This is a genomic window from Streptomyces fuscichromogenes, assembly GCF_014645815.1.
Classification (GTDB): domain Bacteria; phylum Actinomycetota; class Actinomycetes; order Streptomycetales; family Streptomycetaceae; genus Streptomyces; species Streptomyces fuscichromogenes.
In genome coordinates this window covers 1-57,671 of record NZ_BMML01000040.1, presented here as the reverse complement: position 1 = coordinate 57,671, position 57,671 = coordinate 1, and the positions used below count along the sequence as shown (strand labels likewise).

General features: G+C 66.4%; 42 protein-coding genes and 6 pseudogenes. 25 read left to right on the top strand and 23 right to left on the bottom strand.

Features of this window, described 5'->3' with window-relative positions; translation table 11 throughout:
- Positions 1-464: 464 nt before the first annotated feature.
- The 5 genes from IEZ11_RS46435 to IEZ11_RS46415 all read left to right on the top strand — a co-directional run bounded on the left by IEZ11_RS46435 (position 465) and on the right by IEZ11_RS46415 (position 7,655).
- Entirely contained in the window at positions 465-2,321 is a 1,857-nt protein-coding gene (locus IEZ11_RS46435) for a non-ribosomal peptide synthetase (RefSeq protein WP_189269137.1), read from the top strand.
- A gap of 94 nt (positions 2,322-2,415) precedes the next feature.
- Entirely contained in the window at positions 2,416-2,649 is a 234-nt protein-coding gene (locus IEZ11_RS46430) for an MbtH family protein (protein WP_189269136.1), read from the top strand.
- Positions 2,646-3,476: a thioesterase II family protein gene (locus IEZ11_RS46425; protein WP_189269135.1), complete on the top strand. Its 831-nt coding sequence runs from the start codon at positions 2,646-2,648 to the stop codon at positions 3,474-3,476. Before IEZ11_RS46430 ends, IEZ11_RS46425 begins: the two co-directional genes overlap by 4 nt.
- 129 nt (positions 3,477-3,605) lie before the next feature.
- Positions 3,606-5,159, top strand: coding sequence for an AMP-binding protein (locus IEZ11_RS46420; RefSeq protein ID WP_229713786.1), 1,554 nt, complete (start codon positions 3,606-3,608; stop codon positions 5,157-5,159).
- A gap of 39 nt (positions 5,160-5,198) precedes the next feature.
- Positions 5,199-7,655, top strand: coding sequence for a non-ribosomal peptide synthetase (locus tag IEZ11_RS46415; RefSeq protein WP_189269133.1), 2,457 nt, complete (start codon positions 5,199-5,201; stop codon positions 7,653-7,655).
- Here IEZ11_RS46415 and IEZ11_RS46410 read toward each other — a convergent pair.
- Complete coding sequence (locus tag IEZ11_RS46410) at positions 7,652-8,779, bottom strand: IS630 family transposase (protein ID WP_189269132.1); 1,128 nt, start codon at positions 8,777-8,779, stop codon at positions 7,652-7,654. The two genes, IEZ11_RS46415 and IEZ11_RS46410, sit on opposite strands and share 4 nt — an antisense overlap.
- A gap of 129 nt (positions 8,780-8,908) precedes the next feature.
- On the opposite strand from IEZ11_RS46410, the gene IEZ11_RS46405 reads away from it, so the two are divergent.
- From IEZ11_RS46405 to IEZ11_RS46395, 3 genes are all read left to right on the top strand, one after another.
- A complete protein-coding gene (locus IEZ11_RS46405; RefSeq protein ID WP_189269131.1) occupies positions 8,909-9,658 on the top strand; it encodes a class I SAM-dependent methyltransferase in 750 nt (249 codons plus the stop codon).
- An 80-nt stretch (positions 9,659-9,738) separates the two neighbouring features.
- Positions 9,739-11,322: an amino acid adenylation domain-containing protein gene (locus IEZ11_RS46400; RefSeq protein ID WP_189269130.1), complete on the top strand. Its 1,584-nt coding sequence runs from the start codon at positions 9,739-9,741 to the stop codon at positions 11,320-11,322.
- A 924-nt stretch (positions 11,323-12,246) separates the two neighbouring features.
- A complete protein-coding gene (locus IEZ11_RS46395) occupies positions 12,247-13,023 on the top strand; it encodes a hypothetical protein (protein WP_189269129.1) in 777 nt (258 codons plus the stop codon).
- A gap of 108 nt (positions 13,024-13,131) precedes the next feature.
- On the opposite strand, the gene IEZ11_RS46390 is transcribed toward IEZ11_RS46395, so the two are convergent.
- The 7 genes from IEZ11_RS46390 to IEZ11_RS46360 all read right to left on the bottom strand — a co-directional run bounded on the left by IEZ11_RS46390 (position 13,132) and on the right by IEZ11_RS46360 (position 20,891).
- Positions 13,132-13,419, bottom strand: coding sequence for a hypothetical protein (locus tag IEZ11_RS46390; RefSeq protein ID WP_189269128.1), 288 nt, complete (start codon positions 13,417-13,419; stop codon positions 13,132-13,134).
- 97 nt (positions 13,420-13,516) lie between these two features.
- Positions 13,517-14,848, bottom strand: a complete 1,332-nt coding sequence (locus IEZ11_RS46385) for an FAD-binding oxidoreductase (protein ID WP_189269127.1) — start codon at positions 14,846-14,848, stop codon at positions 13,517-13,519.
- Between the two features lie 142 nt (positions 14,849-14,990).
- Positions 14,991-16,217, bottom strand: a complete 1,227-nt coding sequence (locus IEZ11_RS46380) for a condensation domain-containing protein (RefSeq protein ID WP_189269126.1) — start codon at positions 16,215-16,217, stop codon at positions 14,991-14,993.
- Positions 16,218-16,258: 41 nt separating this feature from the next.
- Positions 16,259-16,516, bottom strand: coding sequence for a phosphopantetheine-binding protein (locus tag IEZ11_RS46375; RefSeq protein ID WP_189269125.1), 258 nt, complete (start codon positions 16,514-16,516; stop codon positions 16,259-16,261).
- Positions 16,517-16,707: 191 nt separating this feature from the next.
- Positions 16,708-18,381 (bottom strand): carbamoyltransferase N-terminal domain-containing protein, encoded by a 1,674-nt coding sequence (locus IEZ11_RS46370; RefSeq protein ID WP_189269124.1) that lies wholly within the window; start codon positions 18,379-18,381, stop codon positions 16,708-16,710.
- A gap of 26 nt (positions 18,382-18,407) precedes the next feature.
- Positions 18,408-19,463, bottom strand: a complete 1,056-nt coding sequence (locus IEZ11_RS46365; protein ID WP_189269123.1) for a hypothetical protein — start codon at positions 19,461-19,463, stop codon at positions 18,408-18,410.
- Between the two features lie 132 nt (positions 19,464-19,595).
- Positions 19,596-20,891 carry an MFS transporter gene (locus IEZ11_RS46360; RefSeq protein WP_229713784.1) on the bottom strand — a complete coding sequence of 432 codons (1,296 nt, stop codon included), beginning with the start codon at positions 20,889-20,891 and terminating at the stop codon, positions 19,596-19,598.
- A gap of 251 nt (positions 20,892-21,142) precedes the next feature.
- Here IEZ11_RS46360 and IEZ11_RS46355 point away from each other — a divergent pair, with 251 nt between their 5' ends.
- The 10 genes and pseudogenes from IEZ11_RS46355 to IEZ11_RS46310 all read left to right on the top strand — a co-directional run bounded on the left by IEZ11_RS46355 (position 21,143) and on the right by IEZ11_RS46310 (position 30,908).
- Positions 21,143-22,318 carry a condensation domain-containing protein gene (locus IEZ11_RS46355; RefSeq protein ID WP_229713783.1) on the top strand — a complete coding sequence of 392 codons (1,176 nt, stop codon included), beginning with the start codon at positions 21,143-21,145 and terminating at the stop codon, positions 22,316-22,318.
- A 103-nt stretch (positions 22,319-22,421) separates the two neighbouring features.
- A complete protein-coding gene (locus IEZ11_RS46350) occupies positions 22,422-23,633 on the top strand; it encodes an aminotransferase family protein (RefSeq protein ID WP_229713782.1) in 1,212 nt (403 codons plus the stop codon).
- 69 nt (positions 23,634-23,702) lie between these two features.
- Complete coding sequence (locus tag IEZ11_RS46345; RefSeq protein WP_189269121.1) at positions 23,703-24,638, top strand: TauD/TfdA family dioxygenase; 936 nt, start codon at positions 23,703-23,705, stop codon at positions 24,636-24,638.
- Positions 24,639-24,754: 116 nt separating this feature from the next.
- Positions 24,755-25,489: a hypothetical protein gene (locus IEZ11_RS46340; protein ID WP_189269120.1), complete on the top strand. Its 735-nt coding sequence runs from the start codon at positions 24,755-24,757 to the stop codon at positions 25,487-25,489.
- A gap of 114 nt (positions 25,490-25,603) precedes the next feature.
- Positions 25,604-26,893, top strand: coding sequence for a pyridoxamine 5'-phosphate oxidase family protein (locus IEZ11_RS46335; protein ID WP_229713781.1), 1,290 nt, complete (start codon positions 25,604-25,606; stop codon positions 26,891-26,893).
- A 99-nt stretch (positions 26,894-26,992) separates the two neighbouring features.
- The gene (locus tag IEZ11_RS46330; RefSeq protein WP_189269118.1) at positions 26,993-27,364 is read left to right on the top strand and encodes a hypothetical protein; all 372 of its coding nucleotides are present in this window, start codon (positions 26,993-26,995) and stop codon (positions 27,362-27,364) included.
- A 51-nt stretch (positions 27,365-27,415) separates the two neighbouring features.
- A pseudogene (locus IEZ11_RS46325) lies at positions 27,416-28,221 on the top strand (IS5 family transposase).
- 93 nt (positions 28,222-28,314) lie between these two features.
- Entirely contained in the window at positions 28,315-28,710 is a 396-nt protein-coding gene (locus tag IEZ11_RS46320) for a hypothetical protein (RefSeq protein WP_189269117.1), read from the top strand.
- A 93-nt stretch (positions 28,711-28,803) separates the two neighbouring features.
- Positions 28,804-30,492, top strand: coding sequence for a condensation domain-containing protein (locus tag IEZ11_RS46315; RefSeq protein ID WP_189269116.1), 1,689 nt, complete (start codon positions 28,804-28,806; stop codon positions 30,490-30,492).
- A 41-nt stretch (positions 30,493-30,533) separates the two neighbouring features.
- Entirely contained in the window at positions 30,534-30,908 is a 375-nt protein-coding gene (locus tag IEZ11_RS46310; protein ID WP_229713780.1) for a cupin domain-containing protein, read from the top strand.
- Positions 30,909-31,021: 113 nt separating this feature from the next.
- Here the strand turns inward: IEZ11_RS46310 and IEZ11_RS46305 are convergent, their stop codons facing one another.
- From IEZ11_RS46305 to IEZ11_RS46285, 5 genes are read right to left on the bottom strand one after another with little or no spacing between them, the layout of a single operon-like run.
- On the bottom strand, positions 31,022-32,056 hold the full coding sequence (locus IEZ11_RS46305; RefSeq protein ID WP_268239969.1) for a GntG family PLP-dependent aldolase: 1,035 nt from the start codon (positions 32,054-32,056) through the stop codon (positions 31,022-31,024).
- A gap of 25 nt (positions 32,057-32,081) precedes the next feature.
- The gene (locus IEZ11_RS46300; RefSeq protein WP_189269114.1) at positions 32,082-34,355 is read right to left on the bottom strand and encodes a pyridoxal-phosphate dependent enzyme; all 2,274 of its coding nucleotides are present in this window, start codon (positions 34,353-34,355) and stop codon (positions 32,082-32,084) included.
- A complete protein-coding gene (locus IEZ11_RS46295; RefSeq protein WP_189269113.1) occupies positions 34,342-35,298 on the bottom strand; it encodes a GHMP family kinase ATP-binding protein in 957 nt (318 codons plus the stop codon). The genes IEZ11_RS46300 and IEZ11_RS46295 overlap by 14 nt, the downstream gene beginning before the upstream one ends.
- Positions 35,295-36,791: an argininosuccinate lyase gene (locus tag IEZ11_RS46290; protein ID WP_189269112.1), complete on the bottom strand. Its 1,497-nt coding sequence runs from the start codon at positions 36,789-36,791 to the stop codon at positions 35,295-35,297. Before IEZ11_RS46290 ends, IEZ11_RS46295 begins: the two co-directional genes overlap by 4 nt.
- Positions 36,788-39,334 carry an amino acid adenylation domain-containing protein gene (locus tag IEZ11_RS46285; protein ID WP_189269111.1) on the bottom strand — a complete coding sequence of 849 codons (2,547 nt, stop codon included), beginning with the start codon at positions 39,332-39,334 and terminating at the stop codon, positions 36,788-36,790. Before IEZ11_RS46285 ends, IEZ11_RS46290 begins: the two co-directional genes overlap by 4 nt.
- Before the next feature lie 774 nt (positions 39,335-40,108).
- On the opposite strand from IEZ11_RS46285, the gene IEZ11_RS46280 reads away from it, so the two are divergent.
- Positions 40,109-40,729, top strand: coding sequence for a cytochrome P450 family protein (locus IEZ11_RS46280; protein ID WP_189269110.1), 621 nt, complete (start codon positions 40,109-40,111; stop codon positions 40,727-40,729).
- A 66-nt stretch (positions 40,730-40,795) separates the two neighbouring features.
- A complete protein-coding gene (locus IEZ11_RS46275; protein WP_189269109.1) occupies positions 40,796-41,047 on the top strand; it encodes a hypothetical protein in 252 nt (83 codons plus the stop codon).
- 24 nt (positions 41,048-41,071) lie between these two features.
- On the opposite strand, the pseudogene IEZ11_RS46270 reads toward IEZ11_RS46275, so the two are convergent.
- Positions 41,072-41,293: pseudogene (locus tag IEZ11_RS46270) on the bottom strand (integrase core domain-containing protein); the annotation flags it as partial.
- Positions 41,294-41,340: 47 nt separating this feature from the next.
- On the opposite strand from IEZ11_RS46270, the gene IEZ11_RS46265 reads away from it, so the two are divergent.
- Positions 41,341-41,607 carry a DUF5372 family protein gene (locus IEZ11_RS46265; protein WP_189269107.1) on the top strand — a complete coding sequence of 89 codons (267 nt, stop codon included), beginning with the start codon at positions 41,341-41,343 and terminating at the stop codon, positions 41,605-41,607.
- A 174-nt stretch (positions 41,608-41,781) separates the two neighbouring features.
- Positions 41,782-42,261 carry a helix-turn-helix domain-containing protein gene (locus tag IEZ11_RS46260; RefSeq protein ID WP_189269106.1) on the top strand — a complete coding sequence of 160 codons (480 nt, stop codon included), beginning with the start codon at positions 41,782-41,784 and terminating at the stop codon, positions 42,259-42,261.
- A 240-nt stretch (positions 42,262-42,501) separates the two neighbouring features.
- Here the strand turns inward: IEZ11_RS46260 and IEZ11_RS46255 are convergent.
- The 6 genes and pseudogenes from IEZ11_RS46255 to IEZ11_RS46235 form a co-directional block, all read right to left on the bottom strand.
- Positions 42,502-42,942, bottom strand: a pseudogene (locus IEZ11_RS46255) (ATP-binding protein); the annotation flags it as partial.
- A gap of 609 nt (positions 42,943-43,551) precedes the next feature.
- Positions 43,552-43,983 (bottom strand): DUF6262 family protein, encoded by a 432-nt coding sequence (locus tag IEZ11_RS52675; protein ID WP_373295069.1) that lies wholly within the window; start codon positions 43,981-43,983, stop codon positions 43,552-43,554.
- Positions 43,984-44,471: 488 nt separating this feature from the next.
- Positions 44,472-44,657: pseudogene (locus tag IEZ11_RS52670) on the bottom strand (tyrosine-type recombinase/integrase); the annotation flags it as partial.
- A gap of 1,468 nt (positions 44,658-46,125) precedes the next feature.
- Entirely contained in the window at positions 46,126-47,313 is a 1,188-nt protein-coding gene (locus IEZ11_RS46245) for a tyrosine-type recombinase/integrase (RefSeq protein WP_189269105.1), read from the bottom strand.
- Between the two features lie 119 nt (positions 47,314-47,432).
- Positions 47,433-47,762: pseudogene (locus tag IEZ11_RS46240) on the bottom strand (ATP-binding protein); the annotation flags it as partial.
- Complete coding sequence (locus IEZ11_RS46235; RefSeq protein WP_373295068.1) at positions 47,759-48,730, bottom strand: Mu transposase domain-containing protein; 972 nt, start codon at positions 48,728-48,730, stop codon at positions 47,759-47,761. The gene IEZ11_RS46235 and the pseudogene IEZ11_RS46240, both read right to left, overlap by 4 nt.
- A gap of 145 nt (positions 48,731-48,875) precedes the next feature.
- On the opposite strand from IEZ11_RS46235, the gene IEZ11_RS46230 reads away from it, so the two are divergent.
- Entirely contained in the window at positions 48,876-49,388 is a 513-nt protein-coding gene (locus tag IEZ11_RS46230; protein ID WP_189269104.1) for a GNAT family N-acetyltransferase, read from the top strand.
- 8 nt (positions 49,389-49,396) lie between these two features.
- On the opposite strand, the gene IEZ11_RS46225 is transcribed toward IEZ11_RS46230, so the two are convergent.
- The 3 genes from IEZ11_RS46225 to IEZ11_RS46210 all read right to left on the bottom strand — a co-directional run bounded on the left by IEZ11_RS46225 (position 49,397) and on the right by IEZ11_RS46210 (position 54,813).
- Positions 49,397-51,226 (bottom strand): tyrosine-type recombinase/integrase, encoded by a 1,830-nt coding sequence (locus IEZ11_RS46225; protein ID WP_189269103.1) that lies wholly within the window; start codon positions 51,224-51,226, stop codon positions 49,397-49,399.
- Entirely contained in the window at positions 51,226-52,248 is a 1,023-nt protein-coding gene (locus IEZ11_RS46220) for a tyrosine-type recombinase/integrase (protein ID WP_189269102.1), read from the bottom strand. The genes IEZ11_RS46225 and IEZ11_RS46220 overlap by 1 nt, the downstream gene beginning before the upstream one ends.
- A 1,146-nt stretch (positions 52,249-53,394) precedes the next feature.
- The gene (locus tag IEZ11_RS46210; RefSeq protein WP_189269101.1) at positions 53,395-54,813 is read right to left on the bottom strand and encodes an esterase/lipase family protein; all 1,419 of its coding nucleotides are present in this window, start codon (positions 54,811-54,813) and stop codon (positions 53,395-53,397) included.
- Between the two features lie 134 nt (positions 54,814-54,947).
- Between IEZ11_RS46210 and IEZ11_RS46205 the strand changes: the two genes are divergently transcribed.
- Both IEZ11_RS46205 and IEZ11_RS46200 read left to right on the top strand, forming a co-directional pair.
- A complete protein-coding gene (locus tag IEZ11_RS46205) occupies positions 54,948-57,044 on the top strand; it encodes an ATP-binding protein (RefSeq protein ID WP_189269100.1) in 2,097 nt (698 codons plus the stop codon).
- A pseudogene (locus IEZ11_RS46200) lies at positions 57,041-57,671 on the top strand (hypothetical protein); the annotation flags it as partial. The gene IEZ11_RS46205 and the pseudogene IEZ11_RS46200, both read left to right, overlap by 4 nt.

Sequence of the window (57,671 nt, the reverse complement as noted above, 5' to 3'; positions counted from 1 at the left end):
GATCGGTAATCTGATATTTCAGATTGCCTATCACTCAGCCTGACCTGCACGGACAGGGTTTTCGGCGCGGAGAATGGATCAGAACAAGAGATTTCTGAAGTGATGCAAATCCGCAGTCGCAGACCAACGGGCCCACCTGGTCCACCAGGAGGTCGAGCTGGGGATCCTCGCCGTACTCTGGCTGAACTCCCGTTGCGAGGCTGCGCCGACCTGACCGTGCCGATATTGCCCTCGTCGGCTGCTGCCGCCGCCCAAACGCGGCGTCCCGTCGCAGACAGCGCACTTGAAACGGGTCGGCAGCGTCGGCATGAAACTCCTGCACAACCGCATCCTCGGCGCGGTCGCCACAGCTCCCGCCCGCTCCCGCCCGTTCCCGCACGTCGGTCAGCGGCTGCGCGCCGGAACGGCCGCACCTCGCAACGCCCGCGCAGGACCGAAACGCCAGCAGATGGGAAGGCATCGTCATGACGCAGGACTCGGCTGAGAGCATCTCGCAGGCGGAGGACACGCACGTCGTCGACCGACTGGTTCGCGAGCGAGTCCGCCGTGCCCCGGAGGCGGCGGCCCTTGTGCACCGCGACGCCCGGATCAGCTACGCCGAACTGGACACCCGCGTCGACCGTCTTGCCCGGTACCTGCGTGATCTCGGCGTGGGACCGGAAGTTCCAGTCGGCGTGTGCCTGGAGCGGGGCACAGACCTGCCCGTGGCGCTGCTCGCCGTGCTCAGGGCCGGCGGCACCTACGTTCCGCTGGACCCGACCTACCCCGAGGAGCGACTCGCTCACATGCTCCGCGATGCCCGGCCGCCCGTCGTCCTGACGCAGCGGAACCTGCACGAACGGTTGCCGCGCGAGGGCCGCCACACCGTGCTCCTGGACGCGGACGCGCCGACGATCGACCGCTTCAGCTGCGAACCTCTCGACGACGTGCGTATCCACCCGGACAACCTCGCCTACATCATCTACACCTCCGGATCGACCGGACGCCCCAAGGGGGCCATGCTCACCCGCCGCGGGCTGGCCCAACTGGTCCGCGCCCAGTTGGAGACCTACGCGCTGACCCCGGAGGACCGGGTGCTGCAGTGGGCCTCGGCCAGCTTCGACGCCTCCGTCTCCGAGATGGTGATGGCGTTCGGCGCCGGAGCCGAACTGCATCTCGCGGCACGCGACGAGGTGGTGCCCGGTCCCGGCCTGGTCCAGCTGCTCCGCGATTCCCGCATCACCGCCCTGACGATCACGCCGTCCGCACTGTCCGCGCTGCCCGACGGCGAACTCCCCGACCTGGCCCTGCTGGTGGCCGCCGGCGAAGCGCTGCCCCGCTCGCTGGCGGACCGTTGGTCGGCCGGTCGTCGCATGGTCAATGCCTACGGCCCGACCGAGACGACGGTCTGGGCCACGGTCCAGCCGGTCGCGGCCGGAGACGGTGGTGTCCCGCCGATCGGCACACCGGTAGGGGGCTTCCACATCTACGTGCTCGACGCCGCAATGGATCCGGTACCGGCGGGTGGCGTGGGCGAACTGTACCTGGCGGGCCCCGCAGTAGGCCGCGGATACCTGGGACTGCCGGCCCGGACGGCTGCCGCGTTCGTCCCCGATCCGTTCGGGCTGCCCGGAACTCGGATGTACTGCACGGGCGACCTGGTGCGCTGCCGCGAGGACGGCCTCCTCGAGTTCGTCGGCCGCGCCGACCGACAAGCCAAGGTACGCGGCTTCCGTATCGAACTGGGCGAGATCGAGGCCGCTCTCGACGCCCACAAGGACGTCCGCGAGTGCGCGGTCGTCGTTCTCGATGCCGCGGGCGCAGCGGACTCCGGTTCGGCGGACGCCCGGATCATCGCGTACCCGGTGCTGCGTGGGGCAGCGGCGGCCTCGGCAATGGAACTGCGGGCCTTCCTGGAGAGTCGGCTGCCCGAGCACATGGTCCCCTCGGCGGTCGTGCCGCTCAGCCGGCTGCCGCTCACCCCCAACGGTAAACTCGACCCGGCCGCTCTGCCGTTGCCCGGGCAGGCTGCTGACAGCGACGACAAGGTCCGCCCACGCAACGGGATCGAGGGCCTGGTCGCTGAGATCTGGTCCGATCTCCTCGGTGTCGAGGATCTCGGCGTCACCGACGACTTCTTCGCGTTGGGAGGTAATTCGCTCAAGGCCACCAGGCTCGGCACGCGGATCAGCCGAGCCGCGCAGGTCGACATTCCGCTGCGTGAGGTGTTCAAGGCCCGGACCCTGGAGAAGTGTGCCCGGCTGGTGGAGGAGGCGCTCGCGCGCGAGGCGGCAAGGACAGCCAGCGAGGAGGAGCCCGCCCACACCATGGACGGGCGGTGAGCCCGACCGCGCCTCCGTGGGCGGGCCCCGGCACACCGTCGGCTTCCGCCCGCATCCATGAACACCACTGCCGCACCACAGGAAAGGCACTCTCATGTCCGCACCTCACCCGGATCCGTTCGACGAGTACGCCGTCGTCCTCAATGGCGAGGAGCAGTACTCGATCTGGCCCACGGCCCGACGCCTGCCCCCCGGCTGGTCCGGGACGGGGGACCGCGGATCATACCAGCACTGCCTGGACAGGGTCGGGGAACTCTGGCTGGACATGCGACCGCGAAGCCTGCGCGAGGCCATGACAGTGCGGACATCCCAGGACGCCGACGCGTGAGCGCCGCGGCGACAGGCCTCGGCCACCGAACCTCGAACGCCCGCATGCTGCACCGCCCCGCTGTCGGCCGCCCGCGCTATCGGCTCGTCTGCCTGCACCACGCGGGCGGCGGCCCCGCTGCCTTCGCTCCCTGGCTGCGCATGCTTCCCGACGATGTGGAGATCTACGCACTGCGGATGCCCGGACGCGACTCCCGGCTGGGCGAGCTGCAGCACCGCAAGCCGGCAGCGGCGGTCGCTGAATTCCTCGGCATCGTCGGACCGTTGGCGACCGACGACGTGCCCGTCGCGTACTACGGCCACAGCATGGGCGGCGCGCTTGCGTACGAGCTATACCGTGCGCTGGCGGAGAAGGGGGCGCCCGAGCCGCTGTACCTGGCGGTCGGTGCCACCGCCGCCCCGCAGCGGTGGGCGAGTCTGCCTGCCCGGCTCCCAGAGGGCGACGCGCGACAGGTCCTGGTGGACCTGCTGCGCGCCTACGGCGGAACCCCGCCCGAGGTCTTCGACCACCCCGAACTCCTCGACGTTGCGCTCACGGTTCTGGAAGGCGACTTCCGCCTCTACGACGACTACCGGCCGACCCTGCCGCCCGGGCCGGTCGGATGCCCGCTGGTGGCCTTCGCCGGGGCCCGGGACGGAATGGTTGCCACCGATGACGTGCGCGCCTGGCGTGAGTGCGCCGCTGGCCCCTTCGCCTTTCACCTGCTCGACGACAGCCATTTCTTCGTGGAGTCTCAGGCGGACCGGATTCTCGAACTGCTCGGCGACTGGGCCCCCATGGCATCGAAGGACACCGGAGCCGCTCCGGTCACACGAACCTGCACCTGACGGATGTCAGTACAGTTCGCCGCGCCGATCGGTAATCTAACGATTTCAAAATGCGGGATTATCGCCATCAGGCTGAAGAATTGTATTCATGGCTGACGGATAGGGATTGGCAAGGTTATGCCTCTATCATTGGTCGAGCAATTCTTGCGTGGACTGTCACTGTCGCCGGATCGTCTCGCCGTACGGATCGGATCGGATGCCGTCACCTATCGTGAGGTGCACAACACGACCTTGCGCTGGGCGGGGTCGCTCATGGCGGATGGTTCTCCCGGTACGGTGGGAGTGCTGGCGGGCAAGAGCGTGACAGCATACGTAGGCCCCCTGGCGGTGCTGTATACGGCTGGCACCGTTGTTCCGCTGCAGCCGAACGTCCCCTCCGCGCTCACTCGTCGGATGATCAAGGTGGCTGGGGCAGACAGACTCATCGCTGACGAGCGCGGTCTGGCGGTCCTGCCACAAGTCACCGACGAGGAGACGGCCGTCCGAGTCCTCGGCACCGGCGGCGTCGCCGACAGGTTCCCGACGATCCCGGTGACTTCGCATCCGGTCATCTCGGCGCCAGCCCAGGCAGCGCCCTCGGATCCGGTCTACACCCTCTTCACGTCGGGCTCGACCGGGGTGCCGAAGGGAGTTCCCGTATCGCACGGCGGCTTCGCGCCCAATTTCCACGAGTTTGACAGGCGGAGCGACTTCCGGCCGGATGACGTGTTCGCCCAGGCCTACGATCTCAATTCCCACCTCGGCATCCACGACGTGTTCGCCTCTTGGGGTGTGGGCGCGATGATGCAGGCAGTGCCACTGTCGGCGTATCCGGATCTTCCCACCTACCTTGCCGAGCACGGGGTGACCGTGTGGCACTCCACGCAGAGTGGGATCTGGATGGCCCGCGAGATGGGAAGGCTGGAGAAAGGCGCACTCGACGGCCTGAGGTGGTCATTCTTCGGCGGGGAGGCGCTGCGCTGCCAAGACGTCAGGGACTGGTTGGCGGCTGCACCGGGATCGAGGCTGGAGAACCTCTACGGGCCAACCGAGTTTTCGATTGGCGTCACCTGGCACCGCTGGTCGGGCGAGCAGTCGGAAAGGTGCGGCGTCAACGGCATGGTGCCGATCGGGAAGGTGCACGACGCGTATGACTTCCGCCTGGTGACCGAGCAGAGGGAACAGCCACCCGTGGAGGGCGAGCTGTGGATCACGGGTCCGCAGATCACCACCGGGTACCTCGATCCCGCCGACAATGAGGGCCGATTCGTCGAATTGGAGGGCCAGCGCTGGTACCGCACCGGTGATCGAGTACGCGCGCATTCCGACGGTGAACTCGCCTACATCGACTCACAGGTGAAGGTGCACGGGTGGCGCGTCGAACTGGCGGAAGTGGACCATGTGGTGCGTGAATGCGACGGAGTACGCGACGCTGTGACCGTCACCAGGTCCGCGCTGCACGGAACCGAACTGGTCGTGTTCTACACCGGCGACGAAGTACCCGAGTCGACGCTGGCCGACGGCGTGCGTGCCGTGCTGCCGGACAGCGCACTGACGCGCCGATACGTACACCTGGACACGCTTCCATTGAACTCCAACCGGAAGGTCGACCGGATTGTGCTGCGGAAGCAAGCGGAGGAGCTGCCCTGTGCCAGCGGCGGCGACCGGCTGCTTTCGATCGGCCGCAACCTGGTAGGCGACTGAAGCCAGAAATAAGTGCATGATAGGTCGACTGGAGCGGCTATGACCAACTCATCCGGATTCGCAACGGAAAATTCTACGCTCACTACCGTCATGCCCCGATGGCGGTCGAGCGGTCACAGTGGAGAGGCTGTACGGGAGACCTACGAGGTCAAGATTCCAGTCGATGTTTATCGCGCCGTTTCGGGGATGGGCAGCCAATTCGCCATCCTGGCTGCTGCTTACGCGAAGGTGGCCTCCGTCCTGACCGGGGAACGGAACATATCCGTGGGCTATCGTTCTGCCGAATGCGAGCAGCCGCGACTTCTGCAGATGACGGTTCAGGAAGGTTCTTGGCTCAGCCTTATCGGTGAGTCGGATCGCGCGCTGCGGGTTTGCGGCGGCTATCTGTCGGGTGGACAGCTCTCAGCGCGCACTGTCTCGGCGTTCGGGACAGTACTCGACGTCACAGGTTGGACAGGACACAAGAGCACGGGGACCGATCATGGTGGATCGGGCCTGGTCTGGGGTTTCGATATGGAGGGGGACGCGCCGCTGCTGCAGTTGACATACCGTACGGACTTCTACGGTGAAGAGTGCATCACGCGCTACGCGGGCTACTACGTGCACGCCCTCGAACTGCTGGTCTGCAATCCGGCTACGGAACACCACGACCACACTCTCGTTTCGCCGGATGAGCTGGACGCACACCTGCGCGAGCTTTCAGGTCCGGCGGTCGGCCTACCTGCGGAGCCGTTCCATCAGCTCTTCTCCGACCAGGTCGCGAAGACCCCTGGTGCGCTGGCCGTCAAGTACGGTGATCAGGAATGCACATACCGGGAGCTCGACCAACTGGCTAGCCGCATTGCACGCTGCCTGCTGAAGCACGGACTGACGACCGAGAGTGTCGTCGCGGTGAACCTACAGAGGTCGGTCGAATGGGTTGCGGCGATCATCGGTGTTATGCGGGCCGGCGGCGCTTATCTGCCGGTCGATCCCAACTGGCCCACCGACCGGCTGAGGGCCATCCTCAAGCAGGCCGAGCCGCGGGTCCTACTCGTAGACCAGGTGACCGAGGACATCAGGTCTGCAGTCACTGATTCCCTGGACGATGCCGCTCGAATAGTGACCATCGGCGCCGCGACGGCCGAACCTGCGAACGGCGACCCAAGGATCCACGTCTCAGCGAACCAGTTGGCTTACATCTATTTCACGTCTGGATCCACGGGTGAACCAAAGGGCGCGATGTGCGAGCACGCCGGGATGATGAATCATCTCTTGGCGAAGGTGGAAGATCTCGACATCACGTCCGGCGACATGCTCATACAGAGTGCACCTGCCACCTTCGACATCTCGTTGTGGCAGGCAATCGCTCCGCTCCTTGTCGGAGCAGCGACGACCATCATGTCCGCCGACACTGTTCGGGACATAGACGACTTCATCGTCGAGGCCGGAAACGTTGGAGCGACAGTGATCCAGGTAGTTCCCTCCTACCTGGAAATGCTCACGGCACGCCTGTCGGAGATCGAGCCGACGCGCAGGCTGCCGGCGGTACGACACGTGGTGGTCACGGGAGAAGCCCTGAAGAAGGGCCTCGTGGAGCGATGGTTCGAGTTGTGCGACATTCCGTTGACGAACGCGTATGGTGCGACGGAGGCATCGGACGATACGACGCACCACGTGATGCACCGACCGCCGGCATCGGCGTCCGTGCCCGTCGGAAGGCCTGTGCGTAATGTGCAGGTTCTGATCGTGGATGAAAACCTACAGTTGGTGCCGCTGGGCGCGCCCGGAGAGATTGCGTTCGCCGGCGTATGCGTCGGGCGAGGCTACATCAACGATGAGAAGCGAACGGCGGCAGCCTTCGTCGAGAGTCGAATCGATCCAGCGCTGAGGATGTACCGCACCGGTGATTACGGTCGGTGGGGACAGGATGGTGTGCTGGAATTTCTTGGCCGCCGCGACGAGCAGATCAAGATTCGTGGCTTCCGGGTTGAACTTGGCGAGATCGAGAACGCAATGCTGCGCATCGACGGTGTGCGCGATGCCGCCGTGGTCGTCAAACACGACGTCGACACAGACACCGGACTGGTGGGATTCTACACCTCGACCCACGTCATCGAGGCCGAGACCATCCGCGAGGCTCTGGCAGAGGTGCTGCCCGAGTACATGATCCCGCCGCATCTGTGCCGACTGTCTAGCATGCCGCTCACGGACAACTCGAAGATCGACAAAAAGGCCCTGCTGAACGAGGTGGACCACGCTGCGGTGGAACGTACGGAGGGTGCCGCTCCGCAGACGGCAACTGAGCAGATGCTGGCTGGACTCTGGGTGGAACTGCTCGGTCTGTCGGCTTCGAGCGTCGGCCGGAACGACGACTTCTTCGACAGAGGGGGCAGCTCACTGTCGGCGATCCGGCTTGTCGTCAAGCTCGGGAAACAGGTGTCGTTGCTCGACATCGTAAACAGTCCGGTGCTGTCCGACCTCGCGGCAGTGATCGACAGGAAAACGGGCCACTAATGTCTCGTGATCCTGTTTGCGTCACTTTGAGTAGTTCGCGACGAGCTCTTGATGTTGGTTTGGACGAGGCGGAGCTCGGCCAGGATCTCGCCGGCGGTCGCGGTCCAAGTGGATGGCGTGGCCTGGGAATTCCAGGTGCCGATGTAGTTGTGGATCTGTGTGATCAGGACGTTGACGCTGGCAAAGGTGCCACGGCGGATCGACTGCCGGGTCGGCATGCCGAACCAGGTCTCGATCTGATTGATCCAGGAAGACCCGACGGGGGTGAAGTGAAAATGGACGTGGGAATTCTTGGCCAGCCATGCCTTCACTTCCGGCGTGGTGTGGGTGGAGAGGTTGTCCAGGACGACGTGGATCTCCTTCCCCGCATGCGGCTTCACTGCCTTCTTCAAAAAGGCCAGGAAGTTCTGCCCGTTCCGGCTCGGCTTGCACTCGCCGATGACTTCGCCGGTGGCGACGTTGAGGGCGGCGAACAGGTTCGTGGTGCCGTGCCGCACGTAGTTGTGGGTGCGCTTCTCGGTGGCCGCGAAGGCGACCGGGAGGACCGGCTGGGTGCGGTCCAACGCCTGGATCTGCGTGTTCTCATCGATGGAGAGCACGACCGCCCCTCCGGGCGGAGCGAGGTAGAGCCCGACCACATCGGCGACTTTCTCCGCGAACGCGGGGTCCTTGGAAATCTTGAAGGTGCCGCTGCGGTGCGGCTTGAGGTGCTCCTCGCGCCAGATCCGCGCGATGTAGTGCCAGGACACGGTGATGTTGTCGGTCCGCTTCAGGTACTTCGCCAACTCGCGCGTCGACCAGTGCGAAAGCCCGGTGTCGGCCGGCGGTGTCATACGCGTCAGAGCAATCACCCGCGCCCGCACCCGTGCCGGCACTTGGTCCCGAGCCCCACCGGGGCGATCGCCTTCCAGCCCGGCCAGCCCGGCCAGCCCGCGCCGGGCATAACGGGCCTTCCAGCGGTCCACGGTCGGCAGCGGCACCCCGAGCAGCTCGGCAATGTCCTTGCGCCGCCGTCCCTCAGCCGACCACAGCACGATCCGGGCCCGCGTCGCCAAATCCGCAGGCACATCATGGCAATTCGCCAACTCCCGCAACTCGGCGGCCTGTTCCACGGAAAGCTCCATGCCAGCACCAACGAGCCACGCAAGATCACGTAACGCGGACGGGATCACGAGACACTAGATGCGGCCGACAACGCGTCCACTGGTCGGCGGACATTCCGGTTCGGGTGTTGATCGAGAAAGGGTAACAGGATGTCGGACAGTGATCGGCGGGAAAAGCTCCTGCGAGCAATAGAGTTCCGTCAGATATTCGATGACCGGCTCGACCGGATCGAACAGCAGACGCCGTTTGATTCGGTCTACGCGGTCGACACCGCGGAGTCGGTCGAACTGTGGGAGCTTCCCGAAGCGGAAGATCTACCGGTCGGGCGCAATGCCAGGTACTCTCCGACGCCGGTCCGTACGGTGCGTAACGCACTCGGCAGGTGTGACGTAAGGCATGAGGAAGTCACGTTTGTCGACGTCGGGTGCGGCAAGGGCCGGATACTGCTGCTAGCGGCCGAGTTTCCATTTCGCCGGATTGTTGGCGTGGAGACGTCCGAGACTCTCTGCAACGTTGCTCGGAGCAACGTGAAGACGGTGTCGCAGAGCCTCGACGGCTGCGACAGGATCGACGTCGTACGCGCTGACGCAACGCTGTTCGAGATTCCGGATGATGCGGGGCTCTTCTACTTCTACGAACCCTTTTCCACCGACGTTTCCTCGGCCGTTCTGGCGAGGATCGAGGATTCGATCCGACGGCATCCCCGCAAGGTGGTCCTCTGCTTTACCGGCAGAGGGCAGCCCGACGGGCAGGGGAGCGAACTGGAGGCGACACCGGTTGCAGCCGCGGCCGCGGAGATGCGGACTCAGTGGCGTCTGCTTGAGATCGTCCACTCTCCGGACGCGGAGTTCTGGGATTCGTTCCTCTACGAGTACGTGGATCAAGGTTCCCAGGTTTAGCTGCACAGCCGTCCACCGTCGGCAGCCGCAGCGTGGCGCCGGACGTGTCGGGCCGTCCTCAAACTCTGAGAGGCAAATCCATGCACGATGCCGTAACCGCCAATCAGCAGCGGCTCCATCTGGATGAGGCCACGTCATTGCCGGATCTGTTTCGCAGGGTTGCGGCGGTTCGTGGCTCTGCTCCGGCCCTGCGCGACGGTGGACGGACACTGAGCTACCACGACCTCGACCTGGTCTCGGACCGGCTTGCTGCACGACTCGTGAAGGCGGGCGTTCGACCGGGCGATCACGTCGGCTTGCTTCTGCAACGCTCGGTCGACATACCGATTTCCATCCTCGCCACCCTGAAGGTGGGAGCCGCCTATGTGCCGCTCGACCCCACCTATCCAGCGGAGCGTCTGCGCTATCTGGTGCACGACGCCGGAATAAGGCTGGTGGTCGGCGCCTCCGAAGACATCGAGTCCGCCGGGCTCGCGGGTATCTGCGCGGTCCCACCACACACCGACGGGGAGGACGTGGCGCCGCTGCCGCCCGTCGACCTCGACGGCAGCGAACTGGCCTACATTCTCTACACGTCCGGTTCGACCGGCACCCCCAAAGGCTGCATGATCAGCCACAACAGCGTGCTGGCACTGCTGCGCAGCGCGCTGACCGTGTTCGATGTGAGTGCCGAAGACCGCTTCACGCTCTTTCACCCGTTCACCTTCGACCTGTCCGTCTCCGAGTTCTGGCTCTCGATGACCGCCGGAGCCACGTCGGTCGTCGTCCCGCTCCGGATGGCGCAGTCCGCGTCCGACCTTCTTGCGTTGCTCCACCTGGAGTCCGTGACCGTGGCCTGCCAGGTGCCGTCGTCCCTACGTGCACTGGCCTATGCCTACGAGGAGGCCGGCAGACCTGAACTGGCTCTACGCTACGTCACGTTCGGTGGCGAGAGCGCGGAACTCGACGTGGTCTCCGGCTTTCTGAAGGCATACCAGAGCACAGCGCCGACCATGGTTAACCTCTACGGTCCGACCGAGGCCACGTGTTTCGCCACATGCCGGGTGTTGACTCAGGCGGACCTCGACGGCCCAGTGCGTTCGCCGATCGGCACAGCGCTGCCGCACCTGATCGTCGAGGTGCGCGGCGAGGGGATGGAACTGCTCCCGGACGGCGAGGCCGGCGAACTGGTGATCGCCGGTTCAGGGCTCGCAATGGGGTACTTGGGGCGGCCCGAGCTGACAGCCGAACGTTTCGTCGCCCTCGACACCCCGGCGGGGCCACTGCGTTACTACCGGACCGGGGATCTGGCCAGGAAGCTGCCGGACGGCTCCTTCGAGTACCTCGGGCGCAACGACCAGCAAGTCAAGATACGCGGGGTCCGAGTCGAACTCGGTGAGGTGGAGGCATTCCTGCGCGCCCACGAACTGGTCAAGGACGCGGCGGCCGCGGTCGTCACCACGGCGGTCGGGGCTAAGTTCCTCGTCGCATGCGTGGTGCTCGCGGGTCAGGTGCCTGAGAAGCCCGAGGCGCTGCTACGGCAGCACATGCTCGAATCCGTACCGCCTTTCATGGTGCCGGATCGGTATCAGTTCGTCCCTGAGCTGCCGTTGACGCCGTCCGGCAAGCTGGACCGTCGCGGCGTAGAGGACTTTGCGACTCCACGCCGAACTCGGCGCCCCTGATCCCCAACTGATACCCACCAAGTGTGAACGCGGCGCCCACGTCGGCCGAGCCGGTGCGGGGCCTTTGCCGCGGCCGGGTCCGTGGTGCGGTGCCTGCTACGCAGCCGCCAGGCCGGCACCCCGCATTACGCGCGCGATCCGCTTGTGTTGACCGCTAGTAGCCGTCTCGCGGGCTCGGCAGTGATCCCTTGGCGGAGAGCCGCCTTCCGCGGGATTCCGCGTTCCCGCTCCGGTTCACGGATCTTCTCGCGCAGGGCCGCGTTCTCCGCTCGGCGTCCCCACGGCGGACTCACTCCGGCCGCCCGGCCCACTTCCGCAACGTCTCCGGGATTACCCCGAGATCAGCAGGGACCGACTGGTCATCGTCGTCTTCGGTCGTGACTCGTACAACACGACCGACGTCCGGTGGCCCGGTGTCTGTTGACAATGAGCGGGCACGAGAGAGGGCCACAATCCCCATGCGCATGGTGAAAAATTTACCACCATCGACGTCGTCGCAGATGTTAGACAACATGGATATTTGGTGATCAAACTGAGCTGTCGGACGAAGCTAATTCGGACAATCGGCCTGCTGGATCTTGAGTCTCCCGCAAGCGCGTCCTACGATCACAAGTACCTGTACGGAGAAAATGCCTCCAGGTCGAGGCATGTCTCCGTTGCAGGGAATTCCGCGAGCTGTCCTTCTCGTGGCTTGCGTAACTGGTTGTTTTAGCGGCGTCACACTTGACGGGGAGTGAACCAGGATCATGTGCGGATAATGTGAATCGTCCTGTGTGTCGCGGATGGGCGGCAGTAGATGGCTGATTTATCTGGAGCCGGGACGAAACGGGATGGGCTCGAGCCCGAGCATACGGCGTCCGTGGTCAAACCGCGCACTCGTACGCTTGCGACGATGTGAACGTGCACAGATCGAAGGGCATCTTCATGTACACCGTGATCGAAGCCGACATGGAAGTGATCATGACATGGCGGAATAATGCCCGCCATCCTAGTGGCTCCGGTACCAGAGAGCGGATCAATCTGAAGGTCGGTAGTCAACTGAATTTCGGCATATCAAGCCGCACTGGCGAATTCCAACCAGGCGCCACGCCCAGCATTGGCGCATTCGAGGTGTCCGGTCGCCATCTCCTCTTCTCGAACTTCACCTTAAGTAGCACCTTCGTCATCGAGAACCTGGAGGGCGGTACGGAGCTGGTCAAGGCGCGCCCTCGCCAGCTGGACATGGTGATCCCGTTCGAGATCTCACGCATCCTGATCCCGTCCGGTGCGCGCATGATCGAACTCACTGCCTTCACCCCACCACCACACCTGCTCGGATCGGACCTGGCCACAACGGTGCCCGAGTCTGAAATGGCTCAGTTGGACATGACGAGCAAGTACTTCGCGGTTCTCGTCGCTCTGTGTGAGCCGCGTCTGCGTGGCTCTTCCATGGCAGCTGTGCCCTCTGTGCAGCAGGTGGTTGAGCGGCTGAGAGGGGTCAAACAGTTCAGGGACGCGAACCGAAGCAGTATCAACTACCACATAGACTACCTGGCGGAGCAAAAACTCCCGGTCAGTCAATGGGCCAAATATATGGACGAAGGTCGTATGCACTCCAAGCGTGAGGCTCTGGTCGCGTTCTCGCTCCGGTTCGACCTGGTGCGGGAAGAACACCTCGGCCTGCTCCCAGATCTCAAGTCTTCGAGAGCGTGGCGTCATTGAAACTGTGGCGTCCCGCAGAGCGGCCGATTCCCGGTAAGTATCGGCGTGTACCGGCCGCCGTCTGATGATCCGAGCCCGCGCGCACTGAATCGGCAATCCATAGCAGATTCACGGGAAACTCATTAACTCGGCTTTCTCGTGACTGCCTTGCCCGGAGCATGAAGGGAAACCGATCAGCCAGCTCAGGTGTGCGGGTGAAACCCAGAACACCTCTTCGATGTCATGGGTGTGAGTACGATCTTGATTTGATTTCGGTAGAGCGCGGCGGCCGACATGACCGCTCGAAAATTCCGTGCATCGCCGTGCGGCAGATCGCCTGCTGATGTGGGTCAGATTCTGCAGTCGATGGTCGAGATGTTCCTGACCAATCTCTCGGTGCCTGTTCAGCGCATCCATCGGGAACCCACACTCTCCCTTACCGAGTGGTGCCGCCCCCGCCGAAGTGGCACCACTCGGTAAGCGGGAGGACCTGAGGCGACGGGATCGCACGCGTCTATTGCACCGGGGTACCGAGGTAGCCGGGGAAACGGCCTTCGGGGTCACGGGCGGTACGGATGCGCAGGAACTTCGACCAGGCCGCGTCGGACATGATCCGGTCGGGCCGGACGGTGAAGTCGCTGTCGCCCAGGTAGCAGCCGGCCGAGTGCGGTGCGACACGGTTCATGGTGCCGTCCAGCCATGCGCGGCAACGGGCGTCCTGCTCCGGGGTTTTGCCGATCGCGTATGCGGCGAAGTACAGGTCGGTCTGCACCGAAAGAGCCATGTCCGGTGGGCGGCGGGACAGCAGGGGGGTGAAGTCCCCCAGGACTGTAAACGTCTTGGACGTGGGCAGCTCGGTGAAGGCGGGCACCAGCGCCGGGACCAACTCCGTGGCGGAACCGGAGAGGAAGACGTTGTCCGCGAAGTAACGGTGGTAGTCAGGGTTGGCCCGCAGCTGTTCCGCGTGCAGGGCAGCGAACTCCACCGGCTGGGCAACCATAGTCTCCAGGGCATGGTCGGCCACTGGGCAGGTGCCGAGCGCGGCCAGCGAGGCCGGGCCGCCGTCGAACGAGAGCGCGTCGACGACCAGCACCGGGGAGCCGAGACCGGGCAGAGTGCAGCCGACGGCAGCGAGCTCCACGGAGGGCGGCAAGTCGTGGCGCGCCGTGTGATACCAGGCCAGCACCTCCGCGGCGAGTTCGCCGGGGTAGACGTAGGCGGAACGGGTCAGCTCCCGGAACCTGGGGCGGGTACGGAGCCGGAACTCGGTGACCACACCGAAGAAGCCGGGACCCGATCCGCGCGCCGCCCAGAACAGGTCGGAGTTCTCCGTCTCGGAGCACCGCACCAGCTCGCCGGCCGCGGTGACTACGTCCATGGACTCGATGGACTCCGCGGCCCAGCCCCAGCCACGGCAGTTCCAGCCGATGCCGCCCTGCAGGAGGAATCCACCCATGCCCACGGTGGGGGAGTGGCCCACACTGAAGAACCGGTCGTACCCGGCGAGATATGGGTCCAGGTCCAGTCCGCCGCGCACCGCCGGACCGACCGCGACGATGCCGCTGGAGGAGTCGTAGGACATTCCAGTGAACAGGGCTAGGTCGATGAGCAGGGTGTCCTCGCGCAACGACCAGGCAGCCCAACTGTGCCCGCCGGAGCGGGTTGCGAGCTGCCAGCCCTCTGCCGCCGCCAGCTTCACGCCGGCCGCGACATCAGCGGCATGAGCGGGCCGCAGCACCGCCGCGGGCCGCCGTGACGGCCGCCGGTGGTTGAAGATGCGCGAGGTCGTGGCGTCGACAAAGCCGGTGTCGCCACTTCGCCAGAACGCCCCGGTGAAGGCAGCCATCAGTGCACGATCCCCAAGTCGGTCTGGACGTCCTGCAGGCCAGGAGCCACACGTGTTCGTGGTACTCCGGGGCTGCCAGGCTCAACATGTGTTTGGATGTCGGGCAACTGTTCCCCGTCGCGGGGGAACGGTGGAGGTCCCCCTAGCAGCCTGCCTGCAGGGCGAACCTCTCGGCCGCCTCGAGAAGCTGTTCCACGGCCCGGTCGGGGAAGTAGTTCTGGTTGTAGTGCGCGACGAGCTGCGGACCCGTCTCGAACAGGTTCCACATGACAACCACGGTCTCCAGCCAGCGTTTCTGGCCGGGGAACTGCAGCTCGACGTACTCCGCCTCGGTACCGGTGAACGGCGGCAGGTATTCCGAGGACGGCGGGTACTCGTTCAGACGGACGTGCAAGCCGGGTTCCTTGTCGGGCACCATCAGGGACTCGTCCCAGGACCTCCCCGCAACGAGGAGCGGAAGAGCGTACTCGAAGACGTCATGGGTTCGGAGGAACACGTCTTGGATCGTTTCGGACGGGCCCATGGACTGTCGCCCGAGGTGCAGCGGAACGGATTGCACGAACAGTCCCGCGGTCCGCGCCGTACGCGGCAGCATGCGACCGTGCTGGTTGACCGAAATCCCCGCCAGCGGATCACCAGTGACTTCCCGCATGGCCGTGAGCACACCCGAGGTGACCACCGCAAAAGGAGTCACCCGGGACTGCCGCGAGAAGTTCTGCACCCGCGACCTCGCATCCGACGGAAGTTCACGAGTGATCACGCGGCGTTCATATTCACCGGTGTGCTCGGCGCCGACCGCGAAGAGCGGGGGATATGTCTCGAACTCCTCGACGTAGGAGCGCCAGAAGTCTCTGCGCTCCTTCCCCCAGGTGCCGGCGAACAGACGGCGCTGCTCGGAGGCGAAGCTCTGATAGCGGTTCTCGTTCCTGATGCCACCGGCATCGCCGGACAGAGCGCGATCGTAGAAGTCGATAAAATCGGCGCAGATGTGCTTCCAGGAGACCACGTCGTTGATGATGTGGTCCATCGCGAGCCCGAAGAGGTACCTTCGGTCGCCGCGCTGCACGACGGCGATGCGGGAGAAGCCCGGGCCGTCAAGACTGAAGGGAGTACCGAGAAACCGGCGCATCAGCTCGATCGCCTCTGCGTCCGTTTCCGCGGTGAGGAGCTCCACGTCGCTCAGCGCATCGTCGTACGTGCATGCTTCGTCCGCCGAGACGTAGGTCCGACGCAGGACGTCGTGACGCCGGCAGATCCGCCACCACGCATCGCGGAGCGCGGCGATGTCCAGGTCCCCGGTAAGCCACATCACCATGTAATTCAGATTGTGCCAGTCGGCGAACTCCCCGGTCAGCCGCGCCTCTTCCATGAGCGAAGTCGGACCCCGGGAGGACTCGGCCCGGGACGCTGTCACTTCTCACCTCCCTGCTGGCCGTCAAGGAAGTCCGAGAGGGTTCGCGGTGAAGGATGGAAAAAAACGTCACGCAGCTTCACGTCGACGCCGAGGATATTGTGGATCTCGCCGGTGATCTGCAGGACGTGCAACGACGTCCCATTGTTCTCGAAAAGATCCGAGTTCTCGTCGAGGTCAGGGTTGCCGAGCACCTGCCGCCAGATTTCAGTCAGGGCCGCAACATGGTCCGGCGCCTCTTGGTAACGTAGATTCATATTGGGAGCTCCTCACGATTCTGCACGGTCTCTGGCACGACAACTTGCAGGCTACGGCGGAACGATAAGCTACCGACCGACTGGATGCGACTGTACTGACATGGGTCAGGATCACGCGGACATCGCCCATCCCGATCGCGCGCCCGTGGACACGCTGCGCGCGAGAGCGACTTGGCGATGCGGGATGTCACTCATTCGCCATCGGCGAGGTTGGTGTACAGCACGCCGTCTGACCAGATGTATCGAGTTCCGCCCCAGCGGGCCGCTGATTCGACGTCGGGGAAGAAACCTCGCCCTTCGAGGTTGGCACTTGTGTTGCAGAGTACGGGCACGCCGCTGATCTCCGTGTAGGCGGCGAGAATGCGGGCGGTGGCTGTGTCCTGTGTTGGCGAGATGGTCTGGAGCCGGGCCGTACCGTCCAGATGTATGACGGCGGGCACGCGTTCGGCCCACTCCGGACGGAGGCGGTGCTCGAACAACATGTAGGGATCGGGCGTGCCCGGGGCGAAGACTTCGGGAGCGCGGTCCTCAAGGCAAATGGGCGCAATGGGTCGATAGTCGGCCCGTTTCTTGATGGCGTTGAGCCGGTCCTTCATCCGGGAGTCGGTTGCGGGTGCCAGGATGCTTCGGTTGCCCAGAGCGCGCGGGCCCAACTCGGCCCGCCCGGAGAGAACCACCACCGGCGCGCCTTCCGTGTGCAAGAGGCTGGCCAGCTGCCGCTCGTCGCATGGTCCGGCCTGCCACCCGGCGGGGATTGAGCCCACGGTGATCGACGGCCCGCCGTGGACGTCCCAGTCTAGATTGATGCGTCCGCCCTGGAACATTTCGCAGGCAGCTGTGCCGATCGCCGCACCGGAATCGTTGGGGAAGGGCGGTATGAACACCTCTTGGAACACCCCGCTGCTACGTATGGCTGTGTTCCACTTGATGTTTAGGGCGCAGCCACCGCTCAGTACAAGATTTCGGCCACTGCCAGGAAACCGTTGTTCCATGACGTAGGTGAGTCGCTGGAGCAGATTACGACCGAGGTATGCCTGATAAGTGGCAATAAGGTCCGCATTGGACAGGCCGGGCAGCAGCTCTTCGCGATTCGAGGCGAGCTTTGCCCCCAACATATCCGCATTGAAGGTGTTGATGCCAGGGAGTTCTGCGGTGATATCGTCGATGACGGCAAAGGCGGAGGTCTCGACGTCACCCAGAGCGGCGTACGCCATTGCCTTTCCGGCGATGGAGAGATGGTGGCGTATCCGCTGTTCCGGAGACAGGTCATGCGTGTCACGTCGGAACGGATCGAAGTGTGCGCTGAAATTCGCGAAGCTGTTTCCTGAGACGGGCATCAGCGCCGCCACCATGGAAACCTCGCGGGAGGAAGCCCGCACTTGGTGCAGACGGGGCGTGCTCCTTCCGTCCCAGACCAGGACGAACGCGTCTTCGCCGCGCGCGGCAAACGGGCTTGAGCAGTAAGCCCCCAGGAGGTGGTTGGCCACGTGGGTATAACTGGCGTAGCCCCTTGAATCGTTGAATGCGTGGTTGGTGAAGGTGTGGCGCTGCAGAACCCCGCCGTCAGTGGGCCCCTGGACGTATGGTGCGACTCGTAGCTGAACCGGCCTATCGCCGTCCGTAAGATCTACTGTCGGGATGCCGTTGTCGTCCTCCGAATACCATCCGTCCACGACGAACTGATCTACATCGGTCGGCGACAGCCCTTCGTTAGCCAAGACTTCAGCCACTCGCTTCACATCGCCGAGGGAGCTGTAACGTTCGCCGTTGTTCAGTTTTTCCATTTCGACGCTGAAAAGGAGGCGGCCGTTTTCGATGACCGCAACCGCACCGTCATGTGATGCTTTTATCCCGCAAATGAGCATTTTTGGTCGCACCCTTCTGGGTTGTGTCAGCCCTTTGAGTCGCGGGCCAGCCGCTTCGTGTCGCCCAGGCTGAGGACACCGCCGTAATAGTCTTTGAAAACCGCGCCCCGAGCCGCCTTCGGCGTCTCTGCCATACTGCCGAGACGAATGTGGTCGATCCCTCGGGCCTGCGCGTACTGGAAGGGTAGATGGAACAGCAGGTTGACGTAGAGCGCAAAGCGCTCGTCGCTGTCGTCACCGGTCAGTCCGACCTCGTACACTTCCATCTCGCCCTGCCAGAGGAGAATGGTCTGCACGCCACGCAAGCCGGCCGACTGTGCAGTGAAAGCCATCAAACCGACGTCGGGATTGCAATCCAGGTCGGAATAGCGGAGACTTACGAACTCGGATATCTCTTGGTGGCCCTTGTCGGCCATGTGGGAGGAAATCAATTCGGCAGCCCAGGAATGGACCTCGCTCCAGGACGCCTCCCCTGCGGTCATGGGTACCGTTGCGATCTTCCGTTGGTCTCGGCGGAGCGTGTTCCGGACCTTGGAGGGGAGTTTGCTCTCCCACTGGGGATCGGACAGGCCGAACACGTGGGCTTCACGTCCCAACCCGGCCCAGACGATGCGGTCATCGGTCGCCGCGGTCAGCGCCTCCTTGGCGGCGGTGTACATGTAGGGGAACACCAGACACCGGTCCTCGTCCGCCGCGACACCGGCGAGTTCGACTAGCAGTCTCCGCAACCGGCCCGGCGTCCTGGCTTCCGCATCGGCATGAAGACCGGTGCGCCGGTCGCCGCATCCGCCCACGATCAGCGAGGCCCCGGGCGAGCACTCGTCACCGACCCCGTCGGGCAGATGCCATGAACGCGGGTCGTATGCCGCGTCGGGCCAGGACTTCATGCGAGGCCGGTAGACCGGTACTGCCGCTCTCAATAGATGGTCGTCGAACCACCCGAGATAGCGGCTGAGCCACCTGGGGTCAAGTTCCTTCTGACGCAGGCGGCTGTAGGAGGACGCGAAGCCAGCCGTTCTGTCGAGGGAGTCGAATCGCTGCTGGTCGAAGTCCGTGATGGTCGAGGTGAAGTCAATGGCCATGTACCGGCCCCCATTATCTCGTGTCCAAGGTGCCGACGACCCGGGTCCACCTCTTGCCCTGGCCCCGGCCCTGGCCTGCCGCTTCCTGCTCCGGGCGGGACAATCAGGGTGAGGGACGGTCCTGGAGGGTCGTCAAGACGCGACGGCCTCGGCCTCGGCGTGGGGGATGTCGCGCATGTGGCGGAGCGGGGAGAAGAACACCAGCCAGCCGGCCGCCCAGAACCCGATTACCGACACCCACAATGCGGGTCGGATCCCGATGACCGTGCCGAGCAACCCGCCGAGGATGCCGCCGATCGGCATAGTCCCCCAGACGACCCACCGGACGGCCGCGTTCATCCGCCCCATCAGTTCCGGGGGCGTCACCGCCTGCCGGTAGCTGAGCTGTGCGATGTTGTACACCATCATGGCGAAGTAGCCGGTGGCCCAACCCAGCGGGACGAGCAGGACTCCCCAGCCGCGCCAGGCCATCGCCGAGAGAGCTTGTGGCGCGGCGAACACCAGCATGGACATCCAGATGATCCGAGCCGAGCCGATCCGCTTCGCCAGCCGGCCAGCGAGCATGCCGCCAGCGATACCGCCGATGGACCCGCCCGCCATGATCAGTCCGGTGAGCCCGGGTCGGACGTGCAGCACCCGGATCAGGAAGACCATCATCAGGGCTATATTCATGCTGCTGAACAGATTCCCGATGCCCGTGCACCCAACGATGTTCCGCAGGATCCTGTGGGTGACGACGAATCGCAGGCCTTCGGCGATCTGGCTCCGCAGGGTCTGGTCCGCCCGCCGCGCGGGCGGCGGCTCCTCGGGTTTCCTGATGCCGAATATCGAGGCGGCCGAGACCAGGTAGGAAATCGTGTCGGCGGTTATCGCACCTGCCGCGCCGAATGCCGCGACCAGCCCGCCACCTAGGCTGGGTCCGCCGAGCTGGGAGAAGGCGCCGGTGGTCCCGAGCTTGCTGTTGGCATCCATCAGCTGCTCGGTGCGGACCAGTGACGGTAGGTAGCTCTGGTAAGAGACGTCGAAGAACACCGTGCACACGCCGGCGGCCAGCGCAACCAAGTAGAGCTGAGTCATCGTCAGGCCGCCCAGGGCAGCCGCCACCGGGATCGAGCCGATGAGCAGCAGACGGAGGAGGTCGCAGATGATCATGATGGAGCGTTTGGAACCGCGGTCCACGAGCGCGCCCGCGGGCAGCGCGATCAGCGCGAATGCTGCCGTGGTGGCGGCGGTCAGCAATCCGACCTGGAACGTACTCGCCTTGAGCGCGACGACCGCAACCAGCGGCAAAGCGACCTGGGTGACCGCCGAGCCCATCACGCTGACCGTCTGGCCACTCCACAGCAGCATGAAATCCCGCTGACGCCACAGGCTCGGACCGTCGGCCTCCGGATCGGCATCCTGCAAATCTTTCGCTACTTTCGTCACGGCGGCCAACCTAGCATTTTCGATTGCACCTGGTCATCGCTCCGACCCTGTTACCTGTTAGGACTTCTGAGGGTCGAGGTTCGGGCAGAATCGGTTTGAGTTACGCAGGGCAGGAGTAGAGGGGCCGTGTTTATTCTGCCTGCTGTCCAATCATTGTCATCGATCCGAATCATCATCATCGATCCGGTCCGGGGCCATAGCAGCGCGATCGGCCGAAAACGGGGGAACACATGACAGTTAGGCTTCCCTTGTTGAGCGCACAACTCGCCTTCGGACTGGAGGCAGAACGCTTCGGCCGGAGATCCACGGTCACCTTGATGTTCCGTACTCCGCCGTCCCGTTTGGTCACCGCCGATGTCTGTCTGGTGGTGCAGTCGGTGGTGCTCCGGAATCCGGCACTTTCCTTCCGGGTCCAGTTCTCCCGAGGTGCCGCGTACCAGGAGTGGTACCCGACTGAATGCGATTTCGCCGAACTCGAAGTAGCGGACGAGGATGCCGTCTCGGGATGCGTGATGGAGGTGATCGAGAAATTTGAAACCTCATTGGACAGTGCTCCGATGGCGGCGCGCCTCATGCGCTCGCCCGAGAGTGACAACCTACTCTTGATATTCGATCACGCATTGGTCGACGAACAGTCGCTGCTGCTCATCAAGCGTCAGTTGGAGGGCCCTTCGGCCGCGGACGACCAGCAGGCGGAGCGCTACCGAGCTGCCATCATCGACCGGAAGACATCCGAAGAAGCGGCCGCGACCGGGCCCGGGACCAAGTTCTGGAAGGACCGACTGGAAGCCGTCGGTGAATTCCCCCTGGCGAAGGCGAAGACCCCTCGGATCGTTCCCTTCGACATGCTCCCGAGCGTCGCTGTCCCCCGTGGTTTCCGCGGCTCCTTGTTCCCCTATGTTCTCTTCGCGATACATTGCGCCCTGCGCGATGTATCGGAGCCGGATCCGACGGTCATCGGCTATCCGTGGGGCGGACGGAACTCCGCCTACTCCGATGTTGTCGGATGTTTCATGAACACCCTGATCTCGCTCGATACGACCGGACCGCAGCAGTCGCCGGCCGCCGCGGCTGATTTCCTCAGGAGATGGTACGCGGAGCTCGACCACGCGGACGTGCCGTTCACCACGGTCGTCTCCCTCGGATCCAAGTTCTCCGGCTCGGTCACGACGCAGCTCAGCTACCGGCATGTCGGGGAGCGCACGGTCAAGGTCGCGGGGGTCCCGGCCGTCGAATTCACGCCGAGTCAGGGCCGCGGTCCCCGGGGGCCCGCGTTCCTGACCGGCGTGACGGTCCACGACGACGAACTCCGACTTCGGCTGCTCCTCGACGAGGAGATCGCCGGATATGGATCCGAGGAATTCGGAACCCGCTGGCGTCACTGGCTCAAAACGGCAATTTCGAGCGTTCCCGAGCGGAAATCCTGAAGACCTGACGAGCGGTCCCCTGGAGACTAAAGACATGCAGAATGCTATTTCCAACAGTTCACTGTGGCGGCCCTGGACCCCGATCACCCAGCAGACTAACTCGATGCGGATCGTCGAGGCGCAGGGCAACCGTGTCCGTGACGCCGAGGGCAACTGGTACCTGGACGGCATCTCCGGTGTCCTGAACGCGTCCTGCGGGCATGGGCATCCGCGACTGATCGAGGCTGCGACTCTGCAGTTCCAGCAGCTCGTTCACTACGACCCCATGGTGTCGAGCCATGACCCCGCCGAAACACTGGCGTCGCGGCTGGCCGAGATCCTGCCGGGTGAGCTGAGCGAGACCTGCCTGCTCAACAGCGGCTCGGAGGCCACCGAGGCGGCCATCAGGATCGCGCTGCAGTACTGGCGCAACATCGGCGAGGACCGCAACCGGGTCATCACCTTTGAAGCGGCATACCACGGTACGACCTTCCTGGCCCAGCAACTCTCGGGGTTGCCGTTCACCGTCAGCGAATGGGCCCCGCCCTTCCCGATCGATCACGTCGTGTTGCCTGCATCGCCCCGCGCGGTGCGGACCGAGGAAGGTGCCGATGCGCTGATCGCGGAGTTCGAAAGGGCACTCCGGTCCGGCCCGCCTGCCGCGGCGGTCATGGTCGAACCGCTGCTGGGCCTCGGCGGCTGCGTCGTGCTACCGGCGGGATTCCTGGCCAGGCTCAGGGAACTGTGCGACCGGCACGGGGCACTGCTCATCCTCGACGAGGTGTTCTGCGGGTTCGGGCGTACTGGCCGGATGTTCGGTTTCGAACATGAGGGGATCACCCCTGACATCGTCACCATGAGCAAGGGGATCAGCGGCGGTTACCTGCCGCTGGCCGCGACGACGGTCACCTCTGCGATCAAGGAGTCGTTCACGCGGGAACCGGTCGCCCAGGGCCTGCGTTACGGGCACACCACGGGTGGCCACGCCGTCGCGAGCGCCGTGGCGAACGCGGTGCTCGACGTCATGGCCGACGAGAAGCTCGTGGAGAACTCGGCGACCCAGGGCGCCACGCTGCTGGAGGGACTGCGGCAGCTCGAATCGAGCCCGCTGATCACGGATGTCCGCGGACTCGGACTGGTGGTCGCCATCGAAACCGACACCTCGGAGTCAGCTGCTGCCATCGCGACGGCCGCGGCCCAGGCCGGCGTGATGACACGGCACGAGCGCGGTGTGATCCGGATCGCGCCGCCGTTGACGATCACCACCGACGACACGGTGGAGCTTCTCGAAACCATCGGCACCGCCGTCGCCGTCGCTTCCGCGGCAGATCGCTGAACCGAACGGCCGGCGTGGCGCGCAGCGGGGCCGAACCGGATGCGGTGTCGAGGCAATGGGAGGAATGAAGTGAGCGAGACCGTCCCCACGTTGAAGGAAGCATCCATTCCTTCCTTCGAGGCCCCGGTCGCCTCACCCTTCTCGTGGCTGCGGGACATGGCGGCGCCCCTTCGGGACCAGATGCTGGTCCAGGGAGCGGTTCTCCTCCACGGCCTGCCGCTGGACGGACCGGACGGTCTTGCCGAGGCCCGGGACGCCCTGGGCTTCGCGAGCCACACGCCCACCGAAGAGTTCAACAACCGCAGAGACTTCGGGAACGGCATCCTGTCGCCGATCAACTGGCCCGGTGACCGGATCATCTGCCCTTTCCAGGAGGGTTCCTTTAGCAGGACGTTCCCTTCGGCGGTACTCACCGCGTGCATCAACCCGCCGGACGGCGACGGGCAGTCTCTCCTCAGCGACACCCGGCGCATTACCCATCACCTGCCGGAGCAACTCGCCGACCGTGTACGGAAGGACGGTTGGACCCTGGCCCGCGCCTTCCACGACAGGTTCGGCATCACGTGGGCGGAGGCATTCTCCGTCACGGACCGGGCAGCACTCGACGAGATCTTCGAGGGCGCCGCCATCGCATCCGAATGGCTCCCCAACGGGTCGCTGTACACGGTGCGCCACCGGCCCGGCGTCATCCGTCATCCGAGGACCGGAGAGGAGTGCTGGTTCAATCAGATCGCCTTCCTCAATGCTGGCAGCCTGGACCCGGTCGAGCGGGAGATCATGGTGGACACATTCGGGAAATACCTCCCGATGAACACCTTCTTCGGTGACGGGTCGCCGCTGTCCGACAAGGACTTGACCGACGTACAGCAGGCCTACGACTCCGTGCAGATCGGCGTCCGATGGCGCCGGGGCGATCTGTTGGTCACCGACAACATCATCATGGCTCAGGGCAGGTCCCCGTTCGAAGGCTCTCCTGAATTTCTGATCGCCCTCGGCGACGGCTAGCACCCCCTATCAAGTCGCGGACCTCTGGAGCAGAAGGCGACCGTTGCACGAGGTCTCTCCGTTCCACATTCATCGAGTCGCTGGACCGTCAGCATGCAGAAAGGGAGACACAGGTCATGGCGCAGGCTCTAGCAGAGGCGACCCTGCAGGAAATCAAGGACCATCTGGAACTGGTCATGGACAGCGGGCGCGGCACGACTTTCCAGGGCTCGGAGTCGGTGGTCCGCCAACTTTCCGAGCTGACGGAACTGCGATCCCTGATCAATCAGATCATCTCTGACGATGCTGCTCTCGCCGACATATCCGGCCGCTCGTACTACCATGCGAATAACTTCCTGAAGCTCGTCCTGCTGGCCGGAGACAAGAACCCCTGGAGGCTGCGCCTCCACATGTGGCATCCTCAGCCGAACGCCTCGGGGACCATCTCGGAGGACATCCACTCGCATCGCTGGGACTTCACGACCGCGCTCGTGGTCGGCGAGTACTTTGCGCAGGAGTTCCGGATCGGTCCCGGCACCGAGTACCACCATTTCAAGTACCTGCCGATCGGGCAAGGGAAGACCTTCTCCCTGGAAGCACAGGGCACGGAACAGTTGTGCTCCGTGTTCGAGGCGGTCCTGCCCGCGGGCACGGTCTACCACATCGATCACAAGGTCCTGCACTGCATCTCCCGATCCGCAGGCAAGGCCGCGGCGTCGCTCGTCCTGCAGCGGCCTGCCGTGGAAGATTTTACGAACGTCTACCGGACGTCACCGGTCGGCGAGCAGGCCAGGACCGAGATCGAGGTGCAGCGGCCGACCGTCGATCAACTGCGGGAAGAGCTGATGCAGTTCCTGACCTGGCTCGACTGACTCGGTCCGGCCGCCTCCGACCCAGGACGAGCACTGCGGCAGCACCTCTGTCCCCACCTCAGGGAGAAGTAGATGGAGCCTACTCATCCGGGCGCAATAGCGGAGCTCGGACGGGTGCCCACCGTGGACACGGCTCGATTGTTCAAGCACGCCGCACAGCGGCGGAACCTCCACGGCGACGATCTTGCCAGGGCCCGAGCGGCGCGTGAGCAGATTAGGCAGAGCGCAGTCCGCAACGCTGCGTTGATCGAGAGGGTGGAGGGCCTCTCGCTCACTGCGGACGAGGGTTCGGTCCTGCAACCGCCCTATGGCCGCACGACCCATCTGCCCAGTCCCGATCGCCCGTACGCGCATCTGGCCGTTCACACCGGACAGGGTGGCGTGAGCGTCACGCCGGTCTGGGCGGCCACGATCGACGGAAACGTCGTCATGAGCACGGTGGAGAACAGGATCAAGGCAAGGGCCACGGCCCTCGACCCGATGGTGGCGCTGTCCGTCTCGGCGGGCGTCGGGAGTGAGTTGGCCTACGAGTTGGGCGGTTTCGCAAAGCAGTCGACTGATACCGAGCGCAAGCTGATACGTACCCTGGCCGCGCTATACAGCAAGCCGAACATCGATGAGCAAACGGACGGCAACTACACGAGTTGGGACCAGCGCGAACGGAACGAGCGGCTTCGACTGGAAGTCCTGGCCTTTCGCGTCCGTAATGAACTCGGCGACGATCCCGTGGCTCGATCCGCCCCCTACGCCCAGGCGTTGGCGCCGCGGTACGCGGACACCCACCTGCCGCAGTCGTCCGGGCGAAGCCTGCACGACTGCTTCTGGGGGCCGGACGATAGGTATTCGGAAGACGAGCCCGAGCTGCGCGGAGCCCGTGACGAGCTGGCAATCCTCGGCATGGTGCGCCAGGCCACGGGCATCATGTACCGCCCCCTGAGCCCCACCTACGGGCATCTCGCCTGCTTCGACCAGCACGGCCTCCTGCGCTGTCGCCAGATCGGATTCCATGTCGTCGATGTCAAGGGGGAGGCTTCGATTGCCTTCCTTGTCGACCAGCGCGACTGCGACGCTCTTCGCAGGAACCCTGCCGCTGCCCTGTCTGTCGCGAAATACGGAAGCGGGAGCGTCTGGCTGCAGTCCCAGGGCGTGGTTCGACTCCATGACGATCCGGGTATGGTTCGGGACGCGTTTCAATGCCTCGAAAGCCGGTACAACCGCGTCCACCACCGGTTGGCGCTCGACCTGAGCCTGTGTGGCCGCTCCCCTGGTGCCTATGTGCTGGCGACTCTGTCTCACCAGCGGCTCAGCAGTCGATTCCGTGAGGCGCAGCGATCGCTGCGTTCGGCCCAGACCCACGGGAAGAAATTCACCAGCACGACAGAAGCCGGGCCCGCAGGCCCGTGACGAGGCAGGGAGCCTACCGCGATGGAGTCGCACCGGCGGGTGTTGACGGCCGGACCACCTGTCAGGAACCGACCCGTCGCCCCGAGCGTCTTGTGTGCCATGGCCTCTGACGAGCAGCGCGACCACGCGAGCGGTCGCGACAGCCTCCGGCCGAAGTCGCCCGCCGAGCCGGCTCTGTCCGTCCCGGGCGGCCCGGCGGGCGCCAGGGGCGAACCACTGGTCGGCGAGGCCACCAAGGGCGGCCCGCTCATTGTCGTCACCGCCATCGCAGTCGAGCAGTCCGTCCGCGAAGCCCTTGCCCAGCGCCTTGGGCCCGGGCACATCGTCCTGGACATCCGCGATGCCGGACCGGACGCCGACATTGTGCTCATCCCGTCCGCCAGCGCCCAGCTCCTCGGCATCTTGCGCCTGCGGTTCCCACAGGCTCGCATTCTCGCCACTGAGCCTCTTTCATCCTGTGCTGGCGGGTGAAATGGACTGGTCAGCAGGGTTGGTGACGAGGCGGGGCCCCTGGTCGTTGGCGTGGTGATTCCACTCAGCACACCGGTGGCCGAAGGGGCCCTGTTGGTTCCGTATCCTGCCACGCTCGACGTCCCGCACGAGCTCGTCGAGCATGTTGCCTGGCTGCTGTACGAGCACCGCCGGACCCGCAACACCCGCTGGCGCAAGCTCGGCTGTTTCGACCAGGCGCTGCTCACGCTGGTCCACCTGCGCAAGAACGAGACGTTCGCCCAGCTCGGCGCGGGGTTCGCGATATCGCAGGCCACCGCCTGGCGTTACGTGGACGAGGTATTGGACGTGCTGGCCTCCTGGGCCCCAGGCCTCCACGAAGCCCTCATCGGCCTCGGCGAAGGCGACCACGTCATCGTCGACGGCACCCTGATCACCACCGACCGTATCCGCGCGGACGAGCCGTACTACTCCCAAAAGCACAAGCAGCACGGCATGAACGTGCAGGTCATCGCCCGCCCGGACGGCACACCCCTGTGGTTCTCCCGCGCGACACCCGGCCGCACCCACGACCTGACCTCCGCCCGCGCCCACGGCATCGTCCAGGCCTGCCTGACCCGGCAGATCCTCGTGCTCGCGGATCGCGCCTACCAGGGCGCCGGCGCCACGTTCCGCACCCCGTACTACCACCACAGCGAACAGCCCGAGCACTACCAGCAGTTCAACCGCGACCACGCCCGCCTCCGAGCCCCCGGCGAACGCGCCTTCGCCCAACTCAAGTCCTGGCGCATCACACGAAGAGCACGCTGCTCACCCGCCGCGTCAGCCGCACCGTCCAAGCCATCCACACCCTGCTGACCTGTGACTATTCAGGATGAAAGAGGCTCACTGAGTTCACCGACGACAGCTACGACGCCGACTTCCGGGGTCCCATCAGCCGGATCCTCGCCAGTGACATCGACGGGTACTTCATGGCACCGACCGTCGACGACCTGGCCCGGGTCACCCAGAGTGCCGGCCGAGCCCTTGCGGGAGCCCTCACCAGCGGCGCCGGCGGCAGCTGGCGGCGTCCCGTCGACTTCCTCGAGGCCAACCGGCGCCTTCTGCTGGAGAGCGGTGGCGGGGCAGACCCGGGTGCGGACGACGACCAGGCGCGGGACGGGGCCACGATCGATCTCGATGCATGGGTCGGTGCGCTGGAGGGCGATGCACGGATCCTGGCCGACCTCGCGTGGCCGCTGATCCTGCAATTCGTACAGCAAGGGCTGCGGGTCACAGTGATCGGCGACCCGCCCGAGGACTGGACCGAGCGGGCACGCGGAGCAGGAGTCCAGGTGAGTCCGTCACCTCGGCGGCTGCCCGGTTGAGGCGTGGCGGTGGGCAGGACTGACAGGTATCAGTACCGGAATACTCCTTATGCGCTGCACACTCGGTCTAGTCGTATCAGAAGGAGACCCGGTGTGTTCCCGCTCAGCGCCCAACAGCAAATCATCTGGCTGCAGCAACAGCTGAATCCTGACAATCGCGCGTACCATGCCACCGCAGTGATCGACTTCCATGGAAGAATCAATCCCACGGTGCTTCGTCACTGCGTCACCGATGCGGTCGGACGACATGATGCAATGCGACTCAGGATATGCGACGGAGACTCCGCGATCGCCTGTCAGGAAGTAGCAGAGCACGTCGACGTAGACATTCCCGAGCATGACCTCCGAAGCGCCGAGGACCCCGAAGGGCAAAGGGCTGCCCTCCTCTATCGGACCGTTCATTCCGCATTCGACTTGCACACCTCTCCGCTGGTTCGCTGGACGCTGGTTCGTCTGACGGACAGTCATTGGCAACTGTTCATGATCGAGCACCACTTGGTGCACGACGGCCGCTCCACGGTAGAATTTCTCACCGACGTGTTGGAGCAGTACTCGGCCGAGGTCACCGGCGGGCACTTCGTCGCGGACCCCGCTCCTTCGTACGAGGACTACGTCGCGTACACCGGATCCACCGAGCACCGCGCGCGTGTCGCTGCCGATGTCGCATGGTGGGCGGACAGACTCGATGGCGCTGAATTCAGCGTCGACTTTCCCGAACTGGGATCCCGACGGTCGGACTTGTTCGACTACCGCGGGGCGCAGCACCGGCAGACGCTCCCGGCCGAACTCGTGGACATGGTGCGCACCGCCTCCCAGGAGAGCGGCAATACCGTCTTCACGGCGCTGTTGGCGGTCTATGCCGAGCTCTGCCGCCGCCATTCCGGTCAGAACGACCTGGTCTTCGGCGTGCCGCTCGCCAACCGTCCCGCTGTGTTCGAGCGCACGGTGGGCATGATGGTCAACGTTGTTCCGCTCCGGCTGGCCCTCGATCCCCACACCCCGGGCAGTGAGGTCGCCCTGGATGTCATGACAGCGATAGTGGACGCCATCGATCACGAGTCGGCGCCGGTCCAGGACATCGTGAAGGCTCTCAAGCGCAGCGGCAGGGGGCTGGACAACCCGCTCTACAACATCATGTTCGGCATGCACGACGGACCCTGCCCGACGTTGGACATCCCTGATCTGTCGATCGACATGCAGCTTGCGCTGAGCGCCGAAAGCACCAAGTTCGACCTCAGCGTCGTCGTCATGCCCGACGAGGTCCGCCACGGAGACGGCGGCGATCACGGTTACGAACTGGTCTGGGAATACTCCACGCAGTTGTTCGGTCCCGACGACGTGGAGCGGCTCGCCACCGAATTCGAGATCCTCCTCCGCGCGTACGCCACGCACCCGTTCGAGCCGATCGGCACCCTGGCCCTGGCCAAGGTCGCGCCGACGGTGGGCGCCGAGCGTGCCGAGTGCGAGGATCTCCCAGCAGCCGACGACGCCGAGCCGGCCGGCGCCACACGGTCCGCGTCGGCCGCCGACCGTCGAGGCCCTTCCGATTCGCTGTGGCTCCAGGCCTTTCGCGACATCCTGGAGCGCGACGACATCGACGACAACACCGACTTCTTCAACGCCGGCGGCTACTCGCTGCTCGTCCCGACGTTGTTGTCGCACTACGAGTCGCTCTCGGGTTGGCGCCCTCCGACGAGCCTGGTCTTCGAGTTCCCGTCACCGCTCGAACTCGAGGGCGCGTCGGCCGCGCGCCGTCAGCCGGCCTCCGGCATCCAGGGCTGACGGCGGACCGACCGGACCGCCTCGATGACAGGAGGCACGGCATGATGACCACGTACAAGTACACGGTCGAAGAAGCGGACAGATTCAACAAGCACGGCATCGACCTGACTGTCTACGGCAATCACGACCCGGCGGCGACCGTCGTTCGTGTGCATGTCGAGCGGGGGCACTTCCAGGAATTCTGCAATGTCAGAAGTTCCTACACCTACTACATCGTCAGCGGGCAGGGGGTGTTTTACCTGGATGGTGAGGAGATCGCCGTCGGTTCCACCGACCTGATCGCGGTCCCCCCGAACACCCGAATACACTACTTCGGGGCGATGGAGATGGTTCTGACCGTGGCACCCGCCTTCGATGAGCGAGACGAACGCCATGTCAGGTTCATCAGCGAAAGCGAGATTCCCTACCACCGGTAGTCACGGCACCCGACAGCAGAGTCCGGGCGCTGCTCGACGCAGTTGTCGAACAGCGCCCGGACTTCGGCCGGTGGACCTTTGTCCGGCCCGTACTGGGCCGGACCGGTCCCGGTTCACCGCGCCTCGCGCACCACGTCCGCCACGATCGCCACGGCGGCGGAGACGTCTGCCGAGCTGACACCGCGATGTGTCACGGCCCTGATCCGGCCGTGGCCGAATTCGCTCATGGCGAGCCCGCGCTGCGTAGCCGCGTGCAGGAAGTGTTCGTCGTCCAGCCCGTTGGCCGTGACGCGGAAAAGGACGATGTTCGTGGTGACCGACTTCGGGTCGACGTCGATGCCGTCCACCTCCGCCAGGCCCTCCGCAAGGCGTGCCGCGTGCTGATGGTCCTCGGCGAGCCGGTCGACCATGGAGGTCAGCGCAACCAGCCCGGCCGCCGCGAAGACGCCGGCCTGCCGCGTACCGCCGCCGAGCATCTTGCGGAAGCGCCGCGCCTTCGCGACGAAGCCGACCTCGCCCGCCAGGATCGAGCCGACGGGTGCCGACAGGCCTTTGGAGAGGCAGAACTGGACGGAGTCGGCGTGGGCGGCGATCTGCGCCGCGGGCACGCCCGACGCCACGGCGGCGTTGAAGATCCTGGCGCCGTCCATGTGCACAGGGAGGCCATGGCCGCTGGCGAAGCGCCTGAGTTCGGCCAGGTACGCCTGATCCAGCACCTGGCCCCCCATCCGGTTGTGCGTGTTCTCCACGCAGACGACCCCGGGCAGCGCGAACTGCGGGTCGTCCGGGTCGGGCGGAAGAGCCGCGGCGAGGTCGTCCAGCGCGAGGGTACCGTTCGGCTGAGTGGGTATCGGTTCGTAGACCGCGCCGCCGCACACACTCGCTCCGCCGGCTTCGTACAGGTAGATGTCGCTCTCGTTGCCGACCAGGATCTTCCGGCCCCGTTCCACGTGCACCAGCAGCGCGGCGAGGTTCGCCATCGTGCCACTCGGCATTAGACATGCGGCCGGCTTGCCGACGCTTTCCGCGGCGAGCTGCTCCAGGCGGTTGGCCGTCGGGTCCTCGCCGTACACGTCGTCCCCGAGCGCTGCCTGTGTCATCGCCGACACCATCCTTTCGGTAGGCAGGGTGAACGTGTCGCTTCTCATTTCGATCATGTCAGCTGGTCCTTGCTCAGTCGTTTGCCAACCGGACGGTGATGCCCTCCAGCGCTGAATCGAGCAACTGGTCGAGCCGGGGTACCGAGTCGGCCGAGGCGATGACGTAACCGATCCGGTCGTAGGCGTCGGTGGCCGGCTTCACCGGGTCGCCCGGCCGGCGCGAGATCCGGACTTCGGCGACACCGTCCAGGTGCCGGACCGCCTCGATGCCGTCCAGGCTCGCCAGCCGTCCCTCCGCGGAGCTTGTGATGAAGGCGACTCCGGTCGGGTTCCGCGCTCCCTGCGGCAGCTCGACGGCCATCCCGGCCGCCGCGCGCAGTTGCTGGGTCAGCAGATCGGGCCCGCCGGCCAGTCTGATCAGCTCGGGAATCATGCCCCCCGCGAGCCGGGCGTTGATCTCAATGATCGTCGGCCCCGCCGGGGTCAGGCGAAGCTCGGTGTGGCAGGCACCGTGGCGCAGTCCGATCGCCTTGATGGCTGTCCGCACCGTCTGCTCGATCTCGCCGGACGCGGCCTCGTCCAGCGGTGCCGGGAAGGCGTGCCGCAGTTCGACGAACGAGGGCGGGGGCGACACCGACTTCCGGGTGATGCCCACCAGCTGGAGCGCACCGTCGACGAAGATCGTCTCCACGCTGAACTCCGGTCCCTGGACGAACTCCTCGACCAGTACCTCCGGCGGGACGACCTGCTCGCGTACGTTGTGCGTGATCGCGAGCATTTTCGCGGCGTGCTCCTGGGCCTGCTCGACGGAGTCGCACAGCAGCACTCCCGTCGACGCCGAGTCCGCGGTCGGCTTGACCACACACGGCAGGCCGGTGGCCGCGACGGCCTCCGGCACCTCGGCCGCCCGCGTCACGGGCACCGACACAGGCTGCGGCAGTCCCGCGTCCGCCAGCAGCTGGCGGGTCGCCGACTTGCGGCGGCACGCGCTCACGGCCTCGGGCGAATTGCCGGGCAGACGGAGCGATTCGGCCAGCGAAGCGGCGGCCTCCAGGTAGAACTCGCTGGTGGTCGTGACGCCGGCCACCTCGTCGGGGGCGAACTGGGCCAGCACGGCAGCCGCCAGTGTGTCCGCGCTGTTGGTGTCGCAGCGAATGATCTGGCAGTCGGCTTCGCCGATGCCGGCGTACCGGCCGGGCCAATTGGTGACCACCACGGGTGCCAGGCCGAGGTCCCTGGCGCGCGAGAGTGCGAGCATGCCGGTGCCAGTGGTGTTCGACTCGACGAAGACCAGCCGCAGCCGCCTGCGCGGCGTGGACGGCACCTCCGCCCGTGCCCAGCTGCTGACCTCGGTGCCGTATTCCACCCGCAACGGCTCGGTCCGCACGGGGAGGTCAGCAAGACCGGCTTGCTGCCAGTAGCCATCATCGTAGATCGTGTCCACGTAGCGGTCGCCCCGGTCCGGGAATATGCCGACGACGCGCGTGCCAGGTGCGACGGTGGCGGCCAGGTGCTTGAGCACCTGGTAGACCGATCCCGAGGAGTTCCCGGCGAAGATGCCCTCGGCGCTCGCGAGATCTCGGGTCGCGACGAAGGCCTCCCGGTCGTTGAGCCAGTGGATCTCGTCGATCTGTCGGTAGTCCAGGTTGCCCGGGATCAGGCTGTTGCCGATTCCGCTCTGCCTGCGTCCCGGCTGGTCCGGCTGGCCGAACAGCACGCTGCCGGTGGCGTCGACGCCGATCACCCGCAGCGGATCGGACACGTCTGCGGCCTGCAGCGCCCGGCGCAGCGCACGGGCGGTGCCGCACAGCGACCCGCCGCTGCCGACCGCGCCGACGAGCACGTCGATCCTGCCCAGGTCGGCCACCAGCTCCTCGGCCAGTGCGGCGTAGGCGAGCGGGTTCTGCGGGTTGGAGTACTGCCGCGGCCAGAACGCCCCCGGGTACTCCTCGCGAAGGCCGGCCAGCCGCTCCAACCGGGCGCTCTGCCAGCCGTTCGAGGTCATCGCCTCGACCACGTGCACCGAGCAACCGAGTGCCGTCAGCTTCGCGAGCGTGATCGCGTCGATGCGGGGGTCCGTCACGATGTGCACAGGATGACCGAGCACGTTGCCCACCAGAGCGAGCCCCAGTGCCATCGTGCCCGAGGAGCTCTCGATGATGGGCGTGCCCGGGGCGAGCACCCCGTTCTCGCGTGCCTCACGAATGACCTGGCGGGCGACCCGGTCCTTCATCGCGAACTGGTTCTGCAGCTCCAGCTTCGCTGTTACCGTCACGTCTGCGGGCGCCGTCCGCAGACGCACGAGGGGCGTATGTCCGATGGCGCCGACAAGGTCATCGAAGATCATTACCTGTTCCGCTTCCTGTCGGCTCGAAACCCAAGGTCTGGTAGCAGAGCACCCGTTCGCGGTGCACGAGCTGGCCGCACCGGTTGATGGCCTCGGCCAGTCGGCTCCTGTAGCCCGGGACGTCGTGGGGGAGCAGCAGCCCGATCGTCGATCCGCTGTGCGCGGTCACCACGCCGACTCCGCCGATCTCGGCACTGAGGGCAGTCATCGCATTCAGGGTCCGCTTGCGGCAGAGGCGCTGGTTGAGGTGGGCGCTGCGGGTCGCCACCCGGCCGATTGCAGCGGCGTCACCGGCCCGTACCGCGGTCTGCACATCGTCCAGCAGCCGGGCGTATTCGTCCCGCTCCGATGCAGTGAAGTTCTTGGGGATCCTGTTGAACGCGACGGTGTCGACGGTGCCGCCCTCGTCGATACCCACGATGGTCATCGGCGGCAGGGCACCGAGTCGGGCCAGCAGCGCAACGTTGCGGTGCTCGAACGCCACGACCCCCGGATACATGACGCCGTCCGTCGGCTCGATCTGGCGCAACAGGTCCTCGATGGCCTGCGGTGGCAGATCGACGCCGAGCGCGCTCGCCACCGCCCGCGCCGTCGCCACGAGATCGGCCGAGGAACTCGCCAGGCCCTTCCCCTCCGGGAGTGAGCCGCTCAGCCTCAGCGATCCGCCACCGCCGGAGCAACGGGCGAGCACGGCTTCGGCGACCCTGCGGGCTTTCGTCTTCGTTGCCGGGAACACCGCGATGCCGTCGCGTGCGCTGTCGTACTCGAACGTCGCCGTGGCCCATCTGGCGACGGGCAGGGTGACCAGGAAGTCGGGCCCGTCCTCGGGCAGCGCGCCCTGCAGCAGTTCCCCGAAGGTGCCGAAGGCGGAGCTGACCGCGACGGCCCGGGAGGGCGAGCGGTCGTGCTCGGCCGGTTGCCGGATGAGGGGCCGGCTCATCATGCGGCTCCCTCGGCCGCGGGCCGCACGGCGGCGTCGGTGGCAGCGATCGCGTCCCGAACCACGGCCCTGCGTACGTTCCACTCCGTGGTCAGGGCGTCGAGCCGCTCCCGCTGCTCGGCCAGCAGCGCCAGCACGGAGGCGGGGCTGGCCGAGCCCGCGGACACCTTCGCGTGCAGCTGTGCGTCCACGTCCAGGGAGTTCGGTAGGTAGGAACCGGGGTGCTCCAGTGGATGGCCCGCCTCTCGTGCCGCCGCGCCGAGTGCCGCCGGGTCGCTGATCCCGGCGCGGCCCTCGCCCTCGGCCAGGACGGCGGAGACGTACCGGCCGGCGATGACCTGAGCGGTCCGCCACGGTATGCCGGCCCGCAGGGTCAGGTCGTTGGCCAGGCTGAAGCCGCCGAAGTGATCCGCCTCGCAGACGGCGCGCATCCGGTCGGTCCGCCACTGCAACCTGTCGACGACCAGACAGAGTCCGGCCAGCACCGCGCGGATCGCGTCGAACATCGTGCTCGTGTGCAGGCCCGCCTCCTTGGAGACCTCCACCATGTTGCTGTAGGGCGTGTTCCGCTGTCCGGTGGCGAAGTCGACGAAGAAGGCGGTCAGATGGCCGGTGCGACCGCGCAGGCGTTCCAGCAGCGGATAGTTCTTCTTCTGGGGCATGGCCGCGGAGATGCCGGCCAGCTCGTCCGGCAGCTCGACCAACCCGTACGCGCTCGACGACCATGCCATCAGGTCGGTGAGGACGCGGCTGAATCCCACGCCCGCGGAGGCGATGTCCGCGGCGACGTCGAGCAGCCACCCCCGCGAGGCGACCGCGGTCAGCGCATGGGGGACCGGGCCGGCGCAGCCGATCGCCTGCGCCAACCAGTCACGGTCCCAGGCCAGTTCCTGGCCAGCCATGGGGCCGGCTCCGAGCGGGGAGAAGTTGATCCGGTCGTAGGTGCCGAGCAGCCTGGACGACACGCTCAGCACCTGCTCGACGACGGCGCTGAGATAGAAGCCAGGAGTGATGATCTGCGCTGACTGCAGGTGTGTGTACCCGGGCATTGGAGAGGTGATGTCGTGGGCCGCCCGCTCGTGTGCGACCTCGGCCAACTCCCCGAGCATGGCGGCAATCTCGCTCACCTGCTCACGGCCGTACAGCAGTTGGGCGCAGGCCTGCAGGTCGTTGCGGCTCCGGTCGACGTGCCAGGCCGGCACGGGCTCCGGGACGGCCTTGGCGACCTGGGTCTCCATCGCCAGCGCGATGTCGGACAGCGCTGCGCCGGCGCCGGCGGTGAGCCGCTCCGGGGTCAGCCCGTCGAGCGCGGTCGCAAGCCGGGCGACCTGCTGGGCCGACAGGACGCCGAGACGGTGGTACTCGCGCAGGAGTGCCTTCTCGATCAGCACGTACCAGCGCAGCAGGTTGGCGACCTCGTGCCGGAACTGTGGCTCCAGGAACTCCTGCCTGATGAAGTCGTCCGGCGCTGCCGCAAGCCGACCTGTCAGCCTCATGGGGTGCCGCCTTCCTCCGTGGCCGCGATGGTCGCGGTGACAAGATCCGCCGCAGCAGTGGGGTGGCTACGGACGCGATAACGACCCGCTTCCTCGAACCGGACGGTCCGCGCCGCGGGGAGCACGGCCGTACAACGTGACGCGGCATCCCCCTCGCCCGGCGCTCGCGGAACCATGATGATCGTCGCGGGCAGGTCGATGGTCTCGGTGCAGGCCCCGAGGTAGCGTTCCGCCTCGCCGAGGTCGTGCCGGTACGCGCGCTCGATCAACTCGCTGCGGGTGGACCGCCACTGGTCCATGTCGATGAGCGCGCCGGAATCGCGCAGCCAGACGCCGATGTCGGCCGGCCCGGCGGCAGCCGGTTCGCCGTCGACGGGTTCCTGCTGGTCGGCCGCGGCCAGGAACAGGTGCCGCGGGCGCACTTTCGCGGCCTGGAGTGATCGGCCGGTCGCCAGCGCGAGCGCCACACCCGCTCCGTGGCCCCACAGCGCCACCGGGATGTCGATCCGGTCCACGATCTCCTGGCTCAACCGGTCGGCGAGCGGGCCGAGACCGGTCAACCGGTCGTCCGGCCGCGCCACGTCGTGGCCGGGCAACTCCACGGCATACACGGCCACGTCCGATGCGGACAGCGCCTGTGCCATCGCCCCGAAGTTGAGCGCGTTGCCAGCCTCGTACGGTACGCACACCAAGGCCACGGCCGCGTCCGGCGGCACGGAGAGGGCCTGCAGGAGCGGGAAATCGCCCGAGTCGGCTCCGTCGGCCGCCGCCGCCAGGTCGGCCAGCACCGGGTTCGCCATGAGGTCCACGAGCGAGACGAGCCCGCCGAGCTGCACGACGAGCCGGACCCCCGCCAGCGAGTCGCCGCCGTGCGCGAAGAAGTTGTCGTTCCGGCCGATCTCGTCGAGCGGTCGGCCCAGTACCTCGGCCCACGCGGTGGCGATCCGCCGCTCGGTGGTGGTCCGCGGCGGCATCGCAGCGTTGCCGCTCGCACTGTTGGTCTCCAGGTCCGCCAGTCCACGCCTGTCGACCTTGCCGTTCTCGGTGAGCGGGAGCTCCGGCAGCCAGCGCAGCGTACGCGGGACCAGCTGGAGCGGCAGCAGCTCGGCCAGCAGGTCGAATACGGTCGGAATCGTCGCCGCGGCTGTGTAGAAGCCCACCAGACGCTTGCTCGCTCCGTCTGGCATCACGATCACGCACGCCGATCGGACCCCCGGCACCCGCAGGAGCTGGGCCTCAACCTCGGCGACCTCGACCCGGACGCCGCCGATCTCCATTTGTTCGTCCCGTCGGCCGACGAACCTGAGCCGTCCGTCGGACAGCCAGTGCCCGTAGTCCCCGGTGCGGTAGCGACGCAGCCCGGGCCGGACCGGATCGGCGCCGAACGCATCGGCCGTGCGCTCCGGATCGTTGATGTAGCCCCGGCCGACACAGACACCCGAGAAGGTGATCTCGCCGACCGCATCGTCCTCCACCGGCAACCCGTCCGCGCCGATGACGTCGACGACGGCGTTCGCGATGGGCACGCCCACGGTGACCTGGTCGCCGTCCGTCATGCTGCGGATAACCTCGTGCGTGGTGTCGTCCGACGCCCCGGTGGCGCCGTAGGCGTTGACCACGGGCACCGCGGGGCACTGCTCGAACCAACGGGTGAGCAGCCGCCGGCTCACCGCCTCGCCGGTGACGCCGAGCATGCGTAGGGAGCCCGGCGCACGGTCCCCCCGCTCCAACCTGGTGACCATCACGTCCAGGTAGCTGGGGACGACCTGCAGGACGCCGACGTTCTCCGCGGCCAGCAGCTCGAAGAGCGCGGGGACGTCCAGCATCGTCTCCGGATCGATGATCACGGTGCTGCCGCCGACGATGAGCGGCGCGAGCGCCTGCCACAGCGAGATGTCGAAGCACTGGGACGCGGTCTGGGCGACGACCGTATCCGGCCCGATCCCGAACGCGTCCACCTTTGCCAGCAGGTGGTTGAGCATGCCGGCGTGCTCGCACGCGGCGCCCGTCGGCGCACCGGTGGACCTCGAAGTGAAGAAGACGTAGGCGAGTGCCCTGTCCGGGACGCGGCTCGGCCGTGCCTCGGCGCCGGCGGTCGGCACCAGGGGGAGCACGTGGACAGCCGCGTTCTCGATCGGGCGCACGGACACCTCGTCTTCGACCAGCGCCAGCTGACACCCCCCGCGGCGCAGCAGGTCGGCGATGCGCTCGTCGGGATAGGCCGGGTCGATCGGCAGGTACGCTCCGCCCGCTTTGAAGATGCCGAGGATCGCGGCCAGCCAGGCGAGCGTGCGCTGGCTGATGACCGCCACGACACCCTCGGGCCGGAGCCCAGCCGCCAGCAGTGCTCTGGCCACCCGGTCCGCGGCGGCGTCGAGTTCTGCATAGGTCCAGTGAGTGCCGCGGTGCACGGCGGCGGTGGCTGACGGCGTGTTGCGTGCGCACTCCTGGAAGAGCTCGTGAGTGCGGCGATCAGGAAGTGGGCGTATCGGCCCGACTCCACGTGACTGTTGCCTTCGGGCTGCCTCGAACTGCTCCGTCACAGTGCCAGCCTTTCTGGCCGAACGCAGTGGCGGCCTGGAATCCGGAGCGCAACTAACCCGAATAGGGAACGTGTTGTGGAGTGTTATGGCAGGCCGGTGCGACAGCGCGCCAAACTGGGAGAGATGTCCGCTATCGGGGCGACTTTTATATAAGCCTCGCCGTCGACCTGGGCCGATGCGTCTGCGTCGTGGGCAGAGTGCTACTTGAATCAATTCGGCGGGACGGGCGATGGTTGTCGGCTGAAACGATACGTGGCCCGGCGGCAACGGCCTCTCATGAGAAGCAGGCTAGTGAGCTACGGGGTTGATCCGTACTGACATCGGTCAGGGGCTAGGGCGGCTCGGCGGGGCCGACGAGCCGATCGAGGCCGACGCAGCGACCCGGCACCCACGGTCACAGGGCGACTCCAGAGGTTTGCTGCCGGCTGTCCGCCGGGCCCTGTTCCCGGGCTCGCGCGTGGTGCAGCGGTGTGCGTTCTCCTTGTTCAGCATGTGAGGGACTCGAACTATCGGAGGGTCCGTCAGTTGCTGACAGACCCTCCTCGGCTCTGTGGCGTGGGTGTCCGCGGTCCGGGCGGCCGGGGGCGTGAGCTGGTGGGCAGGCAGGCGGGACAGTTGCTGTCAACGGACTTCCGGGTCGTCGTTGCGACGACGGCACGTCCCCTGGCTATTTCTGTATAACCGCGACCTCTTGATCACCGCGGCTTACCATCAGACGGGTTCGTCGAAAAGCCGGTGTCCTTGCCTGGAAAGTCCGTGATGACGGGGAGTTCCATGAGAATAACCGCACGGAATCCGAGTGAGCGTGTACGACTTGACGGCATTAATCTGACAGAAAAGTCCGTTTACGCGCAAGGCGATGCGCACCTGGCCTGGCAGACGCTTCGGGCGGAAAGCCCGTTGTTCTGGCAAAGCCGTTCTGCAGGTGAGGGATTCTGGGCCGTCACCCGCCTCAAAGACGTGCGCAGGGTGCTGTCGGAACACGAGACGTTCAGTTCCGAGGCCGGTACCGCCATCGCCATGCTGGACAGCCCGGATCCCGCGGGCGGAAGCATGATGCAGTCCACTGACCCGCCCCAGCACCACGAGTACCGTCGGCAGCTCGCCGGCCGGTTCTCCAGCCATGCGGCGGCCTCGCAGGCGGAGTGGGTCAGATGCTTCGTCCGGAAGACCGTCGAGCCTGCTCTGGACGGCGCGGTGTGGGACGCGGCCGCAGCGTTCACCCGCCTCCCTATGGCGGTCGGTGCGCGGATGATGGATCTGCCGGACGGGGACATCGACCTGTTGATCCATCTGGCCTTCTCCTCTCTGGCGCCCGGCTATCCGCACTTCAGCCAGGGATCCGAGCAGGAGACGGCGCCCTCGGCCCACTGCGAGATCATGATGTACTTCTAGGAGCGGCTCGCCGAGGTCCGGAAGAACCCGGCGGACGACCTGATCAGTCATCTGCTGACGCTCACGGTGGACGGCCGGCCGCTGATCGACGACGAACTCCTCGTCAACTGCCTGAGCCTGCTGCTCGGTGCCGTGGTGACCACGGCTCAGACGATCAGCGCGACGCTCGTCGAACTGGCCGGAGCAGGGGACGGCGAAGGCCGGTGCCCACACGATGCGCCGCTGGACGGCCTGGTTGATGAGGCACTGCGCTGGTCTTCGCCGGTGAACCACTTCATGCGGAGGGCGCGGGTCGATGTCGAGATGCACGGGCGGTGAACCGCCCCGGGTTCGGTGGAGATCTCAGATTGTGGTGATGACCTGGGGTTTCGTGGATTCGGTGTAGTAGCTGGCTTCGTATTCGACGGGCGGAACGTGACCTATCTCTCCGTGGAGCCGCCGGTGGTTGTACCAGTCGACCCATTCGGCGGTGGCCAGCTCGACCTGGGAGAGTGTCTTCCAGGGCCGCTGGGGTTTGATCAATTCGGTCTTGTACAGGCCGATCGTCGACTCCATCAGGGCGTTGGCATTCACCGTCGAATGCGCTCGTTTCCCGCGATGACGACGGACGTGTGCGGCTGATCCATCCGTTCCATCCCCGGTGTGGTGAGGACTTCGAGTTCCTGGAGCGGCTCAACTCGTGGCGCGGGGACGTGGTTCTGGTCCTGGATGAGCAGGGACGACGGTGTTCGTTCCCGGTGGAGTGGACGGACATGGCGCCGGCTGACGTGTTCGTCGAGGAGGCCGGCGGGGTCTGTCCGTTCCGGACCGAGGACCTGGTCCGTCTCGCGGATCTGGTGGCCGGGCTGCGCGACGGTGTCGGGGGGATCGCGCCGTGATTGTCGTGCGATCAGTGCCGGTGTCCGGCAACAGCGGATCGTGTGCCGGGGGCGTGCGGGGGTCCGGATACGTTCGTGACCTGTTTCTTTCGCTTCTCTGGGCGGTGTTCACGCCGTTGGCCTGCGCGGTGGGCGGCCGGATCCTGGTGACAGAGGTGATCTCGGGGAGGTGTGATGAGCCGGCCGACGGGCAAGCAGAGCACGTTGAAGGAGTTCCGGGCGCTCAATCCGCGGCCCGGTGCCGTGGTCGATGCGGGCTTCGCAGCGTGTGCGTTCCTCGATCCGGACGATGTCGTGCAGGTCAAGTACGAGATGGTGCGCCGGGTCAGGGTGGACAAGGTGCCTGTCGTGCAGGCCGCGGCCGCGTTCGGGTTCTGCCGACAGAGCTTCTATGCGATCGCCGCAGCGCTGGACGCGGGCGGGCCGGCGGCGCTGGTGCCGGGCAAGCCCGGGCCCAAGGGGCCGCGCAAGTTGACCGAGGAGGTCATGGCCTTCGTCGAGCGGCTCCGCTCGGGCGATGCCGCGTTGCGCTCGGACCAGCTCGCCCGTGCTGTCGAGCGGGAGTTCGGGATCACCGTGCACCCGCGGTCGGTGGAGAAAGCGCTGGCCCGGCGGCGCGAGCCGCGCTCTGCGGAGGTTCCCGATCACCGCTGATCAGGCGGTGGACGGGGTGGAGGTCGCCCGGCGGTATGAGGACCTGCGGGCCGCGGTCCTGGGAGGGATCGACCGGGGGTCACGGCATGGCTGGGCAGTGCTGGCCCGTTCCGGCATGGCCGCATGGATCCGTGCGGTCGTATCCATCCCCTTGCTCTCGCCGCGTCGGGCGGGAAGTCGGCCACCTGTCGGCGTACTCTCCCTTCGGGCCGGGCCGGTACGTTTGAACGTCCCCGGTTGTCAGGCCACGTCGGTCTCTCGCTCGATGGCCTGGAGGCGGTTCTTGAGCCGGTAGCTCGGGCCGTTGATCGCGATCACTTCGCAGTGGTGGAGGAGTCGGTCGAGGATCGCGGTGGCGAGGACCTCGTCGCCGAAGACCTGGCCCCATTCGCTGAAGGTCTTGTTCGAGGTCAGGATGATGGAGCCCTTCTCGTAACGCTTGGAGATGACCTGGAAGACCAGGTTCGCCTCGGCTCGTTCGAGGGGCTGGTAGCCCACTTCGTCGACCACGAGGACGCTCGGCCGCAGGTAGGTGCCGAGTTTGTTGATCAGCCGGCCTGCTGCTTCGGCGGCCTTCAGGTTGCGGACCATGTCGTCGAGGCTGGTGAAGTAGATCGAGTAGCCGGCCCGGCAGGCCGCGACCGCGAGAGCGACGGCGATGTGTGTCTTGCCCACTCCGGGCGTTATCTGGGGATCAAGTTCTTGATTCGGGCGATCGCCCTGGTAATGACGTCGAAGACATAGAAGCAAGGGCAGGTGGCTGCACGAGCGATCTCCGGCCCCACCCTGGTGTCGACCGGGGGTCAAACCTCGATGCGCCGTTGCCACCAGGGCAGGTGCTGTGGAGCGAATGGATCGTTGACGGTGCGCTTTAGAGCGCGTGCGTCGATCGGCGCCAACGCAGCCTGTAGTTCCCTTCGAGCGCGGGGACGGAGGTTGCAACTGGCAACTTCGAGTAGCGTGCGGATGTGCCCGGTGGCGACGTCGGAGTATCCGTAGTGCCACTCTTCTGCGTTGCGAGGGCGTCCGGCTCGCTGAGCCCAGCGGCGGAAGGCAAGCGCGATATCGCCTCTGGGCAGGCGTCGCTCGCGCTCGAACTGGGCGATTTGTCGGTTAGTGGAAGCAGACAGTCCTCTGATGACGGTTCGGCTGAAGTGCCTGGCGTCCCGCAGTGGCAGCTGGGACCTGATCTCGCCCGGTGTCCGGCGAGGCATGTGGACTTCCTGAAAGTGCCGGTGTTGGCAGGTGCAAGAACGCTAGCCCTGCTGACACGGGGTATTCAAGAGCATTTCAGCTTGCCTGGACCTGTCCAGGCAAGCTGCGGCGGGCGAGTTCGCGTCGGAGGTCGAGATTCTCGCCGTGGGCTTGTTCGAGCGCGTCTCGCAGAGCCTGTACTTCTTCGCGGTGCTGCTTCTTGAGGCGGGTGATCTGACTGGTCAGCGCGAGGGCAAGGGTGTTCCGCTCGTCGGCCGCAGGCGCCGGTGCGGGAACAGGCCGGGCTTGGGCCCGTAGCCGTTCGATGCGTCCTCGCAGCTCGGGGTGGTTATAGAGGAACGCGTGGGAGACGCTGGCCTCGCGCTGGACAGCCTGGAAGGTGATCGGCTCACCGCGTTTGACCAGGGTTCGGATCGCCTTCTCTGCCGCAGCGGTCTTGGCCTGGGACTTGGCCTTCGCGGCGGTGGCGAGTGTCTGGGTGCGCTTGGCGCGAGCGTCGTCGGCCATGGCCGGGTCCTTCGGTGACGGTCAAGGTCGAGGGTGAGCGGGACGGGGCCGGTGGGGGCAGCGTCGCAGCCGGCGCCCTGGACGGCGCGTCCGGGCTTGGAGCGGAGGGTGTCCAGGAGCTTGGTGAGAGCCGCGTGCTCGGCCCGCCGTTGCAGCAGCCAGACGTTGTCCTCGGGCATCGGGCGGCCGTGCCGTTGTTGGAACGCGGTGGTGCTGCGGTTGATCAGGGCCTCGGTCTCGTCCAACTGCCGTTCCAAAGCGTCCTGGTGGGAGGCGTCTGTGACGAAGACCGAGCAGGTCAGGCAGGCGTTTCCCTTGTCGCAGTTCTGCAGGGGCGGCAGCAGGCACCAGCCGTGGGGCAGGAACCGGTCGGCCCGGTTGAACAAGTGGAGGCTGTCGTGGTCGTCTCGGGAGAAGCTGACGTGGGTGCCGTCCGCACGGAGTTTCGCGGTGGCCAGGAACGCCTGCTCGGCGTGTTCCTGGCGGGCGGCGACGTAGTGCATCGTCATCGACGGGGTTGCATGCCCTGCATAGCGCATCAACACGTGGACGGGCAGGCCGAGTTCGGCGAGCCGGGTCAGCTTGGTGTGACGGAAGCGGTGGGTGTGGCTCAGTCCGACGGGCTTGCCTTGGCTGTCGGTGATCTTCACGATCTTGCTGAACTCGCGGAGCATCCAGCTGTAGGTGCCCGACGGGTAGGGCTTGTCGCCCTGCCGGTTGCCGGTCCGCTGCAGGAACAGGTGGCGTGGGGTGATGCCGGGGAAGTGGTCGCGGAGCCACTGGCGTTGTTCCTCGATGACCGCGACGACCTCGGCGTCGACGAGGATGTTGTCCGGTGCGATGTCGATCTTGCTCTGTGCGTAGTGGAAGCGGGCGATCTGTTCGCCCTCGACTGCGTCGACGGCCCGGTCGGGGACCGGGGAGAGAGAGTCGAAGCGGCTGGTGCGGATCTCGCTGGCCCGCCGTCCGGTGAGGATCTGCAGCAGGATCATGCGCATGGCCTGCGGGTCGTCGAAGCCGTGGGCGGTGACCTGCTGCCCGTCACCGCGGGTGAGAAGCATCTGCTCGTCGCGGGCGAGCCCGAGCAGGGGCAGGGCTGAGGGGATCTGGGCGAGGGCGTGGTCGTCGACGTAGTGCTCGTCGTTGAGTTCGCGCTGGTGCGGGATGCGGGAGACCTGGCGGAACCATCCGGCAGCGTGCGCGTCGGTGACCCGGGACCACGGGTTGGGGCCAAGGACCTGGTGGGCCTCGATGGGGTTGGCGGCGACGAACGCGAAGAGTTCGGCGACGGCCCGCAGGTCGTCGTTGACCAGGCGGGGATGGACGGGCTGCCCAGCGAACCGTTGCTCGTTCTGGCGAAGGAGCCGGTTGGCAGGGTCGGACGCCCAGCGGCGGAAGGCGGTGGCCAGTTGGACGGCGTGGGCGGGGTCGCCCAGGACGTCGAGCGGGTCGGTGAAGGTCTCCACCCAGCGGTCGAAGCGGGCGAAGCACCGCATCCTCTCCTGGCTCACCGTCGACCAGCGCAAAGTCCCGGCCTCCAGCTGGGTGCCCAGAGACCACTTCACGGCCTCCCGCAGCCACGGCCGAGTGATCCTTGAGGGTGAACAGCCGTAGTGGGCCTGGGGTTCGTGCTCGGCCAACGGGATCCGCGGATCGCAGCGGGGGTGCCATTCATCCAGGGACCACCAGGGCCCGTCGCTGCAGCGGGCGAGGAGGGCCAGGCGGGAGAAGCGGAAGATCACCCGCAGCCGGGCGACGCTGCCGCGGGGAATGAGCCGGCCCCAGCGGGTGGCATAGAACCACCGCTGCAGGGCGGCCGCCGTCTCCCACTCCATGGCCCGGATCGACGTCGGGAAGGGATGTTTGTCGCGGATCGCGCGGCGCAGGATGTTCGCGAATTGGTTGGTGCCCAGCACCGACGAGCGGGTCCCGTCCATCGCCTGCCAGTGCGCCATCCAGGCCAGTTCGGCGGCGATCAGGTCGGGCAGCCCGGTCAGATCGATGCGGCGGTCGCCGTTCTCGGTGATCTTCTCCCAGTCGTCAATGCCGTCGCCGATCACCGGCCCCTTCCAGGGCTCGGGCAGCTTCCGCCAGAGCCGCCAGAACGGATCCTCGTCGCCGGCTGCGTGCTGACGGCGCTGTTCACCGGCCATCGTCGACCTGCCAGGCGGAGATGTACGACTTCCAGTTCGCCGCGGCCCGCAGGGCCTCGTCCTCGCGGACCCAGCCATATAGGTCGAGCGTGGTCTGCACATGTGCGTGACCGAGTCGGCGGGAGACCACCCACTCCGGTGTCCCGGCCAGCAGCAGCGCGGTCGCGTGACTGTGTCGGAACCAGTGCGGCGTCCAGGAGGCCGGGCCGATGCGCTTCTTGCGCAGGGCGGACACCTTGTCCCGCACCGTGCCCTCGCGCAGGGCGGCCAGCAGCGGCGGCCGATCCAGGTTCACCAGCAACGGCGATCCGGCATCGATCTCGATGCCGAACTCGGCGGCCCGGCAGGCGAGGTGGGTGAGGTAGTCGGCGAACAGTCGCTCCAGGTCGCAGCCGACATAGATCCGTCGGGGGCGCATCATCTTCACCCTGGCCCCGTTCGTGTTGTCCTCGCGCGGCACGATCTCGACATAGGGAGTGGAGCCGCGGCCCATCACGAAGTCGCAGATCCGCAGGCCAAGGGACTCGCCCAGGCGCATACCGGTCTCCGCGAGCAGGGCGAACAGCAGCCGGTCGCGCAGGTTGCCGACCCACTCGCCGACCGTGGCGTCCGGCATCGCGCAGCTGTCCAGGATCGCCTGGATCTCGGTGGGCAGCAGCAGTGGCGGGCGCCCACGATGCCGCTGGCGCCGGACCCTGACCAGCGAGGACGGGGCGGGAGCGGTGCGGGCGTCCAGGTGCGCGAGCAGGCCCCGGGCCGGAGCCCGGCGCGGTGTCCCGCGCATGAGCCGGCCCGCGACCGGCACCGAGAAGACCGCCTCCTGCCAGCGATAGAAGGAGATCAACGCGGCCAGTCTCGCCTCCAACGTCCCTGCCTCAGGCGCCTGTTCGGACTCGACCAGGGCGTGCTCGACGGTGCGGCCGTTACGCAGCCAGGACAGGAACCCCGCGACAGCCGGGACGCCGAGATCGGCCCACTTCGCGGTCTCGTCGCGCTGCTCGAGGAACGTCCACCACTGGGCCAGTGAGGTCGCATAACCGCGGACCGTGTTCGGCGACCACAGCTGCCGATGGGCCTCCAACCAGTCCTCGACCGGTGCGACCGTCCGGTACTTCTCGTCGATCACGGTCCACGTCCGCTGCCCGTTCGCCGGCCGGACCGCCAAGCTGTGCGCCACTGATGCCGTTCCGTCTCGCTGAAGAACTCCCGTTGATAGCAATGCATCAACGACACAGAACGCTCACGGTGACGCTCGTCGCAGACAGAGAAGAGAGGGGCTCAGGCCCCGTTGATAACGACCGGGCCGAACAGGATGACCGACTCGCCGGCGTGCAGCCAGCGCAGGGCGCCGAGGTCGCGGATCTGGGCTGCGGGCAGCTTGGAGGAGGCGGTGAAGTCGAACTCCTCCAGCGTGACCTGCTGCTCGAACTTCGCGCGCTGGAGCCTGCGTTGGAAGGCGACGGTCTCGCGGCGGGTGATCTCGTCCTGGCAGAGGACCTGGAGGAAGTCGAGGTGGCCGAGTTCGCCGCCGTGGGCCTGAGCCAGGCGGGCGTCGAGGGTCTCCAGCATCCCCGACAGCCGCAGGGACTTGAGCGACTCGCGCAGGGCGCTGTCCATCACGGTCATCGGGCGTCCACCTCTTCGTCGTCGCGGACCTGGTCGTCGCGGTCGTCGTCCGTCGTGTCGGGGGTCGTCGCGGCGTCGCCGAACAGCTGGGCGGGACCGTGGAGGAAGGCGGCGGCTCCGGCGTCGCCACTGGTCAAAGGCTCGGGTTCGGTCTCGGTCCCGGCGATGAGGATGCCTTTGATGGTGCGGTAGGAGGGGTCGCCGACCGCGAGGGCCCTGGTGCAGGCGGCGTCCAGGCGGCCGTCGCCGTACTTGCCGCGCAGGCCAAGGATCCCCTGGGCGGCGCGGAGCCGGTAGAGCGCGTGGACTTCGAGGAGCTGGTCGATGACGGTGCGGCAGCCGTCCCCGACCTGGGACGCCTGGGTGCGGCACCAGATCGGCGTCTTCATCTGGAAGGCGATCTTCTCCGGCGGGTAGTCCAGCTTGTCGGTGCGTTTGCCCTGTTCAAGGGCCGCGTGTGTCTTCATCAGGCCGCCCTCGTAGAAGACCTGGACCACGGTGGCGGTGGAGCGGACGTCGACCCTCCTGCCGATCAGTTTCCAGGGGACCGAGTAGAGAGTGCGGCCGACCTTGATATGAATATCCGGGCCCACCACGGCAGTTGACCAGCGGGCCAGCACGAACGGGGTGGGTGGCAGCGGCAGCAGTTCCGCCGCCTCGATGTCCTCGAACACCGACGCCGGGGCGGCCCCGCCCAGCGGCCGGCACTGCCGCCGCCCGGCGACCTGCCGGCTCCAGGTCACCGCCTCGGCCTGCATGTGCTCGATCGAGACGAACTCCCGCCCGCGCCAGAACGAGTCCCGGACGTAGGGCATGGGCCGCTCGACCCGCGGCTTGTCCTTCGGCTTCGAAGCGCGCGCCGGGTCCACCAACGCCCCGTAGTGGGTGGCGAGTTCGGCATACGCCTTGTTGATTTTCGGGTCGTAGAGATCAGGCTTGTCCACCCCGGTCTTGAGGTTGTCCGGCACCAGCCGGCGCGGGACACCTCTAATATGCGGGTCTTCTTGTCAACCCCTTGCGGTGTTCAGGGGGGTTTCCTCGCGGCTCGCCTTCGTTGTCTCGCAGGCCCGACGGTCAGGGCTGCTGTCAGACCTCCGTCCTAGGGTTGCTGCCATGGACATCGCAGATCCCCAGCGGGTGAGGCTGGAGCCTTGGAGCGAGGGCGACTTCTGGCTCCTGCAGAGAAACAATGCACCTGAAATGACGGAGCACCTGGGTGGCCCTGAGACGGCTGAGAAACTGGTCGCACGGCACCGGAGCTATCTGAGCCCGGACCGGGGGCAGATGTACCGGGTCACGTTGGTGGACTCCGGCGACACCGTTGGCTCGATCGGCTTCTGGGAGCGTGCGTGGCGTGACGGAACCGTGTGGGAGACCGGATGGGGAGTGTTGCCTGAGTTCCAGGGGCGGGGCATCGCTGCTGAGGCGGCTCGTGCTGTCATCAAGGCAGCCGGGTCGGCGGGACTGCACCAGTATCTGCACGCCTTTCCGAGCGTGGACCATTCCGCGTCGAACTCGGTCTGTCGTCGGGCGGGGTTCGAGCTACTTGGTGCAGTGAAGTTTGAGTATCCGAAAGGCCACTGGATCACCTCCAATGACTGGCGGGTGGACCTCGAAGGCGTCTGAGGAGTTGGTCAGGAGGCTTCTCCGTCGAGACGACTGAGCAGTCCGTCGAAGATCTGCTCGCGTGCGACCTGTCCCTTGGCCGCCGCGTCGTCTCGCTGGCGTTCGAGGGTGGGCCGGAACTCAATCGTGGTGACGAAGAAGGTGCAGGACTCGCAGATCGACTCGAAGTGGCAGTCCATCTCGACGGGGCGAGCGCAGTAGCCGTTGCCGAGCATCCGGCGGTGCATCTCTCGCCGGAGCTTGGCCATTTCCGTTCCCTCGGCGTCGGCCGGCAGCTGGCGCGGGGCGTCGTAGAGTGCCTCGACCTTCTCCGAGACGGCGAAGTACTCGTCGGCAACGGTCCGGTCAGCGATCCGCGCGTAGACGCGTGTCATGGACAGCGACTTGTGTCCCAGAAGGGCGGCGATGGCTTCCAGGGACATGCCCCGGTTGATCGCTTGAGTGGCCAGAGTGTGGCGGAGTTGGTGCGGGGTGACCCGGCCCAGCCCGGCCCGCTCGGCGGCCTTGCGGACTGCGGCCTCGATGCGGGAGGCATTGACCGGGCGGCCGTGGTCGGTGAACAGCAGGTTCGAGCGCAGGCCCTCGGGGCGGTGCAGCAGCCAGTCGTCCAGCAGCGTCTTCAGCTGCGGATGCAGGGGAACGTAGCGGTCGGTGTGCATCTTGCCGACCGGGACACGGAGCCAGTAGGCGGAGCCGATCTGCACGACCGCGTCAATGGTCAGGCCGAGCATCTCGCTGCGGCGCATCCCCGTGCGGGCGAGAATTTCGATGGCCAGCCGGGCGAACGGATCGGGACCCTTGCGGGCGGCGGACAGCAGTTTGGCGGCCGCGGCGTCGTCGAGGAAGCGTGGCAGTGGCTCGTCCGCGATCGGGAAGTCACTGTCGAATACCAGCTGGCGGGGCGGCCGGTCGGCGGCGTCCCATTCGTCGAGGCGGCGGAGAAAGCCGCGGAGTTTGCTCAGGCGGTCGCGGACGGTGTGCCGGTGCAGCGGGCCTCCGCGGGCGGCCGGTCGCTCCAGCAGCCACTGTCGGTAGCGTTCGACGTGTCGCCGCTTGAGCTCGGCGACGCAGCTGACGGCCGCGTCTTCGGCGGCAACCAGCAAGGCGAACTCTCGCAGCGTCAGCTCTGCGTTCTTCACGGTGCCCGGCCGCAGCGTCCCGGCGATCTGCTGCAGATAGTGCTGCATCGTCTCCGCCATCCTGACCGGGACGCGGGCCCATTCGCGGGCTCGTATGTCGGAGCGGTCCGGGGTGCGCCGGCGCGGGAGCTGGTCGGTCAACTCGCAGTGGAACAGTGTGGCTTCGAGGTTGAACAGGGCGGTCGACAGGGCCTTGATGCCGCGGTTGGGGATGCGGCGTGCGGCGTCCAGCAGGAGACGGCGTCCCTCGTCCCAGTCGTGTTGCTGCAGCTCGTAGGGCTGCTTGCCGAACAGTGCCACGAAGTGACCCAGCAGGTTGAACTGGGTCATGGCCACTGTGTCGCGAAAGCCGAGTGTGCGGGCGGTCTCCATGAACCGCAGGTGCAGCTCCGGCTCTGTGCGGGCGAGTACGATCCCCAGTCGCGGGCGCCGTGCGACCAGGTAGTCCGCGCCCGGCTGCATCCGTCCCGTGACCGCAAGCCAGCTGATGAACCGGTGGGTCTCGTGGTTGAAGGCGAGCTGACGTTCCAGCGGCAGGCGGCAGAAGTCGGTCAGGTCGGGCACTGCGGCAAGCAGTGCCCGCGCACCCCAGCGGACCTTGTGGTCGGTGTTCATGCCCTGCGCGGCCCGGTGGGCGAGGTAGAACTCGACCAGGTCCGGGCGCACGATCGGCAGGGCGGCGGCGCGGGCCCGGCGCATCAGGACTCCGCCCGGTCGGCGTCGATCGCGGCACTTGCTTCCAGGTACTGCTCGACGAGCCAGCTGTTCGCGAGGTGGATGTAGATGCGGGTCGACTCGATGGAGCGGTGTCCGGCCTGGGCCTGTACCGCTTCCAGGGCCATGCCCGCCTCCCGCAGCCGGGTCAGGCAGGTGTGCCGAAGCTGATGGCATGTCAACTTCGGCAGTCCGGTTCGCTTCCGGACCCCGTCGAGGATCTCGTCGAGGCCGTCGGCGGAGAGCGGCCGGCCCCGGGTCGGTCCGCGCAACACCACGAACAGCTGGTCGTGCTCGACCGGCGGACGCTCACGGTCCAGGTAGTCGCCGACCGCGCTGAAGAACTGCGCGGAGACGGGTATAAGACGCTGGTGTCCGCCCTTGCCCTCGCTGATGAAGACCCGACGCTCGCCGGGTGAGAGGTCTCCCAGCCGCAGGCCGAGGACCTCGCAGCGACGCAGTCCGCCCAGCAGCATCGCCAGGATCATCGCCCTGTCCCGTGCGGTGTTCAGCGTGCCGAGGACCGCCTCGACCTCGCTCGGCCCCAGGACGCGCGGGAGGGTGCGGGGTGTGCGCAGGAGCGGTGTCCCGCGATTGCCGCTGCGGCGGCGGTTGGCCATCCCTGTCGGCACCGGGTTGCGATCAATGGCCAGGTCGTCGCGGGTCATGAGGTAGCCGAACAGGCCGGAGATGCTGGCGAGTCGGCGCTTGATGGTCCGCGCCGAGAGCCCGGCTTCACCGTCTTCGAGCCGGACGACCTTCGGGCCTCGCCGCGGCTTCTTCTGCGCGGTGATGAACGCGAAGATGTCCGCGGTGACGACGTCGGCCGGCTCCTTGGGCACCACCGAGAAGAAGACCTTCAGGTCGTAGGCGGTGGCCAGCAGGGTGTTCGGCCGGCAGCGTGCCGCCACGAACTCCAGGTAGTCGTCGACCAGGGCGTGCCCGAGCGATGCCGTGGGGTTTCCCGCGGCATCGAAGCTTCGTACCAACTCCGGCTGCCAGGCCATCCGAGCTCCTCGACGGGAGCGACCATCCTGACGGGCAGCGCGAGATCGCGGAAGGGTTGTCACCCACATAACCGCCGAAGAAGTCGAAGGCCGCGACATGCGCCTCGGTCCAGGCGTGCTGGTCCAGATGGATCACCGGGCGCACGAACATGTGCCGCGAACACGGCAGCACCATCACGAACGCCCAGATCCGGTGGCGTTTGCCCGACCGCGGGTTGACCCACTGGCCCAGAAAGCCGTAGTCGATCTGAGCCTCGGACCCCGGCGGGACCTCGTCCCGCAGCACGGTCACCTGGGCCCCGGTCACCTCACTCGGCATCGTGTCGCGCACCCAGCGGCGGAACGCAGTCAGCGAGACGTGCAACTTCCGTTCGTCCCGCAAGCGTTGATGGATCGTGGAGACGGTCACCGTCCCCAGCAGCGGCTTGATGTAGTCGAGGTGCTTGTCGATCTCCGCCCACGTCACCTGCCGCAGCCGCCGGTCGGCGACCTCGGGGAACCACTCCTTGATCAGTTTGGCCCAGTCGGCCTCGCTCATCGGCGGCCCGCCCGGCACGATTCCCGCCGCCTCCGCCGGCTTCAGGTACTTCCTCACCGTCTTGCGGTCCACCCCCAACGACGCAGCCAGACCGCTCTTCGAGCGCCCCGCGTACCAGTGGACGTAGATCTCTGTGATGTCGACCACGACGAACGTTCTCCTCGCCATCCGGGCTGCCCATCGGCCATCCGATCCAGCAGGGGCGAGGAACATGAGCAGCGCCGCGACGACCAGGTCCCTCGATCCCGAACGCCGCGCTACCCATGGCCAATTACGAAAATTCAGGATGGGGAATAACAACGCGTTCAAACGGGCCAAAGCGGGGAAAATCGCCGTCGTTCACATCCCGCATCCCGGGCAGACCGCCGGGGCGTCGTCCCAGGTCCGGGCCACGATCCGCAACAGATCACCGCTGGCCTCTACACGATCACCCCGAACCGCGGCCAGTTGCGGCAGCAGGTCCTCCAACCGAACCTCACACACCATCAGGGTGAGGCCGTCAATCAGCCGACGCCATAGCCAAGTTGGCCCGATCAACGACTACGGAAATCTTGTATGAGCCCGACTCTCGGCCGCACCCAACTGAAATGGCGTCCTAGCTTGGAAGGTCAGCCCGAGAACCGTTTGAGACCCGCCCGTTCCTCCAACTCCGCCCCGAATGCGAGCAGGAGTTGGGTGACCGGTGGTGTATCCGCTACTTGAGCCCGGACACGGTACAGACCGGGCTCTGGCAGGGTCACACTGGCGCCCAGACAGTCCTCCCTGGTGGACAAGCGCGGCGTTGCCACAACGGCGCCCGTCTCTGTGTTCACGACCTCGCACCTGACCCCAACCGGCCGGTCGCGACCAGTCACTCGCAACTGCCACGCCCGGCCTGCGATGACTCCCTCGTCCGGCAGGTCCAGTCCAGCTTCGCCAGGCCCCATCGGCGGGCCCGCGTACACGCTCTCCTCGGTCAGAACACCATGGACATAGCGGAGTGCGACGTCGTCCTTCGCCAGGGAGCCGTGCTGCACTGGCAGGTAGACCGGCTTCTCGGTGCCGAGTGTGGCTGCGTCGCGGTACACAGTGCCGTCTCCCCAACGGTCACACCACTCCGGGATGCCGTGCTCGTCGCGCCTCAGGTCCCCGTGTTCTCCTGCGATGAACGACATGTACTGCGGCTGGACCACGCCGGCCTCGATGCGGACGCTCTGCACAGTCGGCTGCGCAACGCCTACGACCGCCCGGTGAGCCGGAAGGGCCTCGGTGTGATCGAGACGCGTCTTCAGTTGAAAGTCCATCGAGGCGGCGGCGAGGTAGGGGTTGCCTCCGATCCGGGCCACTGTCTGAGGCGTGAGGCGGGCGACTTCCAAGCCCTCGTCCACGCACCGGTAGTCCGGAAGCAGGTCGTAGACACCGGGAAGGGTCACGGTCAGGCGCTGCAGACGATCCAGGACCGCGCCCTCGAGGCCCCCGGTCCGCCGTCCACCGTTCAGCATCATGGCGGCCTTCGCCGATCCGAGAAACGGTGTTCCCAGCGTGACGACGGCACGGGTGTCCGGTTGCAGATCGGGCTGGTGGCAGATGGCAGCCCGGGCCACCAGGCCGCCCATCGAGTGGGCCACGAACATGATTTGCGGCATCCGGTTCTCGCACAGCGTACGCAGGGCAGGCGTGGCCAGAACGGTTGCGGTCCAACCCTCCAGATGCCGACGTGCCGTTTGGGCGAGCAATTGCCCGTTGTGCTCGACCGGGAGACGCCAGTCGTAGGGAAACGGCAGAACCGCAGATGGGTCGGGGACCGTGTCGCGCACCATCGTGAGGAGGTCGTGGTAGGGCTCGATGCCATGGATCAGTGGCACCCACGCCGGGAGGCGCAGAAGGGCCGACGGCAGCACCCGGGTCCGCCCGGTCCCGTCCAGCTCGGCCTCGGTCGCCCGAAGCGCCTCCAGGCCGCCCCTGTGTCCGAACGCTCGGCCCAGCATGGCTGGTTTCAACCCCCACAGCAGCTTGCCCGTCTCCTTCTCTACGAGTTCGCTGCCCATGATTCCCGGAACGATAATGACCGCGTCGGGAGTGACGTCTCGGCTCTGCCGTGCTCCGGGACGCCAGGTACCACTTGCCGCGTCTGGCATACCTCTGCTCCCCCTCCTGTCCGCCGTCCTGCAGACTAGCGCTCGTGGACAGTGACAGGAGTACCGCTCATCCCAGGGCCAGTGGTGTTCGTCGTCGGTTGCTGGCTGTCTCGGTCCAGGGCTACACCAATGAGGACCCGAATTTCAGGGCGGGTATGAAGGAGCAGCTCCAGGTCCTGGAGACCTGGTGGTGCGATCCTGACCTTGGCGAGCGGAGCTTCACGCGTGAGGAGGTGCCCGACCTTCAGCAGCGCAGGCATGTGGAGGCGTTTCTGGATAGTTCAGGACTGCGGGATGCCCCCGCAGACGATGCCATCCTCTTTTTCGTTTCAGGGCACGGTGAGGCAAGTCCCGCCGGGAGCCATTTCCTGATGCTGCCGGAGACCGACCCCCAACGGCTGCTCGCAACTGCGTACCGCACATCCGACCTGATCGCGGCAGCCCTAGACTCCAAGGCCAAGCACGTTCTTGTCATCGTCAACACGTGTTACTCCCGCGGAGTCAACATAGGCCTCGCACAGCTGGTCCATGATCTGAACCAGAATCGGTCTGGCAGCCCCACCCTGGCTGTCCTCGCCGCCACTGACATCGGCACCACGGTCGGAGTCCGCGAGCTGAGTGCGCTCCTGGCCCAGGTTCACAAGCAGCTGATTACATCGGCCGAACTGACGAGCGAGTACTTGACCTTCGTCGAGTTCTTGGAACAGCTTCACGACGCTTCCGAAGCCACCGGATACAGGTCACCGCATCCGCTGCTAGGCATGAACGGCTCGCGCACACCACACTTCTGCCTTCCCAACCCCGGCTACAGGCCCACCACGCAACTCGTCGCGCCGCAGCGCAGCCAGGTTGCCGCCACGGAGGAGGACCTGCGCTACTGGGTCAGCCGGGCCAGCGGTCGGCCGAACCGAGCGGATCCGGGATGGTACTTCTCAGGACGCCAGCCCCTCACCCGCGTGCTGGCGAGCTTCCTCGACGTCGGACCACCATCGGGATTCGCGCCCTCGCTGATCGTCACCGGTACGGCAGGAAGTGGGAAGTCTGCGGTGATCGCTCGCGCCGTGACGCTAAGCGACGCCGGCTTCCGCGCCGACCCGGCCTACGTCGGCGCCGTCAGAGACTCACCCCCTGACACGGTTCCCCCGGTAGGCTCCATCGACGTTGCGATTCTCGCCCGCCAGCGCACAGCCGAGCACGTCATCGCCGCTTTCCTCGACGGCCTCGGTCAAGAAGCCCCGGAACTGGAGCCCAGCGCGGACCCCCTCACCGGCATGCGTGGACACCTGCTGAAGGCCCTGCGCGAACTCGCGAGCAGCGGCCGCACCACCACGTTCGTCGTCGACGGTCTAGACGAGGCCGACGACCCGCACCTCCTGGTCAGCCAGGTCGTCGCGCCGCTGGCTCAGGCAGGGCAGGCTGCGCTCCGGCTGGTGATCGGTGTCCGCAGCCACCTCACGAGCGCCGCACCCGATGCGCCGAACACGGGGGAATCTGTTCAGGACATCGCTCTCCTCGATCACGTGAGACAGGCCCTCACTTTGGCCACCGACACCTCGCGTACCCAGCTCCCACCGATGGAACTGCGCACGGACGGCCCGGAGACGGCCAGCGACGTTCAGGAGTATCTGCAGTCCCTGCTCGACGACATCCCTGATGCCGCGGACGTCGCCCGCCGGATCGCTGCGAGGATCCCAGGGGTCTCCTTCCTCGATGCTCGCATTGCAGGTGGGCAGCTCCGCGAACACGAAACGCCCGCCGATCTGCTCGCCGACCCCCTCTGGTGGGACTCTCTCGGCCTGGGACTGATCGGCATGCTCCGTCGAGATCTGCGCGAGCTCAGCACGCCCCAACTCACGTCCGAAACAGCCCTTGCTCTCCTCAGAGCAGCTGCGTTCGCCCAGGGGGCTGGCATCCCTTGGGGGCCGATCTGGCCGACTCTCGCCGAAGCCGTCCTGGATCATCCGCTGCCCGACTCCGAGTCCGCCATTGTCGCCCTGAGGGCCAGCCGCTTGGTCGGATACCTAGCCCAGGACACAGAGGACGGCCGCATTGTGCATCGCCTCGCTCATGAGCGTCTCGCCGAGGTTCTGCGCACTGACCCTCATCTCCTGAACACCTCCTCGAGGGAGCCGCAGTGGTGACCCCAGCGCCTCAGCCGAACTCGCCGGCCGAGATCCACCGCCGCATCGCCCATCGTCTCGCCGAACTGGTCCACACTGAGCCGGGCATTCCACCACACCCCTACATCCGCCGGCACCTTGCCCAGCACGCGGACCTCGGCGACGTCCTGAATGACGCAGCTCTTCCCGGGGCATTCCTTCCTTGGGATACCGATGGCAGGCTTCGCGGTCGCCTCGGACTACCGATCGCCCCGCGATCTGACCAGCTCGCTGTGGCAGCCTGGGCTGAGATCGAGCCGTTCCTGGACGGCGCGGATCAGCGGACGCGTCAGGTCAGCCTTGAATTCGCTCTCGCCACTCGGGGTGCGCAGTTCGGCGAGGGCGCGACGGTCCGCCCCCGGCTCGCCCGCTGGCAGACGCCGAACAACGTGGTGGCGGATGCCGGGACCGTGCTGACATGTCTCGCAGTTTTTCGAGGGCCGGACGGCCGCACGTACCTCGCTGCGGGCAGCCGGGACGGCGTTCTGGTGGTAGATCCGATTAAGGGAACCCAGGTCGGAGAACGGCTGGACATCGAAGGCGGAGTTCGGGCTGTGGTGGCGTTCTCTGGCCCTCAAGGCCGAGCACTGCTCGCAATTGGCGACAAGA

Excerpts from the sequence above, each read along its gene's own strand:
- IEZ11_RS46400 (WP_189269130.1), top strand. The coding sequence starts at position 9,739 with ATGCACGATGCCGTAACCGCCAATCAGCAGCGGCTCCATCTGGATGAG.
- IEZ11_RS46290 (WP_189269112.1), bottom strand. The coding sequence starts at position 36,791 with ATGAGGCTGACAGGTCGGCTTGCGGCAGCGCCGGACGACTTCATCAGG.
- IEZ11_RS46370 (WP_189269124.1), bottom strand. The coding sequence starts at position 18,381 with ATGCTCATTTGCGGGATAAAAGCATCACATGACGGTGCGGTTGCGGTC.
- IEZ11_RS46220 (WP_189269102.1), bottom strand. The coding sequence starts at position 52,248 with ATGGCCTGGCAGCCGGAGTTGGTACGAAGCTTCGATGCCGCGGGAAAC.
- IEZ11_RS46435 (WP_189269137.1), top strand. The coding sequence starts at position 465 with ATGACGCAGGACTCGGCTGAGAGCATCTCGCAGGCGGAGGACACGCAC.
- IEZ11_RS46365 (WP_189269123.1), bottom strand. The coding sequence starts at position 19,463 with ATGGCCATTGACTTCACCTCGACCATCACGGACTTCGACCAGCAGCGA.
- IEZ11_RS46410 (WP_189269132.1), bottom strand. The coding sequence starts at position 8,779 with ATGGAGCTTTCCGTGGAACAGGCCGCCGAGTTGCGGGAGTTGGCGAAT.
- IEZ11_RS46280 (WP_189269110.1), top strand. The coding sequence starts at position 40,109 with ATGAGAATAACCGCACGGAATCCGAGTGAGCGTGTACGACTTGACGGC.
- IEZ11_RS46310 (WP_229713780.1), top strand. The coding sequence starts at position 30,534 with ATGATGACCACGTACAAGTACACGGTCGAAGAAGCGGACAGATTCAAC.
- IEZ11_RS46385 (WP_189269127.1), bottom strand. The coding sequence starts at position 14,848 with ATGGCTGCCTTCACCGGGGCGTTCTGGCGAAGTGGCGACACCGGCTTT.
- IEZ11_RS46375 (WP_189269125.1), bottom strand. The coding sequence starts at position 16,516 with ATGAATCTACGTTACCAAGAGGCGCCGGACCATGTTGCGGCCCTGACT.
- IEZ11_RS46380 (WP_189269126.1), bottom strand. The coding sequence starts at position 16,217 with ATGGAAGAGGCGCGGCTGACCGGGGAGTTCGCCGACTGGCACAATCTG.
- IEZ11_RS46305 (WP_268239969.1), bottom strand. The coding sequence starts at position 32,056 with ATGAGAAGCGACACGTTCACCCTGCCTACCGAAAGGATGGTGTCGGCG.
- IEZ11_RS46210 (WP_189269101.1), bottom strand. The coding sequence starts at position 54,813 with ATGGGCAGCGAACTCGTAGAGAAGGAGACGGGCAAGCTGCTGTGGGGG.
- IEZ11_RS46430 (WP_189269136.1), top strand. The coding sequence starts at position 2,416 with ATGTCCGCACCTCACCCGGATCCGTTCGACGAGTACGCCGTCGTCCTC.
- IEZ11_RS46300 (WP_189269114.1), bottom strand. The coding sequence starts at position 34,355 with ATGATCTTCGATGACCTTGTCGGCGCCATCGGACATACGCCCCTCGTG.
- IEZ11_RS46320 (WP_189269117.1), top strand. The coding sequence starts at position 28,315 with ATGGCACCGACCGTCGACGACCTGGCCCGGGTCACCCAGAGTGCCGGC.
- IEZ11_RS46225 (WP_189269103.1), bottom strand. The coding sequence starts at position 51,226 with ATGCGCCGGGCCCGCGCCGCCGCCCTGCCGATCGTGCGCCCGGACCTG.
- IEZ11_RS46415 (WP_189269133.1), top strand. The coding sequence starts at position 5,199 with ATGACCAACTCATCCGGATTCGCAACGGAAAATTCTACGCTCACTACC.
- IEZ11_RS46405 (WP_189269131.1), top strand. The coding sequence starts at position 8,909 with ATGTCGGACAGTGATCGGCGGGAAAAGCTCCTGCGAGCAATAGAGTTC.
- IEZ11_RS46340 (WP_189269120.1), top strand. The coding sequence starts at position 24,755 with ATGGCGCAGGCTCTAGCAGAGGCGACCCTGCAGGAAATCAAGGACCAT.
- IEZ11_RS46330 (WP_189269118.1), top strand. The coding sequence starts at position 26,993 with ATGGCCTCTGACGAGCAGCGCGACCACGCGAGCGGTCGCGACAGCCTC.
- IEZ11_RS46230 (WP_189269104.1), top strand. The coding sequence starts at position 48,876 with ATGGACATCGCAGATCCCCAGCGGGTGAGGCTGGAGCCTTGGAGCGAG.
- IEZ11_RS46350 (WP_229713782.1), top strand. The coding sequence starts at position 22,422 with ATGCGGATCGTCGAGGCGCAGGGCAACCGTGTCCGTGACGCCGAGGGC.
- IEZ11_RS46260 (WP_189269106.1), top strand. The coding sequence starts at position 41,782 with ATGAGCCGGCCGACGGGCAAGCAGAGCACGTTGAAGGAGTTCCGGGCG.
- IEZ11_RS46295 (WP_189269113.1), bottom strand. The coding sequence starts at position 35,298 with ATGATGAGCCGGCCCCTCATCCGGCAACCGGCCGAGCACGACCGCTCG.
- IEZ11_RS46390 (WP_189269128.1), bottom strand. The coding sequence starts at position 13,419 with ATGGATGCGCTGAACAGGCACCGAGAGATTGGTCAGGAACATCTCGAC.
- IEZ11_RS46395 (WP_189269129.1), top strand. The coding sequence starts at position 12,247 with ATGTACACCGTGATCGAAGCCGACATGGAAGTGATCATGACATGGCGG.
- IEZ11_RS52675 (WP_373295069.1), bottom strand. The coding sequence starts at position 43,983 with ATGGCCGACGACGCTCGCGCCAAGCGCACCCAGACACTCGCCACCGCC.